This is a genomic window from Bradyrhizobium sp. MI1.7 (assembly GCF_055811795.1).
The window spans coordinates 117,837-174,625 of record NZ_JBVVPO010000008.1 but is presented as its reverse complement, the minus strand read 5'-3'; the positions used below and the strand labels follow the sequence as shown (position 1 = coordinate 174,625).

Here is a 56,789-nt window from a genome sequence, read left to right as displayed (position 1 = left end):
GATGGCGCCATCGAGATCGGAGGGCTTGTGCACCTGGATGCCGACGCCGCCATAGGCTTCCGCGAGCTTGACGAAATCCGGCAACGCCTCCGAATAGGAATGCGATAGCCGGTTGCCGTGCAGCAGCTGCTGCCATTGCCGCACCATGCCCATGTACTGGTTGTTCAGGATGAAGATCTTGATCGGCAATTCGTACTGCACCGCCGTCGACATCTCCTGCATCGTCATCTGCACCGAGGCGTCGCCCGCGATGTCGATGACGAGGCTGTCCGGATGGGCAACCTGCACCCCGACCGCGGCCGGCAGGCCGTAGCCCATGGTGCCGAGACCGCCCGACGTCATCCAGCGATGCGGCTCCTCGAAGCCGAAGAACTGCGCCGCCCACATCTGGTGCTGGCCGACTTCCGTCGTGATGTAAGTGTCCTTGCCGCGTGTCGCCTCGAACAGGCTCTGGATCGCGTGTTGCGGCAGGATCACGTCGTTGCTCTTCTTGTAATAGAGCGAGTTGCGGGCGCGCCACTGCGCGATCTGCTGCCACCAGGCCTTGATGTCGGGCTTCTTCGCTTCCGCCTTGAACACCTGGAGGATATCGCCGAGGATGTTGCCGCAGTCGCCGATGATCGGCACGTCGACACGGATGTTCTTGTTGATCGAGGACGGATCGATGTCGATGTGGATCTTCTTCGAGCCGGGCGAGAACGCGTCGACGCGGCCGGTGATGCGGTCGTCGAAGCGCGCGCCGACGCACAGCATGACGTCGCAATCATGCATGGTCATGTTGGCTTCATAGGTGCCGTGCATGCCGAGCATGCCGAGCCAGTTCTTGCCCGACGCCGGATAGGCACCCAGGCCCATCAGCGTGGAGGTGATCGGGAAGCCGGTGACCTCGACCAGTTCGCGCAGGAGCTTGGTCGCCTCGGGGCCGGAATTGATCACGCCGCCACCGCTGTAGATCACAGGGCGCTTGGCGTTGGCGAGCAGCGACACGGCCTTGCGGATCTGCGTCGCGTCGCCCTTCACGCGCGGCGCGTAGGAGCGGTGCACGTCCGACTTGCGCGGCGGATGATAGGTGCCGGTCGCGAACTGCACGTCCTTGGGCACGTCGACGAGCACCGGGCCGGGACGGCCGGAGGTCGCGACATAGAAGGCCTCGTGCAGCACCTTGGCGAGATCGTTGACGTCGCGCACCAGCCAATTGTGCTTGGTGCAGGGCCGCGTGATGCCGACCGTGTCGCACTCCTGGAACGCGTCGTTGCCGATCAGATGCGTCGGCACCTGGCCGGAGATGCAGACCAGCGGGATCGAGTCCATCAGCGCGTCGGTCAGCGGCGTCACCATGTTGGTGGCGCCGGGACCGGAGGTCACCAGCGCAACGCCCGGCTTGCCGGTCGAGCGCGCATAGCCCTCGGCGGCGTGGCCCGCACCCTGCTCGTGGCGGACCAGGATGTGCTGGACCTCGCTCTGCTGGAAGATCTCGTCATAGATCGGAAGCACGGCGCCACCGGGATAGCCGAAAATGTCGGTCACGCCATGATCGATGAGCGCGCGAACGATCATCGCGGCGCCGGTCATCTGGTTCGGATCGTGGCTCTTGTCGCTCATTGTCTTGCTCCGGATGCGCTGTTGTCAGCGGCTTCGTTCGTGTCGGGTTCGGGAAATAAAAAAGGCCCCGAAGAGGGCCCATGCACACCGCCTGTCTGTGGATGGCAGCTAGCCACCCCCGGCGGTGTGCCTGGGTACGACGGCGATAAGGAGTTTGGTAATAATGTTACGCATTGCAGGCGCTCAGCTTCCCAAAGGTTGCGCGAAACATAACGGTCAAAGCCCGGATGTCAAGGCAATGCGACCGTTCCCGCGCGATTTTGGCAATGTAGCGGTGTTCCCAGGGTTCGGCGAGAGGTAAATTCGGGAACCCGGGTACAAAAGCGCGTCAGCCGGGGTCTCGGGCCGCATTCACGATGGCGGCAAGCCACCCCCTCGCCTCCTCCGGCTTCACCCATTCGAACTCGGGCAGTTGGTGCCGGAACCAGGTGAATTGCCGCTTGGCGTAGTGGCGGGTGTCGGCACGACCGATCGTGGCGGCATCGTCCAGGCCGATCTCACCGCGCAGATGCCGGATCAGGGCCGGCACGCCATGGGCTTTCATCGCCGGCAGCAGCGGATCGAGATGTCTGGCGGCGAGCCACTCCACCTCCCTCAACGCGCCGGCACCGAGCATGGCGTCGAAACGGGCATCGATGCGGGCATAGAGCTCGTCGCGCTCGGGGGCGAGAAACACCGCGCGAAAACTGTCCTTGGGCAGCAGCGGCGGCTGGCCTTCATGGTGCCAGTCGAGCAGCGAACGGCCCGTCGCTTCGACCACTTCGAGCGCGCGCGCGATCCGGGTGCGGTCGCGCAGGTTCAATCGTTCGGCGGCGCGCGGATCACGGCGTGCAAGTTCCTCATGCAGCGCCTCGACGCCGTTCCGCTCCAGCCGCGCGCGCACGTCGTCGCGGACTTCGGCGGGGATCGGCGGCACCACCGAGAGGCCCGCCGTCAGCGCCTTGAAATAAAGGCCCGTGCCGCCGATGAAGATCGGCAGGCGGCCTGCGGCTTTCGCCTCTTCCAGCGCCTTCGTCGCGTCGACCACCCATGCGCCGGCCGAGAAATTCACGGCCGCATCGACGTGGCCGTAGAGACGGTGCGGCGCGCGTCCTTCCTCGCCATGTGTGGGGCGCGCGGTGATGATGCGGAGGTCACGATAGACCTGCATGGAATCGGCATTGATGACGATTCCGCCCGTACTCAGGGCAAGCTCGAGCGCCAGCGCCGACTTGCCGCTGGCGGTCGGGCCTGCGATAAGCACGGCCTTGCCAACATGTCTTCTGCTGACTTGTCCCTCGCTCACGAAAACCTCAAATGTCCCTCGTCGCCACGCTGATCTGCAATCCCGACAATCCCGCGCTCGACAGCACCATCGTCGACGGCGCCCGCGCCGTGCTGCCCCAGGCGCAACCTGCGCACTGGCTGTTCGACGGGGTTGCGGTCGACATTCCCTTCGGCGCGCAGGATAACCTCCAAGGCGACCGTCACGCCATCGAACAGCGGTTGCGCGAGCTTCGCGGCGACCTTCCCATCGACATCGTGGTGCAGCCAGTCGGCTTCCGGCGCAAGAAGCTTTTTCTCGCCGACATGGATTCCACCATGATCGGCCAGGAATGCATCGACGAGCTCGCCGATCTCGTCGGGATGAAGGCCCACGTGGCGGCCATCACGGAACGCGCGATGCGCGGCGAGATCGAGTTCGAGCCGGCGCTGCGCGAGCGCGTCGCGCTGCTGAAGGACCTTCCCGCCAGCGTGGTCGACGAGGTGCTGGCCAAGCGCATCACGTTGACGCCGGGCGGCCGCGAACTGGTCGCGACCATGCGCGCCCACGGCGCCTATGCCTGTCTCGTCTCCGGCGGCTTCACGCTGTTCACGCGCGCGGTCGCCGCAAAAATCGGCTTCCAGGAGAACCGCGCCAACGAGCTCGTCGTCCGCGACGGCAAGTTCACCGGCGAGGTCAAGGAGCCGATTTTGGGCCGCGCGGCAAAACTCGCGACGCTGGTGGACCTGATGGAGTCGTTCGATCTCGACGACATCGACTCGGTCGTGGTCGGCGATGGCGCCAACGATCTCGCGATGATCCAGGCGGCGGGACTGGGCGTGGCGTATCACGCCAAGCCAGCGGTCGCGGCTGCGGCTGCCGCGCGGATCGACCATGGCGATCTCACCGCGCTGCTCTATGCTCAGGGGTATCGGCGGGACGAGTTCGTGGAGGCTTAGCCTCTCCCGTCGTCAGCACTTGCGGCACGCCCAGCGGCCGTAGGGTGGGCAAAGGCGCACTTGCGCCGTGCCCACCACTCTTGTCGCAATGGTGGAAAGATGGTGGGCACGCTTCGCTTTGCCCACCCTACTGGATTGAACCGCGACTACTGCACGCTCAGCGCCACAAACCGCAATTCGCCGTCGGCGTTGGAGACGAGCAGCAGCACGGACTTCTTGCCGTCCTTCTTGAGCTGGTCGACCCGCTTCTGGATGTCGGCGCCGCTGGAGACGGCCTCCTGCGCAACCTCGACGATGACGTCGCCGGCGGAGAGGCGCTTCTCGGCAGCGTCCGAATTGGCGTCGACATTGGTGACGACCACGCCCTTGACGCTGTCCTTGATCTTGTAGCGCGTGCGCAAATCCTTGCTGAGCGCGGCAAGATCGAGACCGAGCGCCTTCTGCGTCACCGGCTTCTCGGGCGCCGGCTCGTCGGTCTTGACCGCGGCCTGCACCTTGTCGGGATCCTGGAGACGGCCGAGCGTGACCTTCTTGGTCTCCTCCTGGCCCTTGCGGATGACGACGACATCGACTTCCTTGCCGACCGCCGTGTCGGCGACGACGCGGGAGAGATCCTTGGGATCCTTGACGTCCTTGCCGTCGAACTTGACGACGACGTCGCCGGGCTCGATGCCGGCGGGCTTGGCCGGGCCCTTGTCATCGACGCCGGCGACCAGCGCGCCGCGCGCGGGCTTGATGTTGAGGCTCTCGGCGATCTCGTCGGTGACGCTCTGGATGCGCACGCCGAGCCAGCCGCGGCGCAGTTCGCCGAACTGGCGGAGCTGGTCGACCACGGCGACAACCGTCTTCGATGGCACCGCAAAGCCGATGCCGATCGAACCGCCGGAGGGCGAGATGATCAGCGTGTTGACGCCGATGACGTCGCCATCGAGGTTGAACAGCGGACCGCCGGAATTGCCGCGGTTGATGGAGGCGTCGGTCTGGATATAGCTGTCATACGGCCCCGAGGAGATGTCGCGGTTCTTGGCCGAGACGATACCGGCCGTCACCGTGCCGCCGAGGCTGAACGGATTGCCGATCGCAATCACCCAGTCGCCGAGGCGCAGCTTGTCGGAGTCGCCGAACTTTACTGCCACCAGCGGCTTCGGCGGCTTGATCTTCAGCACGGCGAGGTCGGTCTTCTTGTCGACGCCAACCAGGTCGGCCTTGATCTTGGTGCCGTCGTTGAGGATGACGTTGATCTCGTCGGCGTCCGCGATGACGTGGTTGTTGGTGACGACGACGCCAGCGGTGTCGATGATGAAGCCGGAGCCGAGCGAGTTGGTCTTGCGGGGCGGGTTGTCACCGCGCTCGCCGCCCTTGCTGCCGCCGCCGGGGCCGCGGCGGTTCTTGAAGAAGTCGTCGAAGAACTCCTCGAAGGGCGAGCCGGGCGGCAGTTGCGGCATGGTGTTGCTGCCGCCGCCGCCGCCCTTGGCTTCGACGGTCTGCGAGGTCGAGATGTTGACGACCGCGTCGATCACCTTCTCGGCGACGTCGGCGATCCCGTCCGGGCCACGCGCAAGGGCCGGCGTGCCGAACGCGCTGAATGCACTGACGGCGAGCGCGGCCAGCCCTAAGCGCAAGCGGGTCGGGGCAATGGTGGCAGCGGTCATTGGTATCTCCAGAGAAAAGGATCAGGCGCCAAGGATTCGCCTCCAAGACTGCGCTCGAACGGGGGGACGGCGCAAGCGCGGAGCTTAACGGGCCTCAAGACCCGGATAATACGGCGAAAACCAGTCTCTCGCCTTCACTTTGGCGTTGGCGTGACGCCTAAATCGGACGGCGCATAACCCAGATCAAGACCAGGCCGGCCACGGCCGAACCGATCCCAACCGCCCGCAGGATATTGTCCGGCGTGGCGATGGCGCTTTTCATGGCCTTGCGCATCCAGTTCGGACTTGCCGCGAACATCAAGCCTTCCAGCACGAACAGGATGCCTAAGCCGATGAGGAAGTCGGCGAACGCAATGGACCTCATCGGAATGGAACCTCCCGTAGTGCTGTTCTTGTCTGGACGAAGGGCGGCAGAACTGCCGCCCTCTGTCTGGCTCACGGCTTCGCCGGCGTCTCGGTCGCCGTCTTGCCGGACGGGTTACCAAAGAACCGGAAGAAATCCGAGTCCGGCCGCAGCAGGAAGCGGGTGTCGTTCGCGCGCAGCCCGTTCTCATAGGCTGTCATCGACCGGTAGAAGGCGAAGAAGTCGGCGTCCTTGCCGTAGGCTTCCGCGAACAGGCGGTTGCGCTCGGCGTCGCCGACGCCGCGGATCTGCTCGGCCTGCGATTTGGCTTCCGCCTCGATCACGGTCGCCTCGCGGTCGGCCTTGGAGCGGATCTCCTGTGCCTTCTGGCCGCCCTGCGCACGGAACTCGGCGGCTTCGCGCTCGCGCTCGGTCTTCATGCGCTGGTAGACCGCCTGGCTGTTCTGCTCCGGCAGGTCGGCGCGGCGGATCCGGACGTCGACGACCTGGATACCGTAGCCGTCGGCCTCGCGATCGAGCTGGTCGCGGATGCGCTGCATCAGCTTCTCGCGGTCGTCGCGCACCACGTTGATGAAGGTGACCTCGCCGAGCACGCGGCGCAGCGCCGCGTTCAGCAGCGTGGTGAGCTGGATGTTGGCAGCCTGGATCGAGCCGACGCTCTGGTAGAAGCGCAGCGCGTCCTTGATGCGGTAACGCGCGAAGGCGTCGACCACGAGCCGCTTCTGGTCGGACGCGATCGCTTCCTGCGACGGGTTCTCCAGATCGAGGATCCGCTTGTCGATGTTGATCACCGAATTCCACGGCGCCTTGAAGTGCAGGCCGGGCGCGGTGACGACGTCGACGGGACGGCCGAACTGCAGCACGATGGTCTGCTCGGTCTGTTGCACCGTGAACAGCGACATGTAGCCGACGATCACGACGAGCAGGAGGGCGAGCAGCGTGACGATACCTGTGACCGGAGACCTCATCGGTTGCCTCCGCTCGACTGCTGACCGGTGGTAGGCGGCCGCTTGGTTGTCAACTCACTGAGCGGCAGATAGGGCACGACGCCCTGGCCCGAGGGGCCGCCGTCATAGACGAGCTTGTCGGCGCCGCCGAGCACGCGCTCCATCGTCTCCAGATAGATCCGTTCACGCGTCACGTCGGGCGCCTTCTTGTATTCCTCGTAAACCTTCAGGAAGCGCGAGCTCTGGCCCTTGGCCTCGGCGACCGTCTGCTCCCTGTAGCCTTCGGCGGCCTGCGTGATCTGCGCCGCACGTCCGCGTGCCTGCGGCACGACCTGGTTGGCGTAGGTCTGCGCCTCGTTCTGCAACTGCTCGAGATTGGCGCGCGCCGCCTGGACGTCGCGGAACGCGTCGATCACCTGCGCCGGCGGGTCGACCTTCTGCATCTGCACCTGGCTGATGAGAATACCGGCGCCGTAGCTGTCCAAAGTCCTCTGGATCAACTCCTGCACGCCCTGTTCAGTGACGTTGCGCGCACCGGTCAGGATCGGCTGGATCTGCGAGCGGCCGATCACCTCGCGCATCGCGCTCTCGGAGACCGCCTTCACGGTGCCTTCGGGATTCTGGATGTTGAAGAGGAAGTCGCCGACGCCGTCCGGCTTGATGCGCCAGAGCACGGTGAAGTCGACGTCGACGATGTTCTCGTCGCCGGTCAGCATCAGGCTCTCTTCCGGCACGTCACGAATGGAGCGGCCGCGTCGCGCCGGATCGTCGATCAGCGTCATGCCGATGGAGATCGTGTTGACGCGCAACGCCTTCGGCAGCAGCACGGTTTCGATCGGATAGGGCAGATGATAGTTCAGACCCGGCTGCACGGTGCGGACATGTTTGCCGAAGCGCAGCACGACGCCGAGCTCTTCGGATTGCACCCGGAAGAAGCCCGACAGCAGCCAGAACGCGATGATGAGCAGGACGATCAGCGTGATGCCGATGCCGGAGAAATAGCCGCCCGGCATGATCTGCTGGAGGCGGTCCTGGCCGCGCCGCAGAAGGTCTTCCAGATCCGGCGGCCTTGGCCCGACCGGTTGCGGGCCGTTGCCCCATGGTCCCTTCGGACCCGAGCCCCATGGGCCACCGCCCTGATTCTTCCACGGCATTCGACGCTCTCCTCGGCAGGGTGAAAATCGCCCCCGCCCGCTTTGTCCGGTCCGGCTTTATAGGGGACAGGCAAGTCCCTTACAACGCGGCCCGGGCTGTCCCTCGAGCTATGCTCGGGCACGAAAAAGTCAATGTAAACATTGACGAATGCGGTTAATTGCCCGCCCGCCGACGATATGTCACATAGGAGTAGTCGGCGCTGTCGTCGGGTCCGGCAGGATGCCGGATGCGCTCAACCTCATCCCACTCTGCCTTGTCGATGTCGAAATGCGTGTCGCCTTCGGGGCGCGCATGCACTTCGGTGATTTCGAGGCGATCGGCGCGATCGAGCCATTGCCGGTAGATCTCGGCGCCACCGATCACCGCGATCTCGGCGACCGAACGCCGCAGGGCATCGCCAAGCGCAACCGCGCCCGCATCGGCAGCCGATGTCGTGACGATGGCGCCATTGGCGCGATAATCCGCATCGCGCGTGATGACGATGTTGGTACGGCCAGGAAGCGGCCGGCGCAGGGTTTCGAAGGTCCTGCGGCCCATGATCACGGGCTTGCCGATCGTGAGCGCCTTGAAGCGCGCCATGTCGGATTTCAATCGCCACGGGAACCCGTTGCCGGCGCCGATGACGCCGTTCTCCGCGATCGCTACGACGAAGATGATCTCCATCAGGACGCGCTCCCTGCAAGTCGTGTCAGCGCGGGGCCGGTGACGCGGCACAGCGTCCAGTCGTCCATCATGACGGCGCCGAGCGATTTGTAGAACGCGATCGACGGCGCGTTCCAGTCGAGCACCGCCCATTGCAGCCGCGACCAGCCGTTGTCGACGCACTCCCTGGCGAGATAGACCAGCAGCGCCTTGCCGAGGCCCTTGCCCCGATGCGACGGCCGCACATAGAGATCTTCGAGATAGATGCCGTGACGGCCGCTGAAAGTAGAGAAATTGACGAACCAGACCGCAAAGCCGACGGGCTCGCCGTTCCACTCGGCAATGGCGCAATAGAGCTGCGGACGCTCGCCGAACAGCGCTTCCGCAATCATCGCCTCGGTCGCCTCGACTTCGTGCGAAAGCTTTTCGTATTCGGCAAGCTCGCGGATGAGAGCAAGAACCAGCCCGGCTTCACCGGCGCGCACGCGGCGGATGGTCAACGACATCTGCGTTAGACCGCGACTTCCGCCTTGATGTGCGGATGCGGGTCGTAGCCGACGAGCTCGAAATCCTCGTAGCGGAAGGAGAAGATGTCCTTCACATCGGGATTGATCCGCATCACCGGCAGCGTCCGCGGCGCGCGCGTGAGCTGGAGCCGCGCCTGCTCCAGGTGATTGGAATAGAGATGGGTGTCGCCGAGCGAGTGGACGAAGTCGCCGGGCTTCAATCCCGTGACCTGCGCCACCATCATGGTGAGCAGCGCGTAGGAAGCGATGTTGAAGGGCACGCCGAGGAAGACGTCGGCCGAGCGCTGATAGAGCTGGCACGACAATTTGCCGTTGGCGACATAGAACTGGAACAGCAGGTGGCAGGGCGGCAGCGCCATCTTCTCGACGTCGGCGGGATTCCAGGCGGTGACGATCAGCCGGCGCGAGTCCGGGGTGCGCTTGATCATGTCGATGACATTGGCGATCTGGTCGATGCTGCGCCCGTCGGCCGTGGGCCAGGAACGCCATTGACGGCCGTAGACCGGCCCGAGATCGCCATTGGCATCGGCCCACTCGTCCCAGATGGTGACGCCGTTGTCGCGCAGATATTTGATGTTGGTGTCGCCCTTCAGGAACCACAACAGCTCATGCACGATCGCCTTCAGCGGCAGCCGCTTGGTGGTCAGCATCGGGAAGCCGGCAGACAGGTTGAAGCGCATCTGATGGCCGAACACCGACAGCGTGCCGGTGCCGGTCCGGTCGGTCTTCTCGGCGCCGTCTGAAAGAATCCGCTCGAGCAGGTCCTGATACTGGTGCATGTGCCATTGAGCCTTTGGGGAGGCGGCGAACTTAACGGCGCGCCCCGCGCTACGACAGCAGCGATTCGCTGTTTAAGCCCATTATACCCCGAAAAGTGACTGTTCCCGGTGCAAACAACAAGAGGCGGAACTTGCGTCCCGCCCCTCGCCTATCGGCTTGAAAGTGCTCGTTAAGTTGCCGGCTTGAGCACCGGGGTCCACTTCGCGATCTCGTTCTTGACGAGGGTCGCCAGCGCCTCCGGCGTCCGGTCCTTGGGCCCCGGAATGACGCTGCCGAGCTCGAGCAGGCGCTTCTTCACCGTCTCGTCGTCGAGCGCCTTGATGGCGGCGGCATTCAGGCTCGCGATGATCGCGGGCGAGGTTCCCTTCGGCGCGAACATCGCGTTCCAGGCCTGGGCCTGGAAGGCAGGCAGGCCAGCCTCCGCCGTCGTCGGCACGTTCGGCAGCGACGGATTGCGCTCGGCCGTCGCGATCGCATAGGCCTTGATGGTGCCGGCATTGATCTGCGGCACCGCATTGACGATCTGGTCGCACATGTAATCGACCTGTCCGGCCACCAGCGCATTCATCGCGGGGCCCGTGCCGTTGAAGGGCACGCCGACCGGCTTGACGTCGAGGATCGAGTGCAGGAGCTCGCAGGAGACGTGCGAGACCGAGCCGACGCCGGCATGCGCGGCGTTGACCTTCTCGGCGTTCGCTTTCAAGTAGGCGACGAACTCCTTGAGGTCTTTCGGCGGAAAGTCCTTGCGCGCCAGGATCAGGATCGGCGTGCCCGCGAGCAGCGCGACCGGCTCAAAATCCTTTTCCGGGTGGTAGGCGAGTTTCGGATAGAGCGGCACGGAGGCGGCATGCGTGCCCATATGCCCGGTAATGAGCGTATAGCCGTCATTGGCCGCGCGCGCAGCGCGCGTGGTCGCGGTGGTGCCGCCGGCGCCGACCACGTTCTCGATGATGATGCTCTGTCCGAGCGTCTGCGCCATGTGCCCGGTGACGATGCGCGAAATCACGTCGGTCGGTCCGCCGGCCGCGAACGGCACGATCATGGTGATGCTGCGCGTCGGATAGGTCTGCGCCTCCGCCGGTGCGACAAAGCCGCACAACGATGCGAACGCCGCAGCACATGCGCCCGCAAGCGCGCGAATGGAAGTCATCTCGATCCCCTCGGACGTAAAACAAAAATGCCGGCCACAGGGCCGGCATTTTCATTTCACGAAGCGGTCACACAAGTCGATTGGACTTCCGAATGCGGCGTGCGGACGCAGGGCGCCGCGACGACGCAGGCGCGGTCAGTTCTCGGATTCGGTGAACACCTCATCGCGCTTGGCGCGCAGCACGGGCAGGACCGTGAGGATCAGCAGAAACGCCGCGATCGCCAGCAGCACCGCCGACAACGGACGCGTCAGGAACACGCTCCAGTCGCCGCGCGAGATCAGCAGCGCACGACGCAGGTTCTCTTCCATCAGCGGTCCGAGCACCATGCCGAGCAGCAGCGGCGCCGGCTCGAAATCGTGCTTGATCAGCCAGTAGCCGACCAGACCGAAGACGCCCGCGAGGATGACGTCGACCGGTGCGTTGTTCACCGAGTAGATGCCGATCGCGCAGAAGATCACGATCGAGGGGAACATCAGCCGGTAAGGCACGCGCAGCAGCCGCACCCAGATTCCGACGAGCGGCAGGTTGATGATGATCAGCATCAGATTGCCGATCCACATCGAGGCGATCATGCCCCAGACCAGATCCGGCTGCTTCTGCATGACCTGCGGGCCCGGCACGATGCCATGGATGGTCATCGCGCCGACCATCAACGCCATCACCGCGTTCGGCGGGATGCCGAGCGTCAGCAGCGGAATGAACGATGTCTGCGCCGCAGCGTTGTTGGCGCTTTCCGGCCCCGCCACGCCCTCGATCGCGCCGCGGCCGAACCGCGACGGGTTCTTGGCGAGCTTCTTCTCGAGTGTATAGGCGGCAAACGACGCGATGACCGCGCCGCCGCCCGGCAGAATGCCGAGGATCGAGCCGAGCACCGTGCCGCGCAGGATCGCAGGCGCCGAGTCGGTCAGGTCTTTCCTTGTCGGCATCAGGCCGGTGATCTTCTGCTGCACGAGATCGCGATTCATCTCGGCGCCGGCGTCGAGATTGCGGATGATCTCGGCGAAGCCGAATACACCCATCGCCACCGTCGCGAAGCCGAGGCCGTCGGCGAGCTCCGGAATGTTGAAGGCCATGCGCGAGGCGCCGGTCTCGATGTCCGAGCCGACGATCGAGAGCAGCAGGCCGAACACGATCATCGCGATCGCCTTCAGCACCGAGCCTTTGGCCAGCACCACCGCGAAGATCAGGCCGAGCACCATCAGCGAGAAATACTCGGCCGGACCGAACGCCAGCGCGAGCTTCGTGAGCGGCGCGCCGAGGACGGCGATCAAGACGGTCGCAACGCAGCCGGCGAAGAACGAGCCGATCGCGGCGATCGCCAGCGCCGGGCCGGCGCGGCCCTGCTTGGCCATCTGGTGGCCGTCGATGGCGGTGACGACCGAGGTCGCCTCACCGGGTATGTTGACCAGGATCGACGTGGTCGAGCCGCCATACTGGGCGCCGTAATAGATGCCGGCGAGCATGATCAGCGCGCCGACCGGCGGCAGGCCGAAAGTGATCGGCAGCAGCATCGCGACCGTCGCGATGGTGCCGATGCCCGGCAACACGCCGACCAGCGTGCCCACGAGGGCGCCGATCAGGCACATCAGCAGGTTGATCGGAGAGAACGCGACGGCAAAACCGTGAGCGAGGTTGGCAAAGAGCTCCATTACACCCTCACTGAACCAGGAAACGCGGGAACATCGGCATCGGCAACCCGAGCACGTACGGGAACAGGATTGCGCAGCCGAGCGTCAGGCAGGCGCCGACGATGGCGGCCTCCAGCCAGCGCGTCTCATGCGAGCCCAGCGCTGCAATCATGAAGCTCACGAAGGCCGTGACCACGAGGCCGAGCGGCCGGATCGCCAGCGCGAAAAACAGGATCGCGACCATCACGAACAGCGGCCCGCGCCAGGAATAATGGGCCATCGCCGGCCCATCGGTCAGAAGGCCGGTCAAGGCGATGCCGGCCGACAAGGCCACCAGCAATCCACCGAACATCCGCGGTGCCGTGCCGGCGCCGAAGGAGAAGCCGCGCATGCCCTGCAGATCGCTCGACGCCCACAGCGCGAACAGGGCGAGCGCCATCAGGATGACGCCGCCGACATAATCCTGCGCCGACCGGATCGTCATGAACAGCGTGAGGATCGCCACTGCAAACAGTGGATAGGAATAGATCAGGGCCAGCAGCACATCGGATGATGCCTTCTTGGTGCCGGCACCGAACGATCCGAATATTGCACTGGGCGCGCCGGCGAGCAGCGCCGTCGCATGGCCGGTTACGACCTGCAGTGGGCCGCGCCCGGCACCCCAGCCGAAGATCGTCCCGATCGACCAGATGAATTCGAAAATCTGCGGCGCGATCGCCAGCAGGCAGAAGCCGATCGCCACCGAGGTGTTTCGGGTGGCAGTCGCCGAGTGGCCCATCGTGTCGGCCATGCTTGTCTCCTCCGCGACTCCTAAGTCACGAGCACTGTTGTTCTAATCGGCTGGAAAAGGATCCCCCGCCCGGATCACTGCCTAGCGATTTTCATTACACAATGCCAGCAAAACCAATCAGGCCTCCGGCGAGCAGAAGCCAGAGTGGATTGATGCGCGAGACGGACGCGAGCACTGCAACCGCCGCGGTCAGAAGCAGCGCAGCAAAGGTGCGATCGGTCGACTGGGCCAGGATCAGGGCGCTGGCTGCCATCAATCCAATCGATAGCGGAACCAGTGCAGTCTGAATCAAGGCGGGCCAGCGGGATTGGCTGGGCCGGCTCAGCAGACGGCTGACATAATAGGCAAGCAGCGCCGTTGGCAGGCACATCGCCAGCGTCGCCGCCAGCGCGCCGGGGATGCCGGCGACGGCATAGCCGATTAACGTGACGATAAGCACGTTCGGACCTGGCGAGAGCTGTGCGATCGCATAGGCGTCGGCGAACTGCTTCTCGGTCATCCAGTGATGCACGTCGACCGCGATGCGGTGCATCTCCGGTACCGCCGCCGCAGCGCCGCCGACTGCGAACAGCGACATTAGACCAAAGGTGGAGATCAGCGCCCAGATCGGGTTTTCGCTGTTCATGCTGCTACCTTCCGCCGCACCCAATATGTGACGCCGATACTGATTGGAATCGCGACCAGCAGCACCGCCTGGAGCGGCAGGCGAAGCACGCCGATCGCAACGAACACGCCGAGCATGAGAATGAGCACGACGACGTCCATCCGCTTGAGCAGGGGCATCATCATGCGAAAGACCACCGCGATCAGCAGCCCGACCGCCGCGCAGGAGATGCCCGCGAGGATCCGGCGCAGCACCTCCACATCGCCGAACCGGGCGTAGATGATCGCAAGCACGGTCATGATCACCGTCGGCGGCAGCAACAGCCCGGTAAAGGCGGCAACGCCGCCGGCGATGCCGCGCAGCCGCGACCCGAACACCATCGACAGGTTGACGATGTTGGGCCCGGGCAGGAAATGGCAGAGCGCAAAGGTCTCGTTGAACTCGTCCGCCGTCATCCAGCGGTGCTGATCGACGATGGCGTGGCGGGCAAACACCAGGACCCCGCCGAAGCCGGCCAGCGACATCCGGGCGAAGGCCAGGAACAGCGCGACGAGGCCGGGCGGAGGAGCGTGGGCGGCTGGATGGTCCGGCTCTTGGGCGGCCGGTGCTGAATCCGTGGACATGTCAGGAGCTTAGAACGCTGGCCGTCCCAGGGCCAAGATCATACCGAGGCCCGGCCGGAACCTATCCAAAGGGAACCGTGGGATCGCCGCTCGAAACACCTGTCATTTGAAACCTTTGCCCCCTATATTGGGGGTGCCGGTTCGCCGGCTATGGAAATAAACGGTCGTCGCAATAAACCATTCGGACCCGGGGGCGGTACCCGGCGCCTCCACCAAAGCCCACCAGCGGGCTCACCCAGAGCGGGTTTTGGCGGGGGCGAAATAGGATCGACGAGGGCGTAAAGGGCGTGCTTTTTCCCGGTATTGTTCCGCCGTTATCGGGCTACTGCAATAGTTGCCAACGACAACTTTGCTCCGGTTGCTCAGGCTGCGTAACGCAGTTTGAAAGACCATCTTAAAGTCCTAACGGGTTAAGCTCCGTTAGGCGGGGTTCGGAGGCACCTGGCAACAGAAGCCTCCACTTACCTCTTATTTTTATTTCCTTCCCGGCGGGGACTCCTGCTGACCCGTCAGGCGCGGTACTATTGCGGCTTGGCGAGTCGGGCCGGCAGGGCCCAACTCCTGGAATGCAACAGGACCACCATGGCGACCGATCATATCCGATACGATGTGCTGGCCCGCGACGCGCTGCGCGGCGTGCTGCGGAAGGTGCTGACCGATGCCGCGTCCCATGGACTGCCGGGCGAGCACCATTTCTTCATCACCTTCGTGTCGAAGGCCGAGGGCGTGAAGCTGTCGTCGCGGCTCCTGGCGCAATACCCGGAAGAGATGACGATCATCCTCCAGCACCAGTTCTGGGATCTGACCGTGCTCGAGGACCGTTTCGAGGTCGGCCTGTCCTTCGGCGGCATTCCGGAGCGGCTGATCGTGCCGTTCAGCGCGATCAAGAGCTTCCTCGATCCGTCCGTGAAGTTCGGCCTCCAGTTCGACACCTCCGATGTCGCCGAGGTCTCATCCGAGACATTGCCGGCCGCTCCCGCGCCGTCGGCCGTCGCAGTGCCCGCGCCTGCCAGTGAGCCGGCCGAAAGTGCCGAGGAGCCGACCGCCCCGAACCAGGGCGGCGCCGAGGTGGTGCGGCTCGATCGTTTCCGCAAGAAATGATCTAGGTTGGGCGCGAAACGGTCGCGCCCGGCCAAACTGCCGATATAGAAGAGCACATGAAGAGGCTGCACGGCATTCCGTGCCGCAGAATGGATGTGCTCATGGCCAAGACTGCTCGCTCGAAGACTGCTCGCTCGAAGACTGCCCGCCCCGCCAGCCGCACCGAGACCGACAGTTTCGGTCCCATCGAGGTCCCCGCCGATCGCTATTGGGGGGCGCAGACCGAACGCTCGCGCCAGAATTTCCGCATCGGCATCGACCGCATGCCGATCGAGCTCGTGCATGCGCTCGGCATCGTCAAGCTCGCCGCCGCACAATCCAACCTCGCGCTCGGCCTGCTCGACCAGCGCCGGGCCAACGCCATCATCCGCGCCGCGCGCGAGGTGATCGAGGGCAAGCTGGACGATCATTTCCCGCTTGTCGTGTGGCAGACCGGCTCGGGCACGCAGAGCAACATGAATCTCAACGAGGTCATCGCCAACCGCGCCAATGAGCTGCTCGGTGGCGAGCTCGGCGCCAAGAAGCCGGTGCATCCCAACGATCACGTCAACATGAGCCAGTCGTCGAACGACTCGTTCCCGACCGCGATGCACATCGCGGCCGCAAGCCGCATCAATGCCGATCTCGTCCCTGCCCTCGGCGAGCTGCTGCGCGCGCTCCGCAAGAAGGAGAAGGAGTTCGCAAAAATCGTCAAGATCGGGCGGACACACACCCAGGACGCCACGCCGCTGACGCTCGGCCAGGAATTTTCCGGCTACGCCGCGCAGGTCGAAAGCGGCATCGCCCGCCTCAAGGTCGCGGTGAAGGACCTCTATCCGCTGGCCCAGGGCGGCACCGCCGTCGGCACCGGCCTCAACTCCAAGCCGCGCTTCGCAAGACTGTTCGCAAAGCACGTTACTGGGATTACGAAGCTGCCCTTCACCAGCGCCGCCAACAAATTCGAGGCGCTGGCCTCGAACGACGCCTATGTGCTGGCGCACGGCGCCATCAATTCCGTCGCGACAGGCCTGTTCAAGATCGCCAACGACATCCGCCTGCTCGGATCGGGCCCGCGCTCGGGCCTCGGCGAGCTGATCCTGCCGGAGAACGAGCCGGGCTCCTCGATCATGCCCGGCAAGGTCAACCCGACGCAGTGCGAGGCGATGACGATGGTGTGCTGCCAGGTGTTCGGCAATCACACTGCGATCACAGTCGCCGGCAGCCAGGGCCATTTCGAGCTCAACGTCTACAAGCCCGTGCTCGCCTACAACATGCTGCACTCGATCCGGCTGATGGCGGACGCCGCGCGCTCCTTCACTGAACATTGCGTCAGCGGCATCCGCGCCGACGAAAAGCGCATCAGGGAGCTGATGCAGCGCTCGCTGATGCTGGTGACCGCGCTCGCCCCGAAGATCGGCTATGACAACGCCGCCAAGGTGGCGAAGACCGCGCATGCCAACGGCACCACGCTGAAGGAGGAGGCGCTGCGGCTCGGCTTCGTCTCGGCCGACGAGTTCGACCGGCTGGTGCAGCCGGAGAAAATGACGCGGCCTGGATGAATTCCGAATTCCGATAGTCATCCGTAATGATACGGTGCCCTGGGGCTCATAAATATAAGGCCTAAGGGCCGGGATTTGATTACCGTCAATGTTGTGGCGAGGCGGCGTGCTACGCAGGCCTCTCTGCCCTTTGACGGGGCTAATTCATCGTTTGATGGCCCGAGGGGCCAATTGACGAGGACGAGCGAATGGCGATCAAGTCTCATAGGGCGCAACACGGCACCCAGTTTCTGAATGTTTCATCCTGCCAGAAGAGGAGCGGATGATGGAGACGCGGCATGGGGAACGTCATCAACCTGAATCGTTTCAGGAAGCGCGCCGAGCGGGAAGCCACGGCGAAGCAGGCGGACGTCAACCGGGCGAAGTTCGGCCGCACGAAGGCGGAGCGGTCGGCGGAGGAGACACGCGCGGACCAGGCGAAGGCGCATCTGGACCAGCATCAGATCGATCGCGAGGATCAGTCATGAAGTCGCCCGTGGTGAAACGGTCGATCGTGGTCGCCGGCCACAAGACCAGCGTCAGCCTGGAAGAGGCGTTCTGGAACGGCATGAAGGAGATCTCGGGCCTGCGCAACATGACGCTGTCCGAGCTGGTCGGCGAGATCGACGGCAACCGCCAGCAGGGCAATCTGTCCTCGGCGATCCGCCTGTTCGTCCTCGACTACTTCAAGAGCCGCGCCATGGCCGCCATCCAGCCGGAAAAGGTCCCGGCCCAGTAGCCGTTGGGCGTCCCCCAACGGCGCCTCACGGTTCTGCACTTTAAAATCACTCTAAGGTGCAGTTTCAGCCGACCCGCGCGCTTGACCTCACTGCCCTGCGTTGAAAATACAGGGCATGACCGACACCAATGACACGCGTTCGCGGATACCGCTGGGCCTGGCCCAGCGCGGCTATATCGGCATCATCCAACACCTTTCCGCCGGGGATGCGGGCTCCGCGCTCTCGGACATCGAGCTCGAGAGCCGGCTGATCGAGCTCGGCTTCGTCGAGGGCGCCCGGGTCGAGGTCCTGCACGAGGGCCTGGTCGGGCGCGACCCGATCGCCGTCCGTGTCGACAACATCACGATTGCGGTCCGCCGTCGTGAAGCCATGGCCATCATTGTCGCCTAGATAGCGACCGGAAATCTGATCCCATGGAAGCTCCTCTGCTGCATCTCGCCCTGGTGGGCACGCCGAACAGCGGCAAGACGTCGCTGTTCAACGCGCTGACCGGCAGCCGACAGAAGGTCGCGAACTATCCCGGCGTCACCGTCGAGCGCAAGGAAGGCTTCTTCGTCACGCCCCTGGGACGCCAGGTCTCGGTGGTCGACCTGCCCGGCACCTACTCGCTGCGCGGCCGCAGCCCGGACGAGGAGATCACTCGTGACTTCGTGCTCGGCAAGGCGTCCGGCGAAACCGTGCCCGACCTCGTGCTGTGCGTGGCCGACTCGACCAATCTGCGCCTGACCATCCGCCTGCTGCTGGAGCTGAAGCGCACCGGCCGGCCGATGATCCTCGTGCTCAACATGTTCGACATCGCGAGCCGCCGCGGCATCACCGTCGACGTGGAGCGGCTCGCCAAGGAGCTCGGCGTGCCCGTGGTCACCTCGATCGCGGTGCGCAAGAGCGGCACGGCCGACCTGTTGGCGCTGACGGACGAGATCTCGGCGAAACTCGCCGCGGAGCCGCGGGAGAACAGCTGGAGCGCGCTCAGCGTCGCCGAGCTGCGCGCCACCCAGCGCGAGGCCGACCGCATCATCGCCGACTGCGTCAGCCTGCCTGCTAGACCCGACACCTGGACCGCGCGGATCGATGCGGTCGTGCTGCATCCGGTCGGCGGCCTGATCGTGCTCGCTCTCATCCTGTTCGTGATGTTCCAGGCGGTGTTCGCCTGGGCACAGCCGCTGATGGACCTGCTCAACAACGGCTTCGACGCGCTCGGCGAATTCGTGCACGCCACCCTGCCCGCCGGCCTGCTGCAGAGCTTCCTTCAGAACGGCGTGATATCTGGCGTCGGCAGCGTCATCGTGTTCCTGCCGCAGATCATCATCATCTTCCTGTTCATCCTGCTGCTGGAAGACTTCGGCTACATGGCGCGCGCCGCGTTCCTGATGGACCGCATCATGGGCGGCGCCGGCCTGCACGGCCGCGCCTTCATTCCGCTGCTGTCGAGCTTTGCCTGCGCCATTCCCGGCATCATGGCGACGCGCGTGATCGACAACAAGCGCGACCGGCTGACCACGATCCTGATCGCGCCGCTGATGACCTGCTCGGCGCGCATTCCCGTCTACACGCTGATCATCTCTGCCTTCATTCCGGCCAGGGACGTCTGGGGCTTCATCAACCTCCAGGGCCTCGTGATGTTCGGCCTCTACGCCGCCGGCATCACAAGCGCGCTGGTCGTCTCGTTCCTGATCAAGTTCTTCATGCTGCGCGACTATGCGCCGGCGCCGTTCATGCTGGAGCTGCCGGACTACAAGATGCCGCGGCTGAAATCGATCGCGATCGGCGTCTACACGCGGGCGAAAATGTTCCTGCATCGCGCCGGCACCACGATCTTCTCGATGATGGTGCTGATCTGGTTTCTGGCCTCGTTCCCGCAGCCGCCCGCGGGCGCCACCGAACCCGCGATCGACTTCAGCCTCGCCGCGATCATCGGCAAGGCGCTCGAGCCGCTGCTGGCCCCCGTCGGCTTCAACTGGCAGATCGCGGTCGCGCTGATCCCGGGCATGGCGGCGCGCGAGGTCGCGGTCGCAGCCCTCGGCACCGTCTATGCGATCGAAGGCGGCAAGGAAGCGGCCGAGCAGATCGGCCAGGTGCTGGCGACGAAATGGTCGCTCGCCACCGCGCTGTCGATGCTGGCCTGGTACATCTTCGCCCCGCAATGCGCATCCACGCTCGCGGTGATCCGGCGCGAGACCGGCAGCTGGACCTGGATGGCCGTGACCTTCTTCTACATGCTGGTGCTGGCTTATGCCGCGAGCCTTCTGACCTACAACGTCGCGGTCGCGCTCGGCGCGGGGTAGCGCCCTCTCCAAACTAAAATTGCGAAAACAACCCCATGCACAGTAGACGGGGATTGTCGGGCTCGTGATCGGTGACGTCAGTGAAGTCGTTGATGCATCCGAGGAAACAGACGTAACCCGGATGGAGCGCAGCGAAGTCCGGGAAAGCGCATCTGATGCGAGGATTCCCGGATTGCGCTACGCTCCATCCGGGCTACGGACTACGGCGTGCCGGTTGCGCCGTCGGGCAAAACAGGAGCAGATGGCATCCTCCCGGGATTCCCACCTCGACTGCGCCACCATACGACTGGACGCGTTCGGTCCGAACCAAAATCAACAAATCAAATGGAGGCGACGCAAGGCCTCCTCCGGTGCCTCATCATTACTGGCAAACATAACCGCAGGAATTGATGCCGGACATCCGCGCGTTTGCTTTCGCTCCCCATGAAAAAGGCCCCGGTCGATGCCGGGGCCTGAGTTCACTGGGAGGACTTTGGATCAATAGCGCGCCGCGCCGTAACCGCCGAAGCGATAGTTCACGCGAACCGTGACCATGTCGATATCCTGGGTGACACCGCTGCCGGTGAGGGTGAACCCACCGGGTGTGACCACGCCTGCGAAGGAGGTGTTGTCACGCCCCATCCAGAGGTGGTCGTATTCGACACCGACCGTCCAGTTCGGGCTGAAGCCATACTCCCAGCCAACACCCAGGGCACCGCCCCAGCGCGTGTGACCTGCCGAGGCGAGGCCGACGCCTGTGACGTTGTTGAAGATGTCAAAGCGATTGCGCGTCACGGCGGCGCCGCCCTTCACGTAGAGCAGTGAGGCGTTCCATGCCCAACCGAGCTGAGCCGTGAACAGCCCGATCGCATCGGTCTTGCCCGTGGTCGAGATAAACGGATCGATCACGCTGACGCGTGTGTTCTTGATCTCGGCCCAATCACCCTGAGCTTCCAGGCCGAGCACGAACTGATTGGTCTGCCAGCGATACCCGATCTGTCCACCGACGAGGCCTCCGGAGCGATCGGCGCAACCACTTGCGACGTTGCCTGCGGGCGTTATCAAATCGACGCAACCGTGGCTCTGCCCCCAGCCTCCGTTGGCGCCGATGTAAAATCCGGTCCAGTTGTAAACCGCCACCACCGGTGCCGGCGGCGGCGCCTTGACGGCCATATCGGCCGCCATGGCCGGAGCCGCCATGCTCAGCGCAGCGAAGCCGATCGCCGCGATCGAAAGCTTTTTCTTCATCGTTTCGTCCCCTTTGCTCAAATTTCTTTCGTCAGAAGCGAGCCCTAATGCAGGCTGGCGTGCATAAAGCTTGCGAACATCCTGAAGTTTACGCGCGAGGGGATTTTGGGCTCGTATCAAAATGGCAACACCCAAGCGCCATCGCTGTGCACAGAAGAGTGCTTAGTCAGTCTTTGAAGTGCCGTGCGCTCCAGCACCGTCCTGTTCGTCAGCAAGCCACGCGCCGATGCCGGAGGATGGGATCACCCGCTTCGGCAGGTGCGGGTTGATCGTGCCTGCAAAGACGGAAAGTCCCTCATCGCGCTTGGCGCGCGCAAACAGCTTGGCTTCATGTTCAGTCGCGAAGGTCTTCGTCTCGCGCGGACTTCGTTGTCTCGGCAGAACGCCTCGCCGTTGCACTTCGAAGGTGACGTACCAGGTCGGACTCATTGCGCACACCAACATGTCACCAGTCCCTAGAGTCGCCTTATGGTGCGGCTGTCATCCGCCTGTTTGATTCAGATCAAGCAGCGACTTGACTGCGAACGCTTGACGCGCCGGGTCGCGAACTGAGGGTCGGTTGACCCGTCGGGCAACACAGGAGCACGATGGCATCATCGGCTTCAGTGACATCCGGCTCCCGACCTTCTCCGTCCCGCGAATGGCGATGCGATACCGTCTTCGGGCTGGATCGGCGCCGTGATCAGGGCCGACCGCCACCCCATCAGCAGGGAACCCGTCGCCGATCTGAGAGTTCGTTCCAAGGCCGTTCGGCTTAACCGGGCGCGAGCCCTGGGACTCGCGCAGGGGCGGTGGCGCCCTTCTCTCGAAGCGTCAAAGGGGATCAATGAGCAGTCCATCCAGCACTGTTACGGACAGTGCGCCCCGAGAGCTGTCCAGAATATCGACCGGCAGCGCCGGGCTGGACGACATCCTGGGTGGCGGCTTCGACGCCAACCGGATGTATCTCTACGAGGGGCAGCCCGGCACGGGCAAGACCACCATCGCGCTTCAGTTCCTGCTGAGGGGGGTGCGGAACGGAGAGCGCGTGCTCTATATTTCGCTGTCCGAAACCAAGCGCGAGCTGGACGTCGTGGCGCAGCGGCACGGCTGGACGCTGGACGGCATCGACATCTTCGAACTGGTTCCGCCGGAGACGACGCTCGATCCGGAGCGCGAGCTCACGGTGTTTCATCCCGCCGAAATGGAGCTGAGCGAGACGACCGGCCTGATCTTCAGGGAAGTCGAGCGGGTCAATCCCAACCGCGTCGTGCTCGACAGCCTGTCCGAACTGCGCCTGCTTGCCCAGAACCCGCTTCGTTACAGGCGCCAGGTGCTGGCCCTGAAACATTTTTTCACCAACCGCAATTGCACAGTGGTCCTGCTCGACGATCTTTCGTCATCTCAGGACGATTTGCAGCTCCATTCCATTGCGCACGGCGTGGTGATGCTCGAACAGGTCGCGATCGATTACGGCGCCGAGCGGCGCCGGCTCCGCGTGATCAAGATGCGCGGCATCCGGTTTCGCGGCGGGTTTCACGATTTCACGATCGAGCGAGGCGGCCTGCAGATATTCCCCCGCCTGGTGGCGGCCGAACATCACAAGACCTTCGTCGGCGACTTCACCCCGAGCGGCAACGCCGAGCTCGACCAGCTCCTGGGAGGCGGCCTCGAGCGCGGCACCAACGCGCTGCTCATCGGCGCCGCCGGCGTGGGCAAATCATCGGTTGCGCTCACCTACGCGATCGCGGCGGCCGAACGTGGCGAGCACGCGGTGTTCTTCGCGTTCGATGAAGGCCGCGGCACGGTCGAAGCGCGCGCCCGGACACTTGGCCTGCACCTGCAAGAACACGTCGATTCGGGGCTTGTCCGGTTTCAGCAGATCGATCCCGCCGAGCTGTCGCCGGGTGAGTTCGCCGCAAACGTGCGAAAGAGCGTCGAGGCCGACAATGCCCGTCTCGTCATCATCGACAGTCTGAACGGTTATCTGGCCGCGATGCCCGACGAGCGATTTCTCATCCTGCAGATGCACGAACTCTTGAGCTACCTGGGGCAGCAGGGTGTGCTGACCATCCTGGTCCTCGCCCAGCATGGCCTCGTCGGTCCGATGGATACGCCTCTCGACATCAGCTATCTCAGCGATTCCGTGGTCATGCTGCGCTATTTCGAGGTCGGCGGAACGGTGCGGCGCGCTCTGTCTGTCGTCAAGAAGCGCAGCGGCCGACACGAGCATACCATCCGGGAATTTCGGCTTAGCAGCGCCGGCATCACGCTCGGCCCGCCCCTGAGGGAGTTCAGCGGCATCTTTTCCGGCAATCCGCATTATACCGGGGCACCTAAGCCCGAAGGGTCGGTTGAATGAGCGTTGAGCGAGATCACCATGTTCTCGTCTTTGCTCCGATCGGGCGCGACGGACTTGCCTCCGTTGAGTTGTTTCGGAGTTCGCACCTGGAAGCGACCAGCTGCCGCAATCTGCCCGAACTCGTCAGCGAGATGGCAGCCGGCGTCGGCGCCGTTTTCCTTGCCGAGGAAGCTCTGTTCGGGAAAGACACCTCGCCGCTGGCACAATGGATCGAGAGCCAGCCGCCCTGGTCCGACCTGCCCTTCGTCGTCCTGACCAGCCATCGCGAGCAGCCGGCCGTCCTCGCCTGGCGCCGCAGCATTGTCGCGCTTCTCCGTAACGTCTCGCTGCTCGAGCGGCCGGTTCAGCCAATGACGCTGACCAGCGCCGTTCAATCGGCACTGCGCGCGCGGCGGCGCCAATATGAAATCCGGGCCCTGTTTGCGGCGCGCGAACAGGCGGCTCAGGAGCTCGAGACGCTGGTGGTCGAGCGCACGCGGGCCCTTGCGGAAGCCGTCGAGCAACTGCGCGTCGAGATCGACGAGCGGGCCCGGGTCGAGGAGACGCTTCGGCAAGCCCAGAAGATCGAAGCCATCGGACAGCTGACCGGCGGGGTGGCGCACGACTTCAACAATCTGCTGATGGTGATCTCCGGCGGCCTCGACATGCTCGACCGCCAGACCGATCCGGACCGTCGTCGCCGGCTCATGGACGGGATGGTCCAGGCCGCCCAGCGCGGGGCCAGCCTGACCAGGCAGCTTCTCGCGTTCTCCCGCCGGCAGACGCTCCGGCCGGAGCCTGTCGACGTCGCCTCACAGATGGGCGGCATGCGCGAACTGCTCGATCGAAGCCTGAGAGGCGACGTCCACGTCGAGTTCGATTTTCCGGACACGCTCTGGCCGGTGGAGGTCGATCCCGGCGAGCTCGAACTCGTGATCCTCAACCTCGCCGTCAACGCCCGCGACGCCATGCCCAATGGCGGCACGATTCTCGTGCGCGGGGAAAATCTGCCCGATCTGAATGACGAGCAGATCGCCGGAGACTATGTGCGCCTGTCCGTCGTCGATACCGGTGTCGGCATGAGTCCGGAGATCCTGTCACGCGTTTTCGAACCATTCTTCACGACCAAGGAGGTCGGAAAGGGCTCGGGGCTCGGGCTCGCCCAGGTCCATGGATTCGCGACGCAGTCGCGGGGGACGGTCCGCATTCGATCGGAAGTCGGCCGAGGCTCCAGCATCGAACTCTATTTGCCGCGATCGCTCAGCACTCCTTCCAGGGAGCGACACCTGATCGATCTCAACATGGTGCGGCCGAAGAAGAGCAATCATGGCCGCATCCTTCTGGTCGAAGACGATGACGAGGTTGCCGCGCTGGTGAGCGAGATGCTGGGCCAGCTCGGTTACGAGGTCACGCACGCGGCGAGTGGCGCGGCCGCGCTCGGTGCCCTGGCCGACGGCCGCGCCGTCGACCTCGTCTTTTCCGATATCATGATGCCCGGCGGCATGAATGGGGTCGAGCTGGCGCGGGAGATCAAGAGAAGGCGAAGCGACATCCCCGTGCTTCTGACCAGCGGATACTCCGAAGCCGCGGTTCAAGACGCCGAATTGGCGGGTCTGCAGATTCTGCCGAAACCCTACCATATCGACGAGCTGGCCGCGGCGCTCAGCGCGGCCAAGTCAGAACCCGGGCGCGACATGGAGTCCAAGCGGTCCAGCCGCTGCTGATGGCGTGCGGTGTCGCATCGCGAAAGCAATCGACGACAGGCCTCCAAAGCGGCTATCAGTCTCCATGGACCGCTTCAGCACCGACAGATTGACCGCCGAGAGGCTTCGCGAAGACCACCTCGACGACCTCGTCACGCTGCATCTCGATGCCGAGGTGTCCCGCTATCTCGGCGGCGTGCGTGCACCCGAGGTCACCAAGACCTATCTCGCGATCAACATGGCGCATTGGGACCAGCACGGTTTTGGGCTGTGGGTGCTGCGAACGAAGGACGGCGCCTTCGCCGGGCGAGCGGGCATCCGGCACATCCTCGTGGACGACATCGACGAGATCGAGATTGCCTACGCATTCAAGCGCGAGTTCTGGGGCCGCGGATTTGCGAGTGAGGTCGCAATCGCGCTGACGGACATTGGGCTGTCGCACCACGAACTGCCGTCTCTCATCGGCCTTGTCTATGTCAGCAACGGCGCATCCCGCCGCGTGCTGGAGAATGCCAATTACATCCTCGAGAAGAGCACGACGCGTCATGGCAATGATGTCGTGATTTACCGCGCTCGGCGGTGAGATGCGTCTCGCAGGATGGGTAGAGCGAAGCGAAACCCATCCTTGCTTCCGGGCGCGTTGAAGCGTGATGGGTTTCGCTGTGCTCTCCCCGTCCTACGGGCTATCGCAAAGCCGCTTTAGGCTCCGCCGGTGCGGAGCCGGACAACCGATTGCGGCAACGAGGCGAGAAACAACACCGCGCAAACACACAGCAGGACGATGTCCTTGAACAGGAACTCGCCGGCCAGATTCCACGCCATCGGATCGGTTGACAGGCTCCATGTGACGACGCCCGGCGTCGTAAAGAAGAACGACCACGTGATCGCGAAGGTCATCATGCCCATGAACGAACCCAGCGCCGACAAGACCGGACTGAAGCTGCCTGCCACGAGCAGCGCCGCGATCACGAATTCGGCGACACCGAGAACATAGGCCTCTCCCCTCAGGCCGAATACCGACAGCCAGGAGATGAACGGGCTGTGGCTGATGAACTGGGCGATACCCTGTGCGGATTGCAGTGTGAATTTCTGCATTCCAAACGATACGAATATGACCACCATGACCCAGCGCAGAATGGCGAGCGGACGATAAGAGCCTCCACCATTCTCCGCGACGTTGAATCCCATCATGCGACGATTTCTCCCCGGATTGCGCATCCATCTATTGGCGAACGAAGCGTCCGCTACGGGCTATTCGGAGGGGAGCGTCTGTCGTTACATCCGCAGCGGGGTTCCACGATCACAGCTGCGTGCAACGCGCGTGTCCGCGCCACGGTCGAGACTCGCGCATTTCGGATCGACAGGCTCTAGCCGTCGCCGCAATTGCGATGACAGTGCATTCAATTGATGCGCACGGGGTCCCCTGCTTCGAGTTAAGTGCACTGTCACCGGCTACCCGGGTGCCGGGCCGACAAGGCCTGACCGGCAGGTAAGGCCCGCAGATGACGAAAGCAGACAAGGCGGTTTATGCGGCCGTTGAATTTTCTAGTCCTCGCGGCGAGCGAGAAATCTGTCAGCAGATCCGCACATTCACGGACAAATCAGTACGGGAGTTTTCGCCTGCGCCAGCACCTTGTTTGTCACGCTACCGATGAGAAGCATGGAGAGTCCGCTGCGGCCATGGGATGACATCACGATGAGATCGCAACCTTTATTCTCGGCTGCTGCGATGATGGCTTGATGGGGTTGCCCGTTCTCCACTTGAATCGGTTCGCAGGAAACGCCGGCCTCCTTGGCCGCATTTGCCGCGCGATCCAACGCGCTCGTGGCCTGTTCCTTGCGCAGCTCGGCATATGTTGCGACTGCTTCACGGAACCGCCCTGTCATTTCTGAAAACGGCTCCACAACGAAGATTAGAGATACCTTGGCTCCAAGGGATTTCGCCAGCGCCAACCCATGCGCCACGCCGTGCTCCGCTAGCTCCGACCCATCTGTCGGAATGAGAATATGCCGGTACATGCTTCACCTCCCGCCTGTCTGGACGTATCGCTGCCTTCCGAATCTAAGCTGGGCCCGCGTTTCGGATACGATCTTGAGATAGATCAATCTCTCGGCCCAGCTCGCAGGATGGGTAGAGCGGAGCGAAACCCATCAGCACGCCTGGATGGAACGATGGGTCTCGCTGCGCTCTACCCATCCCACAGGCCGCGAGCTACCGCTCGCCCGGCCACATCGCCATGGCCGCCTTCGCTACGCCTCTCAACTCCTCAGGCGTCGCGTCGTCCTTGGCCTGGATCGCCATGCCTTCGAAGACGCTGAGGTAGAACCGGCTCAGCGCATCGATGTCGGTTGCGGCAGGCAGTTCGCCGCTCGCGACCGCAGCCTCCAGCCGCCCGCGCAAATTGCCGAGCATGTCGAGCCGGGCCTTCTTGATCTCGCGGGCAATCGTTGCCGGCCATTCGTCGCTGACGGCGCCCAGCACGGCCATGCAGCCGGCCGGCGCTCTCCGGGATTTCGGCAGGGTCTCGGCCGCCCCGATCAGCAGATTCTCGATGCCGGCGCGCGCGGTCGCACCTTCCGCAAGCCGGTCCCAGACCGGCTGGCCCTGGGTCTCGACGTAATGCTCGATCGCGGCAAGGTAGAGTGCCTCCTTGCTTTCGAAGGCCGCATAGAGGCTGGGCGAGCTGACGCCCATGGCGTCGCAGAGGTCGTGCATCGAGGCTGCCGCAAAGCCCTTGCGCCAAAACAGCAGCATGGCGGCCTCCAACGCCGCGTCGCGATCAAATTCCCGTGGCCGACCTGCCATCGCCCGTCTTTCTGTAATGATCAACACATAATTCACTTGACCGCGGCAATCAAGACTCCACATATTCTGTGTTGATCATTACAGAATTGGAGAGATCACATGACACTGGCAGGAAAACGGGCCCTGGTGACGGGCGCAAGCAGGGGTATCGGTGCGGCCATCGCGAAGGCGCTCGCCGCGGAAGGCGCCGATGTCGCGATTACTTACGAGAAGTCGGCGGAGATCGCCGCCAAGGTCGTGGACGCGATCAAAGCGACGGGCCGGAAAGCCGTAGCGATCCAGGCCGACAGCGCCGATGTCGCTGCCGTTCAGGCTTCGGTCGACAAGACCGTCAAGGAGCTGGGCGGGCTCGACATCCTGGTCAACAATGCCGGCATTCTGCGATTGGGCGGCCTCAACGACATCTCGCTCGCCGACATCGACGCGATGCTGAACGTCAACGTGCGTTCGCCGATCGCCGCGAGCAAGGCGGCGCTGCCGCACCTTGGCAAGGGCGGCCGCATCATCACCATCGGCAGCTATTTCGCCGACCGCGTGCCCTCGCCGGCGCTCGGCGTGTACGCGGCGTCGAAGTCGGCGCTAACCGCATTCACCAAGGCGCTGGCGCGGGAGCTTGGCCCGAGGGACGTCACGGTCAACCTCGTGGCACCGGGCTCGATCGACACCGACATGAATCCGGCGCACGGACCGACCGCGGAGACGCTGAAACAGTTCATGGCACTGGGCCGGTATGGTGCGACGGAAGACATCGCGAATGCCGTGGCATTCCTGGCGAGCGCGAAGGCAAAATACATCACCGGCTCGACCTTGACCGTCGACGGCGGCGCGAACGCCTAGACATTCTGGCGCTTCGCGTTCGTCCAACAGGAGGTTGAGAAGCTGGCCATAACTGCGATCGAGCTTCAGCCGACGCGGAAAGGCGCGAGCTTCAAACGCGATGACGCCAAGGCGAGGATCAAGTCGGCCGGGACGGCGATGGCAAAATAAGATGATGTTCGCGATCATCATGGCGGGCGGCCGATGCCTCGGCCGCCCCCGAGCGTTAGATGGAGCGTGTCGCGTGCTTCGTCTCTCGTCCAGCTTCGAGCATGACAGCACGACTGTCACTTTGGCTTGAACGTCAAAATGCCGTTTGCACTCATCGTTCGCACCCGTCATTGTTTCGCAACGCCGCCCGGATGTTGAGCGGGTTCCGGTGATCAAACGGGAGGCCTTGCCATGCAAGACGTCGAGAAGCGTGTCATTGGCAAGGTTATGTGGCGGCTTATACCGTTCCTGATCGTCTGCTATTTCGTGGCCTATCTTGACCGCGTCAATGTCGGCTTTGCCAAGCTGCACATGAACCAGGCGCTGGGTTTAAGTGAAGCAGCGTTCGGACTGGGCGCGGGCTTGTTCTTCGTCGGGTATTTCCTGTTTGAAGTCCCCTCCAACATCTTCCTGGAAAGAGTTGGCGCGCGCGTCTGGATCGCCCGCATCATGATTACGTGGGGGATCGTCTCGGCGGCCTTCGCATTCATCCCATCGATATCGGCAGCAACGGGACTACCGACGACGGGCGTCTTCTACTCTCTCCGGTTGCTGCTCGGCGCCTGCGAAGCGGGATTCTTTCCGGGCATCATCTTCTATCTGACCCTTTGGTTCCCGGCGGTTTACCGGGCTCGGGTCATCAGCCTGTTCATGCTGGCGATCCCGATTTCGTCCATCATCGGGTCGCCCATCTCCGGGCTTCTGCTCGGCGTGACCGGTTGGGGATTGGAAGGCTGGCAGTGGCTGTTCATTCTCGAGGCGCTGCCGTCGGTCGTGGTAGGCATCTGCGTCCTGCTCTATCTGACCGATTTTCCGCGCCAGGCCCGCTGGCTGCAACAAGACGAGATTGCCTGGCTGGAAGACGTGCAGGCCACCGAGAAGCGAAACAAAGAGAAGGTCGAACACCTGTCATTGGGTCAGGCGCTCACCGATTACCGCATTTTGTTGTGCGCTCTGGTGTACTTCTGCCTGAATGCTGCAAGTTATGGCGTGGCGTTCTTCCTGCCGACCATCATCAAGGGTTTTGGCGTCAGCGATACCCAGACCGGCTTGCTCGCAGCGCTGCCCTTTATTTTCGGGGCCGCGGGCATGGTGCTGCTTGGTCGTCATTCCGATCGGACCATGGAACGAAAGGGTCACGTCGCCGCGGCACTGTTGATGGCAGCGGTGGGAATCGGAGTGGCAGGTCTCGTTTCCAACTCCGTCCTTGTCATGGCATTGCTTTGCTTCGCGCAGATCGGCGTCTCCGCGGTCCCCCCGATGTTTTGGCCGCTGCCGGCGAGCTTTCTAACGGGAGCATCGGCTGCCGCCGGCATCGCCGCGATCAACTCGCTTGGAAATCTTTCCGGTTTCGCCGGTCCTTACGCAATGGGCTACCTGAAGGATTTAACCGGCAGTTTTACCGCAGGTCTTCTGTTGCTGGCGGGTTGCGCGCTGGTGGGCGCAGTCGTTGTCGTGCTGCTACGCATCGATGCAAGGCGCGAGCAAGTGTCCGGCGAAATCGCGATGGCACACTAGACGCTGGTGATCGTCGCTACCTGAAATACCCGAGCACGAGATCGATATCCGCGCTGCCGGCAACCGTGCCGTTGAGCTCGGCGTCGATGACGCGGCGGCAGGCCGCGATCGCGGCGTGATCGCCGAGATCGTTGGCGGCTTCGAGCACGAGCCAGGCGGCGTCGACGGAAGCCTTCTCGGGAGCCGAACCGCCGGCATCGACGGGCAGGCTCTTGTTCTTGCGAATTGCGGTGCCGAATTGAGGCAACATTGCAAATACTCCCCTCTGGCTCAGTGCACCTGGAGCTCGGGCTGACGGCCCGTATCGGCACCCGCGCCGGTCTTGCGCGACTGGTAGAACTTCAGAATGCTGCGCGACGTCTCGATCTTGAGCTTGCCGAACTCGCGCTCGCTGTCATGGAGCTCGCGCGCCGTGATCAGATGATCCTTGGCGCCGAGGAACAGCAGCGACATGGTCGTGTCCCACGAGAAATCGAGCGCCTTGCACAGCACCAGAAGTATCTCGCGATTGCGGTCCATCATCGCGCGCTCGATCACGTCGACCGGAAGCGACGACAATAGTGACAGGCCGATCTGCACCTCGTCGAAACGGTGCTGGCGCGCATAGTTCGAGATCGAGTCCTGGTTGAGGTTACCCTGGCGGTACTGCGTCGTCACCACGCGCTTGGCGACGAAATAGCTGCGCGAGGACGGCCCGAACTTGGACTGCAGATCGCCGGTGACGTCGGTCACCGAGCTCTGGATCTGCGCCATCATCTCGGGCCGCTCGTGCTCGAGGCGGCGGCGGACGTCTTCCGACGCCTTGGAAATGAGCTGCTGGAAGATGTGGCGCGGCACGTCCTTGCGCAGGCCGAGCTGCTCGGCGAGGATCGAGTCGCCCTCCGCGCGCCGGACCATGTGCAGCAGGCCCGAGCCCGAGAAGCGCGCGCCCTCGTTCCTTGCGACAGAGGTCACGACCGCCTGGTCGCCGCGCTTGACCAACACGTCGGTGACGGCTTCGCCGATCGACTTGCGCTGGGCGATCGCAAGCAGATGCGCCTGGCCCTTGGTCATGGCGCTCTGGACCAGCATCTTCTCGTCGATACGAGCGGAGTCGCGCAGCACGGGACCGGCCACGTCGATCTCGTCGTCGAGGGCGAGCTTTTCGATGACATTGAGCGGAGCGTGGTCGCAGGCCGACATCAGCTCGGAGAGCTGCGCCCGCGCGGCGACCTCGATCTCGTCGGCGAGCCGCCCGATGACCTCGCCGAACATGCTGATCTCGTCGTCGCTGTAGCGGCCGGTGATCAGGATGTCGGTCGCATGCCACAACGCCTTCGCCCGGCTCTCGTCGGTGCCGCGCGCGATCGCGTCGTCCAGATCCTGCAGAAGCGATTTCGCCCCGTTCATCTCGTTACCCCAGTTCTTGGTTAGCCATCCTGCTTGTGCTGGCAGGACGCCGAATTCCTCTGGGAACCGACACTAGAGATCAAACGCGAGAATCCAGTAAAGTCGGCAGATCAGTTTTGCCGAGCAAAATTCGTTAAAATGCGCGGGAATGGGTTTACCGGCGGGCAAGGGCCAGCGCTTGCCGAACAGGCTGCCGCGTTCACGGATTCGACGGCGTCAGCACCAGCGGTGGCTTCGGCTTGGGTTTTGCGGGCGGCGGGCCTGGCGCCGGCCTCACCTCGATCGGCGGCGGCAGCGGGGCGATCTGCTGGCTCGCGAGCGGCGGGCTTGTGAGTGGCGGGCTCGGCACCGCGGGGGCGGCCTGCGGCGCCTTCGGCGTCGGCGCGGCCTTTGGCTTCGGCGGCGCGCGGCGCGGATCGCGGCCGGGCAACGGCACGTCGGTCAGCGACGGCTCGGGCACCGGATCGGGCGAGACCAGCGTCGGCAGCGCCGCAGTCGCCGGCGGCGGCTCGCCACGCTCGATCGCGTCCAGCCGGCGCGTCTCGCGATCGATCGTGCGCACCGCGAGCCAGGACGACAGCGGCGCGAGATCGACGGTGCGGTTGAGCCTGTCGGGGGGACCCGCCGCGAACAACTGGATCTCCGGCGGCGCGCCCGAAAGTCCGGTCATGATCGGCGTCAGGCTGGCGCGGATGTCGGCCTGGTCGGCGGGAATATCGTAGCCGCCGGAGACGATGGCCCGCGCGTTCTTGGCTTCCAGCGGTGTCGCGCCGACGCGCAGGCGCCCGTCGCGGATCGTGAACGGGATCTGCGCCGAGGCGACCGCGATCGGACCGGCCGACAGCGCAGGCTCGACGAGCTGCCGCAGCCTGTTGTCGTCGGCAACCTGGCCGCCGTCGCTGGCGCGGATGGCGATCTCGAAGGCGCGCGGATTGAGGCCGCTGATTTCCGCGGCCTCGAGCGTCACCGTGCCATTGCCGGCGAGCGCACCGGTCAACGCCGCAACGCTGCGGCCCTGGCTGGTCAGCGCCATCTGCACCGAGGCGCGTCCCTTGGGCAATGCGAGATCGCGGTAGCGCAGCGCCGCCGCATCGACATTGCGCAGCTCGATACGTGCGTTCAGCGCAACGCCATTGGCGCCATTGCGCGCGTCGAAGCTCGCCGACATCTCACCACCGCCGACACCGCCCTTGAGCGCGTCGAGCGCGAGCGACTGGCCGTCGCTCCGGATCGTGCCGCCGACGGGGCGCAGCTCGATGCCGTCAGGCAAGGTGCCGCGCAGGGCCTGGAAGGCGATGCGGCCGCGCCAGCCGCCGAGCAGCCCCGCACTCAGGGGATCGCCGGCATCATGTCCGGCGGCGCCGATGGCCATCGCGAACGCGGGCGCAAGATCGAGCGCGTCGAGGCCGATTTCGCCATCGACGCTCTTCTCCTGATCGAGCGTCACCGCGAGATGCCCGCGCAGATGCGAGCCGGCCGCGCTGCTGTCGAGATCGTCGAAGGTCAGGCGGTTGCCGGAGAGGCCGACGCGCGAGGACAGGTTGACGCTCTGCACTGACTTGTCCGCCGGGCTGGTCCCGAACAGCGGCGCCAGATTGGCATTGCGCACGCGCAAATTCACGCTGGCCTTCGGCTGGAACGAACTGGGGTCCGACAATTCGATGCTGCCTTGCGCATCCGCATCCAGTCCGCCGCCACTGAGCTTTGCGTTCAATTGCAACGGCCGGCGCCACGCGCCACTCAACCGGCCTTCGAACTGCGAAGGGCCCTCGCCCGCGGCAGCGACGCGATCGAGGCCGAGCAGCGCCAGCAATGCGCCCGCCTTCGGCGTCGAGATTTTCGAGTCCAGCGTGAAGTCGCTGTTGCGCAAGCGGTCGATGTCGATGTCGATGCCGTTGACCGCCGCTACCGGCGTCTGCCCGGCCAGCGTCGCTGTGGCCTTGAGCTGCGGCGCATCGAGATCGAGCACGGCGCGCGCGTCGCTGCGATCGGCATGGTCGGCGTTCTTGTCGAGGCTGAGGTCGAGCTTCAGCCGCGTCGCACCGGGCAATGACGGGATGGCGTCGAACCGTGCGCGCACCGAAGGCGCGATCGGCTCGAGCAGCGCGGTGAGCTCACGCAGCGAATTGGCCGAGGATTTCAGCGCGAGCTTGCCGGTGGCATGAACGCGGTCGAAGCTGCCGCTTGCTTCCGTGGTCACCCCGCTCGCCTGGCCGAAGCGCAACTGCTCCAGCGACAGCGCCGCAGGGCCGTAGCCGAGCTTCGCCGTGAACGGCCGCAGCTCCTGTCCGGCCGACATCGCGCGGCCGACATCGAGCGCAAGCTTGGCTTCCTCCGGCCATTCGCCCTGTGGCCCCGCGAGCGCGCGCACGAAGCTTGCGGCGGCATCGAGGTCGAGACGGTCGGCCTTGAGCTCGGCGTCGATCCGCGAGCCCTTGCTCGCGCCGGTCTGGACGAAGGCGATGCGGCCCTCCACCGCGCCGCCCTCGATCTCGGCCTTCAGCCTGTCGACGGCGAGATGGTTGGCGGCGATGGTCACGTCGCCGGCAAGGCGCAACGGCCGCGTGCTGCGGCGGTTGATCTCGCTGCGGCCCTGGAGCCAGGCCACCAGCGTATCGGGGTCGGACGACTCGACGCTGAGACGGCCGCTAAAGCTGTCGGCGCCGGGCGTTGCGCCGTTGAGCGAGAGCTGCGTCATGCCGGGCGCGCGCAGCTCGAGCCGCTGGAAAGTCCAGGACCTTCCGTCGGTCTGAAGCTCCGCCGTGATGTTCTGGAGCGGACGCCCGCCCAGCATGATCTGGTCGGAGTTGAACTCGATCTGCGCCGGCATCGGCGCCTGCGGGATCGCCGCAAGGCCCGCGCGCAGCGCCGGCAGGACGCGCTGCGGCTCGGCATCATCCTTGCCCGCCAGCTTGTCGGCATCGACCTGGCGCGCCGACAGCACCGCGCGCAGTAGCGGCGAGGCGCCGAACCTGACATCGCCGACACCGCCAAACTTGAGCGCATTGTCCTCGGCGCCGAAGCTCGCGTCGATCTGATCGAATTTGGCGCCGGCCGGATCGGCCTTGAGCTTTGCCGTGAGCTTCCAGGGTGTCGGCCCCGCCGTGCCCGCCTTCTTGACCGGGGGCACAGCGAGCGTCAGCGCGCCGTCGAATTTCGGCAGGCGGTTGTCGAAGGCGAGCACGCCTTCGAGATCGGCCAAGATCGCGCGCTCGCCGGGATCGATGTTGAGGTGGAGACGGGTGGCGCTGCCGTCGGCGCTCGGGCCGGAGGAGACGCGGAACGGATAGCGCACCCCGGTGGCGGTGAAACTGCCGTCGCCGCGGACCGAGCCGGCCAGCGAGCGCACGTCGCCGGAAAAGGTGATATCGTTCAATTCCAGCGTCGAGCGGCTGGCGGCATCGTGCAGGGCGATGCGGCCGGTGAGGTTCAGCCGCTCGATCGCAAGCGAGGCCAGGTTGAAGGTGCCGCTCGCGGTGGACGGCAAATCGACCCGGCCCTTGGCATCCAGGCCGAGATCCACGGCCATGCCGTTGACGGTCAGCTCGGTGGCGCGCCATTCGCCGCGCATCAGTGAGCTCAGGCTGAACTCGACGTCGAGCTTGTCGGCGCGCAGGCGGCCGAGATCGTTGTTGCCGCCGAAGGTGACCGAGCGCAGCCGCAGCGTCGGCGCCGGCAGCAGCCGCGCATCCAGCTCGCCCGCCACCCGCACCGGCACGCCCATGATCGTGCCCGCCTCCGCCTCGAACTGGGGCCTGAACTGGTTCCAGTCGATGAAGTAAGGCCCGATCAGCGCGGTCAGCAGCGCAATGATGAAGGCAATCGCCAATCCGAGCAGCGTCGTCTGCACGGGTCTCCCCTCGGCCAAATCGGCCCGGGCCGAACCTGAGGGCCTCAGGCGCGCCGGAACAGCCCCTTATATAAGGGGAAGTGTGGCGAAGTCACAGCGACTGTTGCGCGCGGAGGTTAACGCTGGCGGGAGACCCTCATGGTGAGGAGGCGCGCTAAGCGCCGTCTCGAACCATAGAGGCCCCCGCGCCCGCGGCTATCCTTCGAGACGGCTGCTTTGCAGCCTCCTCAGGATGAGGACCGGCGCTCGCAGATGCAGCGCCGCCGGCCATCACCAGCTTGCCGGCAGGCGTTTCAGGCCGCGCAGCACGAAGGTCGGGCGCCATTCCGGGTTCTCGACGTCGTCGATGCGCAAATCCGGCAGCCGCCGCAACAGCGTCGCGATGGCGATTTCGGCCTCGATGCGCGCCAATTGGGCGCCCAGGCAGAAATGGATGCCGCCGCCGAACGACAGCGGCTTGACGTTGGGCCGGGTGACGTCGAGCCGGTCGGGGCGATCAGGGTAGACCGCCGGATCGCGGTTGGCCGAGCCGAGCAGGCAGAGCACGGTCTCGCCCTTGGGGATGCTCTTGCCGCCGAGATCCGCGATGTCCTCCAGCGCCACGCGCCCGGTCATCTGCACCGAGGAATCGTAGCGCAAGAATTCCTCGATCGCGTTGACCATCAACTCGGGCCGCGCCTTCAGGAGCGCGAGCTGATCCGGATTGCGATGGAGCGCGAGCAGGCCGTTTCCGATCAGATTGACGGTGGTCTCGTGGCCGGCGCCGAACAGCAGGATGATGTTGGCGGTCAATTCTTCGTTGGTGAGCTTGTGGCCGTCTTCCTCGGCCTGCACCAGCTGGGTGGTGAGATCGTCGCCGGGATTGCGGCGGCGCAGCTCGAACAGCTGCTGGAAATACATCTGCGCCATCATGTTGCCGGCGTTGCCCTTCGCGATCTCTTCCGGCGTGAGGGGCACGGGGTCAAGCAGCCGCCCGCCATCGCGCGAGCTGTTGTAGAAGGTCTCGCGATGATCCTCGGGGATTCCGAGCATGTCGCAGATGATGGTGACCGGCAGGCGGAAGGCGAAATCCTCGATCAGGTCCATGTGGCCGCGCTCGATCACCGCATCGATGGTCTGGTCGACGATCGCCTGGATCCGCGGCCGCATGTCCTCGACGCGACGGGCGGTGAAGGCCTTCACGACGAGGCCGCGCAGGCGGGTGTGGTCGGGCGGATCGGATTGCAGCATCCAGTGGCTCATGCTGCGAAACACCGGCTCGTCCATGATGGCAGGGCTATAGCGGCGCTTGGAGCGCTCGACAAAGTCCTTGCCGAAGCGCTTGTCGCGCATCACGAAGCTGACGTCGGCATGGCGGCTGGCGACGAACTGGCCGAACGGCGTCACATGGATCGGCTCGATCGTGCGCAGCCGGTCGTAGTGCGGATAGGGATCGCGGATGAAGTCCGGCGACAGCGGATTGAACAGCGGTCCGCCTGCGGGTTGCACTTGCTCGTTCATGGTGACCTCAATCGGTTGCCGCATGACACGAATACGCCGGCAGCCCCCTTGCGCGCGCGGCGTAACCATCCCCAAGATTATAAACTCGATACATTGTTGTATCGAGTTGCATTCTGCCCTAACCTGCGCCGATGTCAAGGGTGAGAACCAGGCCGACCAGGGACGACACGCGCGACAAACTGTTCGAGGCGGCCGCGCGCGTGTTCGAGGCGGACGGCATCGGCGGCGCCAGCATCGAGGCGATCGCGGCCGCCGCGGGCTTCACCCGTGGGGCGTTCTATTCCAACTTCAAGAGCAAGGACGAATTGATCATCGCCATGCTCGAGGATCATGTCGAGCAGTCGATCCGGCGCAACCTCGACATCCTCGCGCAGCACGACAATCTCGACGATTTCATCGCGGCGCTGAAGACGATGGATCGCAGCCGGCAAGACCCGCTCGGCCGCTCGCCCCTTCTGCACATGGAGATGATCCTGTTCGTCGCGCGCGCCGAGAAGCGCCGCCCGGAGCTTGCCAAGCGGCTGCGCGCGCGGCGCAAGCTGGTGGCCGACATCGTCGAGGCCACGTTGAAGAGCAACGGCAGGAACGACACGCTGAATCCGCCGTGGATGGCCTCCGTCGTGCTGGCGCTGGAAGATGGCTTTCGCCTGCACCGCCTGATCGATCCGGAGACGACGCCGGCCGACAGTTTTCTGCGCGCGATCACGGATCTCAGGCGTAGGACCGGATTGTCGCCGAACTAGCCCGGGTCGCCGATATCAGGCTCGCGACCGGACCGTCATCCGACCGGCGTTGGATTCTCCGACAACTCGCCGTCCGCCCCCAATCGTGCGTTTGTGAAAACGTGGGCCTGCTTGCGGCAGGATCGGACAAGGCATGGCCGCTTCGGGAAATACGCCGGGCCTCGGCGCCGCTAACCGGCTAGGCGCCGGGCGATTGGCGCAGGCGCGTCCGTTAGCAGCAATCTCTCGACAGGGACGGCAATCGCTCTGGCGCAGTCGACGATCCGGTTGGCTAAACATCGCAACGTCACATCATGGGGACGGAGACAAACGATGGACAGGAAACGGTTTGCAATCGCGCCACGACGGAAGGCGGTCTCGACGGCGCTCATGTACGGGCTTTCACTGACCGTGCGTTTCACCTCGCCGACGGCCGATGAGGCGCCGCCACAGATCGCACAAGACGCCAAGGTCTCGACGTCGATCCTGATCGATCGGGGCTGGACCAACAAACCTGCGCTGCCGGTCGCCCTGCGCGGCTGGCCATCGGGCCCGCGAATTTGCCGCGCAGGATGTGAAGGCCCTGCGCTGCTGTCCTCGCTGCCCAACTGCGCCGCGCCGTAAGGACCAGGCGGTCTCCGTCTCACCTCTTCGCGTCATCATCGCTCGCAACAGGCACTGCTCGCATCGAGCGGCGGCGATGGCGCGCGTTTCGAACCAACAAACCCAGAACCAAATCCAGGAGTGAACCAAATGCGACTGCTCATCATTGGCGCCGGCTTCGCCGGCATGTACGCCGCCCTCTCCGCCGCTCGCCTGCGCGACATTCAGGGCGTCTCGCCGGAAGAGCTCGAGATCGCGCTCATCGCACCCGAGCCGACGCTGGTGGTCCGCCCTCGGCTCTATGAGCCGAAGCCGGAAACCCTGACGGCGCCGTTGCTCGATGTCCTCAAGGCGATCGACGTCGATTACATCCAGGGGAGCGCCGAGACTGTCAACACCGAGGCGCTGACGGTGCAGATCTCGACTCCCAAAGGCACCCGCAAGACCCTGTCCTACGACCGCCTGGTGATCGCTACCGGCAGCCGCCTCTTCCGACCCAACATCCCCGGCCTTGCCGAACACGGCTTCAGCGTCGACTCGCTCGACGATGCGGTTGCCCTCGACAAGCATCTGCATGGCCTCGCCGACCGGCCGGCCGTCAATGGACGTGACACGGTCGTGGTCGCCGGCGGCGGCTTCACCGGCATCGAGGCGGCGACCGAGCTGCCCGCGCGCCTGCGCGCCATCTTCGGACAAAACGCCAGGACGCGCGTGATCATCGTCGAGCGTAAAGGCGCGATCGCTCCCGACATGGGCGAAGGCTCCCGCCCGGTCATCGAGCAAGCGCTGCGCAAGCTCGGCGTGGAGACAAGGCTCGGCACCGGCGTTGCCTCGCTCGACAAATCCGGCGTGACGCTGTCGACCGGCGAACACATCGAAACCGAGACGGTGGTCTGGGCAGCCGGTATTCGCGCCGCGCCGTTGACGGCGCAGATTCCCGCCGAGCGCGACAATTTCGGCCGGCTGCTGGTGGACCGCGATCTGCGCGTGCCCGGCATCGCCGGTGTCTTCGCCACCGGCGATGCCGCGCGAGCCGCGTGCGACGACGAGGGCAATTACGCGCTGATGTCTTGCCAGCACGCCACGCGGATGGGCGCCTTTGCCGGCAACAATGCGGCAGCCGAACTCCTGCGCGTCCCGACCAGGCCGTATCACCAGAAGGCCTACGTCACCTGCCTCGATCTCGGCGAAGCCGGCGCGCTGTTCACGCGCGGCTGGGAGCGCAAGGTCGAGATGGTCGGCGACGTCGCCAAGAAGACCAAGCAGGAGATCAACACGGTCTGGATCTACCCGCCCCGCGCCGAGCGTGCCGCAGCGCTCGCCTCGGCCGATCCGGAGCGTGTGACGAGCCTCTAGAAGCACGAAACGATCACGGCCGCACCTCCCTGGCTGCGCGGCCTGCTCAACCAAGACCAGCCGGGAGCCCTACCTTGAAACAGGAGACCAACATGAACCTGCACAACACCTCATACCCCGCGACATCGAAGCCGGAAGAGCTCGTTCCATCGCGCTACGCGCTGAAGGTCGGCGAGATCGACGTGCTGGTGGTCAGCGACGGCGTGCTGCCGCTGCCAACCACGATGCTGGCGCACAATGCCGACCCGGCCGTCCGGGCGACCTGGCTGCACGACATGTTCCTGCCGCAGGACGCTTTCGACTGGGCGTTGAATGCGGTCGTGGTCCGCAGCGGCGACAAGACCATCCTCATCGACGCTGGACTGGGGTCCGACCCGGATCTGCACTTGCCGCGCGCCGGCCAGTTGATCAAGCGACTGGAGGCCGCCGGCATCGATCTTTCGTCCGTGACCGATCTGGTGCTGACCCACTTGCACATGGATCACATTGGCGGACTGCTCGTCGACGGGGTGAAGGAGCGGCTGCGTAAAGACCTGCGGATCCACGTGGCGGCCGCCGAGGTCAAATTCTGGGAGGCGCCCGATTTTTCCCACACCGCCATGCCGCCGGGCTTCCCGGACGCGCTTCGGGCGACCGCCAAGCGGTTCGTCAAGGAGTACGGAAGTCAGCTGCGGAAGTTCGATGAGCAGCACGAGGTTGCGCCGGGCGTCGTCGTTCGTCGCACCGGCGGTCACACCCCCGGACACAGCGTGGTTCGCGTGGCATCCGGCGGCGACGGGCTGACGTTCGCCGGCGACGCCGTGTTTGCCGTCGGATTCGATCAACCCGACTGGCACAACGGTTTCGAACACGACCCCGAGGAGGCGGCGCGCGTTCGGGTCGGTCTGTTGCGAGAGATTGCCGCGAGCGGCGAGATGCTGGTGGCGACCCACATGCCGTTCCCGTCCGTCGGCCATGTGGCGGTCGCCGGCGACGCCTTTCGCTGGGTGCCGGTGTTCTGGGACTACTGATCGCTCGCTGAGCCAACGTGAGACCAGGGCGCGCGCATTCATGGCGGGCCCTGGTTTCGATGCGGCGAACCGAGTCAGCGCGGCGCGCCGCCGATATCAGATCCGATCGTTGATCAGGACGCCGGACAACGACGGATCGTTCGCATTGGTCGTATCGCCTGCTTTCGTCGCGCTATATGTCGAGTCCGCAAGCGAGCTTTTCAGCTGCTGGAGAAACTGCTGCAGCAGCTCTGCCGTCGAATTGCCACTTGACGAGTCGTCCGTGCCGTTCACCGAGGGAGGCTCGCCGGATGGCGGTGGCCCGTCCGGCGGCGGTCCACCCGCTCCGTGCGGTCCATGCGAGAGCGCCGCCTTGAAAATTCCTTGCAGCTCGGTGGCCTGCTCGTCCGTCAACTTGCCGGCCGACACTTGCTGCTGGATGAGGCCATTAATCTTCGACGCGAAGGCGTCGGGCGAAGATGTCCCGCCGCCGGATTGATCGCTTGCACCGGTTGACTGCAACGCGGAGCCGATGCTGCTGAGCGCGGCCGACAGCGCCGACTGATCCGACGCATCGATCGTGCCGGAACTGACTTCCGCTTGCAGCTCGTCTTGTAATTGTTGCAACGGTGATGAGCGGTGGTGATTGGAGGAGAGCGCAGAAATCGAGGTCATGGTGGCTTTCCGTGCTTTTGGCGGACCCGAGGTGACGTTGCCCCGAGTCCCATCCAGTCCTGAGTTCGCCCTGGCAGTTGGATTTGCCTGGTTGCGCGGTGGTAGGAACGGGAGCTGGCGCGGAGCATTTGGCAGGGCGCCGCGCCGGTTGCTCGATATTGCCAATCGGCAATTAGTAATATCCAGAAACAAAAATCCGACCAGCCGATCATCAGCCGGGGCTGGAGCTACCCGTTGAAAGGGATGACTGCCGGATTGTGCGCGAACGCCCTGGAGCCGACTATGCCGACCGCTTCACCACGTCGCGACCGGCCGGCGTAACATCGATCCGCCCCAGCATCGCCCTCGTCTGCTCGGCGCAGTGCTCGATCAGCCAGCGTTCGAATACGACCGGCGGCAGCGCGGGCGCGTAGAGGAAGCCCTGGACGACGTCGCAGCCGAGCTCGGCCAGCGTCTTGCGCTGGCCTTCGGTCTCGACGCCTTCGGCGACGACGGTCATGCCGAGGCCCTGTCCGACGCGCACCACGGCGGTGGCGACCGCGAGCGCGCCCGCGTCTCTCTCGATGTCGCGCATGAAACTGCGGTCGATCTTCAGCTCGCGGATCGGCAGATGCGCAAGCCGGCTGAGGCTGGAATAGCCGGTGCCGAAATCGTCCACGGAAAGCCCGACGCCGAGCTCGCGGATCGCGTTCATCGTCTCCAGCGCGGCAACGCTGTCCCGCATGAACGTGCCCTCGGTGATCTCGAGCATCAGTGCGTCCGGCGGCAGATCGTATTCGGCGAGGATGTCCTTGAGCCGCGCCGCCAGCGTAACGTTGCGGAAATTGATCGGCGACAGGTTCACCGACACGCTGGGAATGTCGAGCCCGGCGCGGCGCCAGTCCGCCATCTGCCGGCAGGCCTCACGCACCGACCACAGGCCGATCTGCTCGATCAGGCCGCACTCCTCAGCGAGCGGGATGAATTTCGCCGGCGAGACGTCGCCGAGCACGGCATCATGCCAGCGCGCCAATGCCTCGACGCCGTGGACGGCACCGTCGCAACTGCGGATCTGCGGCTGGTAGCTGAGGGTCAGCGCGCCCTCGGCGATGGCGCGGCGCAGCGCTGCGATCAGCGCCAGGCGCTGCTCGGTGAGCCCGTTCATTTCGGCGCTGAAGATGCGATGGGTGGAGCGGCCGGCCTGCTTGGCCATGTACATGGCCGCATCCGCCTGCTGCATCAAGGTGTCGATGTCGGTCGCATGGTCGGGATAGAGGCTGATGCCGATGCTCGCCGACATCTGCAGCTGCCTGGAGCCAAGCCGCAGCGGCGCGGCGAGCGCCTCCGCGACCCCGGCCGCGACGCGCTCGGCGCTCTCGGCATTGCGCTGCGGCAGCAGGATGACGAACTCGTCGCCGCCGAGCCGTCCCAGCATGTCCTCGGGGCCGATCTGCTCGCGCAGGCGCTGCGCGAGCTGGATCAACAGCTCATCGCCCGCGGCGTGGCCGAACGTGTCGTTGACGTCCTTGAAATGATCGACGTCGAGGAAGGCCAGCGCAACGTGGCTGCCGGTCGGGCAGGCATCGATGGCCGTGGTGATCAGGTGCCGCAGTTGCGCGCGATTTGGCAGCCCGGTGAGAATGTCGTGATAGGCGAGCCGCGCGATCTCGGCCCGCGCTTCCTTGCGCTCGATCGCGAAGGCGCCGAGGTCGACGCAGGCGTTGACGATACGGCGGTGCCAGTTGCTCGGCGCGCGCGGTTCACGGAAATAGAAGGCGAAGGTGGCGATGACCCGGCCGTCCTTGGCCTTGATCGGTGTCGACCAACAGGCGCGCAGGCCCACTTCGAGCGGACGCGTCTTGTAGGGCTGCCAGCGCGGATCGGTGTCGAGATCTTCGGCCAGCACCGGTTCACCGTAGAAGGCCGCGGTGCCGCAGGATCCGACATTCGGACCGATCGCGATGCCGTCCAGCGCACGCGAATAGTCCTCGGGCAGGCTGGGGCCGCCGAGCGGATGGACGAGGCCTGCGGCATCGACGTGGAGCAGCGAGCAAACCACGTCAGGCGCGATCTCCTCGACCCTTCGGCACAGCCTGTCGGCGATATCGGTGATCGGAACCTCGTCGGCCAGCGCACTCATGATGAGCTGCTGGAGCGAGCGCAGCTGCCTGGTCTCGGTGATGTCCTCGAGTAGCGCGAAGATGTGCCTGGCACGGCCCTTCTTGTCGCGGAAGACGTCGATACGGGCGCAGACCCAGATCTCCTCGCCGCCCTTGTTGTAGACCAGCGTCTCGATTTCGCCGCGGCGGCCGCCGGTCATCAGGCGCTTGACGAGCTTCGCGACGGCCTTCCGATCGGTGTGGCGGCCGGCGATCAGCGCGCCGGCGCGGCGGCCCTCGGCCTCCTCGCTGGTGTAGCCAAACAGCGTCGCGAAGGTGGAATTGACGTAGACGATGTTCTGGTCCGTGTCGGTGATGAGCACCGCGCGGTTGGTCTGGTCGGAGACGGCGTGGAGAAGCCCGATTCTGACGCGGCGCTCGGCCTCCGCGGTGACGTCACGCGCGAACACGACGTGATGGGTGACGCCGCCACGCGTGACGGATGACAGCGAGATGGCCGCCCGGATCCGGGTGCCGTCGCGCCGCACGAGGCTGATCTCGTCGCGGAACTCCGCGACCGGATCGGCCCGAAGGCATTTGAGCGTGAGAAGTTCGGCGTCGCGGCCGAGCACCTCGGCGCGCGCGAGTTTCCAGATCCGCTCCGCGCCGGCATTGAAATGCGTGATGCGACGCGCGCTATCGACGATGACGATGTCGCCGTCGGCGCATTCGAGCGCAGCCAGCAGCACGTCCGGAATTTCTGTCATGGGACAATCGGCGGCGGACATCGTTGGACCCGGATGCATCGGGAAGATGGCAAGGGGGGCCGAGGCTAGCGCCGCGATGGTGTCCAAGACGTTTTTGCAGCCAGGTCGCGTCCGGCCAAGACGCGACATGTTTAACGGCTCGCGAAAGCTGCGAAGGCAATCCGATGCATTCGGAACCTATTCGGCCGCGCTTGTGGGCTTGAGCTTGTGCAGCCGGCCGGCCACCGCCCGCACCTTGCGTGGAGCGGCCTGCCAGACCGCGAGCGCCGACAGTCCGCTCACGACCATGGCGATGGCGAAGGCGAGCGTGTAGTCGCCGGTGCGATCATAGAGGAAACCCGTGAGCCAGGGACCCGCCGCGCCGCCGGCCAGGGCCGCCAGCATGATCGTTCCAAAAATGCTGCCCTGGTGCCTGCCCTGGAAGATCTCGAACACCACCGCGCCCATGATCGAGGTGAGGCCGTAGCCGAGCGCGCCTTGCGCGAACACCATGACATAGACCAGCCACAGCGACGGCTGGAATTTCAGCGCCATCAGCGCCGCGAAGCAGATCGCAAAGCCGGCACAGCTGATCGCCCACACCCATTCCCGCCCGATCCGGTCGGAGACGTGGCCGAGCAGGATCTGGCCGGGAATGCCGAGCAGGCTGACGATGCCGAGCGCCCACACCGCGACACCCGGGCTGAAGCCGATGTCGAGCAGGAATTTGGTCTGGTGCACCTGCACCGCGTACCAGATGTACAGGCCGCTGAAATAGCCGAGCGCGATCCACCAGAAGCGTGCGGTCGCAACCGCCCGCTTGAGCGTCCAGTCGGTGCCGACCCAGACGGGATCGACGATGTTGGACACCGGTGTCGCCGCGCCCGCCGCCGGCGTGGCATCGCCGTCCGGCTGAAGGCCGATGTCTTCGGGCCGCTTGTGCAGGAACAGATTGATCGGCGCCAGCACGACGAGGATGAGCAGTCCCATCGCGGTACAGGCGGTGCGCCAGCCGGTCTCTTCGATCATGTGCTGCACCCAGGGCAGCAGCGTCACCGAGCCGATGCCGACGCCGGCAAAGGCGATCCCGATGGCGAAGCCACGCTTGCGGATGAACCAGTTCGGCAGGAACAGCGACTGGCCGGAATAGCCGAGACACACCGAGCCGGCGCCGACCATGACGCCGATGGTCACGTAGAGATGCCAGGGCGTGCTGGTGAGTGGCGCGAGCAGCAGCCCGCCGCCCATCAGCACAACACCGAGCTCCATCACCGCGCGCGGGCCGGCGCGATCCATCAGGCGGCCGATCAGCGGGCTGACGATGCCCGACACGACGAAGCCGAAGGAGAATGCGCCGGCAGTGACGCCGCGTTCCCAGCCGAATTCCGAGATGATGGGAGGAAAGAACAGCGAAAACGCGGTGCGCGCGTTGACGCCGATCGCCATGGTCACGAAGGTCACCGCGACCACGACCCAGCCGTAGAAGAACGGAAGCCGCATGTTGTGCTTATTTCATCCCTAGATGGTGCTACCGACCATCCAGGGCCGTCTGGGTCAAGCGATTTTCACGAATGTGTTTCTTGGCGGGTCGCAGAAGTTGCCACATCGTCATGGCCGGGCTTGTCCCGGCCATCCACGTCTTCGCTACGCGGAACAAAGAACGTGGATGCCCGGGACAAGCCCGGGCATGACGACCTCTCGTATATGTTCAAATGTTGCCAGGCCCGCGCTCAGGCCGCGTCGCGCTGCGAAGCCCGGACGGGCGCGTCGAACTCGATCTGGTCGACCGGCTGCGGGCGTCCGAACAGATAGCCTTGTGCAAAATTGACGCCGAGCGCGGTCAGCCGCTCGAACTCTTCGCGTGTCTCGACGCCTTCGGCGGTAACCGACATATCGAGGCCGCGTGCGAGCGTCACGATCGAGGCGATGATCGCGGAGCTGCGCGGCTGATGCGTGAGGTTGCGGATGAAGGACTTGTCGATCTTGATCTTGTCGAACGGGAACGTGGTCAGATAGCTGAGCGACGAATAGCCGGTGCCGAAATCGTCGAGCGCCAGCTCGATGCCGATGTGCTTCAGCCGCTCCATGAAGGCAAGGTTCTCGACGCCGCGTTCCAGCAGCACGGATTCGGTGATCTCGATCTCCAGCCGCTGCGGCGCAAGGCTGGAATCTGCCAACGCTGCGCAGATCGTCTCGAACAGCTCGGCTTCCTTGAACTGGATCGGTGACAGGTTCACCGCAACCATGAGATCGCATGGCCAGGCGGCGGCGTCCGCACAGGCGCGCCGCAGCACGAATTCGCCGAGCGGCACGATCAGCCCGGTTTCCTCGGCAAGCCCGATGAACTGGTCCGGCGGGATCAGGCCGCGGCTCGGATGCCGCCAGCGCACCAGCGCCTCGAAGCCGCGACGGCCACCGCTGGCGACGTCCATAAAGGGCTGATAGTGCACTTCGAGCTGGCACTGCGCGATGGCATCGCGCAAATCGCCTTCCAGCGTGTTGCGAGCCTCGAGCTCGGCCGACATCGCCTCGTCGTAGATGGTGAAGCAGTTGCGGCCGGCCGATTTCGAGCGGTAGAGCGCGAGGTCCGCCTTCTTCAGCAACTGCTCCTGGTCGCTGCCGTGGTCCGGTGCGATCGCGATGCCGATGCTGGTGCCGATCTCGACGCGATGGCCGGGCAGCAGGAACGGTTCGGCGACCAGCTTCGCGATCCGCGCGGCGAGTTCGGTCGCGCAAGTCCGCTGATCGTCGCAAGCCTCCTGGATGATGGCGAACTCGTCGCCGCCGAGCCGCGCCAGCACGTCGGTGGCGCGCAGCGCAGATCTCAGCCGCAGCGCCACCTGGCGCAGCAGCGCATCGCCCGCACCATGGCCGAGCGAGTCGTTGACGTTCTTGAAGCGGTCGAGATCGAGCATCAGGATCGCGAACGGCAGGCCCCGCACGCTCAACTGGCTGTTCATCATGTCGAGCCGGGTCAGGAAGAAGGCGCGGTTCGGCAGCCCGGTCAGGATATCGGTCTGGGCGAGCTCCAGCACCCGCCGGTTCGCCAGCGAGAGCCGCCGCGAGCTGCGGCTTGCGAGCATGAGATAGGTCGCGAGCGACAGCGTCAGCAGCATGCCGACGACGATGACGGCAACGGCGCGGTCGTAGGCCGTCTCCAGCGAACCTCCGGCCGTCGGCATGGCGCGCACCTGCCAGTCGGTATCGCCGATCTTGAGGCTGCCCGACCAGTGCAGCGCCCGGGCGACGTCCCGCATCGACTGCGGCGACGTGGCGGCCGACGCATAGTCCGGCAGGGTTTGTTCCAGGCTGACGATCTGCCCCGTGAAGGGTGGATAGACGTTCACGCTGACCGCGGGGCTTGCTCCCGTGGTCACGCGAATGGACTGGATCAGCAGCGGCAGGTCGAAGACGCCGACGACGAAGCCCGCCAGATTGCGGCGCCGGTCCGCCACCGCCTCGCGCGAGGTTCCCTTGGCGTAGACGGGAATGGCAACGAGCACGTCGGGCTGCCGGCCGCCCTCCTTCGGCTCGTAGAGGCGCGTGCGAATGGCGGCGACGCGATCGTTGTCGCGCGCGCGCTCGAGGGCTGCGCGGCGCTCCGGAACGGTCGCGTAATCCATGCCGTAGACCGACGACGTCTTCGGCTGGGTCGAGTAGAACACCGGGAAATATTCATCGGCTTGCGGCGCGGTCGCGAAGGTCTCGCCCTGGAGCGATTTGATGCGATAGCCGGACACGCCGTCCGTGGCCGCGGCGGCCTCGTATTCGGCGCGCTCTTTGCGGTTGACGCGCGGCAGCCAGGAGATGCGCAGCATGCCGGGATGACGTTCGAACAGCCGGGAGCTGAACGTCTCGAATTCGCTGCGGGTGATTTCCTCGTTGGTCGATTCGAACAGCGTACGCAGCGCGACGAGCCTGGAGATGTACTCGCTCATGCCGTTCTGCATGACGATGGCTTCGGTTTCGGCGGCGTTCTCGAACTCGATCTTGTTGACGCGGTTTTCCCATCGCGCCACGGCGGCGGCGCCCACGAGCGAGAACAGGAGACCGACGCCGACTGCGACGAGCGCAGGGCGATAGAGTCCGAGCAGCGGCGCGGCGCGCCACCATCCGGTCCTACGTTCCCGATCCTGATCGTTCTGACCCCGACCGCCCATCTTGATCCCGCAAGTCCCCCTCGGCGCGGCAACCCACTTCTGGTTGAGCTGCCGGAACTGCTATCGGACAAGGATCGGGGTTAAGAACCGCACAATTTCAGAACCGGGTCGTCGCAGATTGCGCGGCTTAGTTAACGATTGGCCTGCAAGCAGGGGCCATTGTGCGAGCATTTTGCCGCTTTTCCCCGGACTCTTACGGAGCACCGTTACATCGGGGGTTAGCGAGCTGTTCAGGGCGACGGGACTATCGTTTCCGACAGGTATTCCCTTATCCGGCAAACATCCTCATGACACGATCGCGATCAGCGGCCTGCGTCGCTCTGGCCGTCGCGCTACTCGCCGCGGCCAATCCTGCAGCGAAAGGCGACGAGGTCGGCGTCAGCGACGATGCGATTCTGTTCGGCCAGGCGGCCGCGCTCGAAGGCCCCTCCTCCGCGCTCGGACAGCGGATGCGGCAAGGCATCGTCGCGGCATTCACCGAGATCAACGAAAAGGGCGGCGTCCACGGCCGCAGGCTCCAGCTCATCAGCCGCGACGACGGCTACGATCCCGACCGCTCGGTGGCGCAGACGCTGCGGCTGATCGAGGACGACAAGGTGTTCGCGCTGATCGGCGCGGTGGGCACGCCGACCGCGATGGCGACGATACCGATCACCAGTACCAGGAACATTCCCTTCATCGGTCCGTTCAGCGGTGCCGAATTCCTGCGCGACCTCGAGCTTGCGAACGTCGTCAACATTCGCGCAAGCTATGGCGCTGAAGCGGAGGCCTGGGTCAAGCACCTCACCGAGGATCGCCACTTCACCCGCATCGGCATCTTCTACCAGGACGATTCCTTCGGCCGCGACGGTCTCGCCGGCGTAAAGCGCGCACTCGCCAGGCGCGGCCTCGAGCTCGCCGCCGAAGGCACCTTCGAGCGCAACACCCGCGCGGTCGGCGCGGCCTGGCGCATGATCAAGCGCGCCGAGCCCGAAGCCGTCGTCATGGTCGGGACCTACGGCCCTTGCGCGGAGTTCATTAAGCTCGCGCATCGCAGCGGCTTCCATCCGACCTTCGTCAACATCTCCTTCGTCGGCGCCAATGCGCTCGCCAGAGAGCTCGGCCCCGACGGCGAAGGCGTCATCGTCTCGCAGGTCGTGCCGTTTCCCTGGGATCGCTCGCAAAAGCTCGTCGCCGACTACCAGGCGGCGCAGAGGGCGTTCGACCCGACGCTGACACCGGACTTCGTGTCGCTCGAAGGCTATCTCTCCGGCCGCCTCGCGGCCGCGGCGCTGGAGAAGGCCGGGCCGCAGCCGACCCGCGCGAGCCTATTGCGCGCCATCAACGACGTCGGCCGCTTCGACATCAGCGGCAGCATCGTCACCGTCGGCGCGCGCATGACCGACGCGCCGCCGAAGGTGTTCTTGACCGTGATCCAGAAGGACGGGACGTTCAGGGCGGTGGATCGGCTTTAGGCTAACCCCGACTAGCGCCACGAAAAAGGTGCGCTCCCTCCCCCCTTGCGGGGGAGGGTTGGGGAGAGGGGTCGCCCAGGAAAAGGTGCTTGTTGCCGACGATGCACCGCTCGGTGCGCGACGGAAGGAATCCCCGTGCGGCACCCCTCTCCCTGCCCCTCCCCCGCAAGGGGGGAGGGAACGGAGAGAGCTGTGCTGTCGGCTAGAAAGTCATCAAGGCCGGCGCGTCCAGCACTCCGCGTTGACGGCGCCTTGCGGGACCTCGCCTTTGACGATCGCCTCGACCTGCCGCACCGTTTCAAGCGACTGGTATTCGATCGCCTGCGGCGTCAGCCCGCCGACATGTGGCGTGGCGATAGCGTTGGGAAGCCTCGCCAGCTCCGGGCTCGGCATCTGGTCGGGCGCGCGGCCGACATCCATCGCCGCGCCGGCGATGCGGTTTTCGCGCAGCGCGCGTGCCAGCGCAGCCTCGTCGACGAGATTGCCGCGCGAGAGATTGATGAACACAGCATCCTTTTGCATGCGCGCCAGCGCCGCCTCGCCGATCAAATTCTCGGTCTGCTCGTTGGCGATGGCGAGGCAGACGACATAGTCGGAAGCCCCAAGAAGCTCGTCGAGACTGACCTGCCGGATCGAACCGTCGCTGACATCAGCGAAGGGATCGGAGACCAGCACCTCCATGCGCATCACCTTGGCGATTTCGGCGAGATAGCGCCCGATGCTGCCATAGCCGATGATGCCGATCCGGCTGCCGGCGAGCTGGCGGCCCATCCGCGCCTCGACCCTGCGGCCGGCCTGGTAATCCGCCGTCGCCCGGGACACGCCGCGGGAGAGATCGACCATGTAGCCGATCGCAAGCTCGGCCACCGCCTGCACGAAGCCCGGACCGGCGCGGGTCACGAGCACGCCGGCGTTCGAGGCTGCATCGACGTCGACATTACGGATGTCGACGGCACAGCGGACGAAGGCACGCAGGCGCGGCAGTTGCGCAAAGATCTCGCCGCGCCCTTCCGTCATGCGATCGGCGACGATGATGTCGGCATCACCAGCCGCGCGCACGAGGGTAACCGCGTCCAGCGTGTCGTCGCTCTCGTGCAGGATCACCTCGGCGGCCGCGCGCAGGCCATTCAGGCTGCGGTCGCCGTAGTAATTGCGGCGCATCTCCGGCGTGTGAGCCAGCAAGACTTTCACGACAAGACTCCTTCAGTAGCCGAATGCCCGCGGCAGTGCGGTCGAGAGCCATGGCACGAAAGCGATGACGAGCAGGCAGAGGAACAACAGGCCGAGATAGCCCATGATCGGCTTCACCGTCTGCTCGATCGGCACGTTGCCGATCAGGCATGCGCCGTAGAGTCCGAGCCCGAGCGGCGGCGCGAACAGGCCGATGCCCATCGCGATGACCAGCACGACGCCGAAATGCAGGGGATCGACGCCGAGCTGCACGGCCACCGGCAGCAGCAGCGGCCCGAAGATGATGAGCGCGGCAGCGCCTTCCAGCACCGAGCCCATCACGATCAGCACGCCGATCGCGAGCAGGATGAACAGCCACGTCCCTGATGTCTTGGACAATCCCAACATGAAGTCGCCGACCGCGTGCGGCACCTGCTGCAGGGTCAGCGTGAACGCCAGCGACTGCGCGGCGGCGACGATGAACAGCACGAGCCCCGCACGCGTCGCGCCCTGCACGAAGCTGTGTGCGGCCGACTTAAAGGTGAGCTCGCGGAACACGACGCTGCCGACGACGAGCGCATAGGCCACGGCAAACGCGGAGATCTCCGTCGCCGTCGCAAAGCCGCTCTTGAAGCCGAAGAAGATCATGAAGATCAGGCCGAACGAGGCGATCGCGCCGCTCCAAAGGCCAGACACCGGCATCTGCGGCGCAACGTCCTCGGTATCCGCCGGCCGCTTGCCGAAGATGATGGACACCGCGATCAGGACCAGCGCCATCAGCGCCGCCGGCAGGAGGCCAGCGACGAACAGGCCGCCGATCGACAGGTTCGCGACGAAACCCAGGATGATCAAATTGATGCAGGGCGGAATGGTTTCCGCCATCACCGCGGATGCGGCAAGCAACGCCACCGCGCCGCCCGGATTCTGCTTCGAGCGGCGTGCGGCCGGGATCAGCACCGAGCCGACCGCGGCGACGTCGGCCATCTTCGAACCGGATATGCCTGAGAACAGCACCATCGACGCCACCATCACGACGTTGAGTCCGCCGCGCATACGGCCGACACCGCGTTGCAACAGCTCGATCAGGCGCACCGACATGCCGTTGGCTTCCATGAGGTAGCCGACGAGGATGAAGAAGGGGATCGCGAGCAGCACGAAATTGTCGATGCCGCGCGCCATCTGCTGGGCGAAGATCACGCCGGGCAGCGCGCCCTCGACCCAGATGAAGATCAGCGCGGCCAGCGCCAGCGCGAACCCGATCGGCAATCCGCCGAACAGGGTTGCGAAGAAGCCGATAAACATCAGCGTACCCGCTGACGGCACCGTGGACGGCGACAGATAATCCCAGGCGAGATAGAGGCCGCTGACGATGACGACCGCAACGAGGCCCCTGACGATGTCAGGCAGCGGCCGCGCGCAGAGCTGGTCGATCGCGAACACCGTCATGAACAGCGCGCCGATGCCCATCGGGTAGAAGGTCAGCTCCAGCGGCAGGCCGGACCCGGTGGTTTGGCCTGAAGTCAATGATCCCAGCTTGATCGCGTTGTAGGCGACATAGCCGGAGATCAGCACGACCAGAAGCGCGCTCGCGGCATCCACCAGCGTGCGCAGCCGCACCGGCAGCAGATCGCGGAAGAAGGACACGCCGACATTCTCGCCGCGCGCCAGCGCGCTCGCCGCGCCGAAGAAGGCCGAGCCGACCATCAGGCCGCGCGCGACGTCGTCGGACCATTCGACCGGCGCATTGAAGCAGAAGCGCAGCAGCACCGACGCGCAGACGACCACGAGATCGGCGGCCAGGAGGATGGCCGCAATCGCGTCGCTGAGGCGAAGCAGCAGCGTAATGCTCCCGTGGCGGCCGCCCGAGAGGGGCACGGCGGCTGTCAACGCCATCTCAGACTTGGTCATCTCAAGCTTGCGTCGCGCGGATGATGTCGATGACCGGCTTGGACTCCGGCCGCGCCTTGATGAAGTTCTCGTGCTGCGGCGCGACGCGCTTCTTGAAGGCTTCGCGGTCGCATTCGGCCACCGTCACGCCCTTCTCGGTCAAAGCCGTCAGCGCCTCCTTCTCGACCGCAAGCCCATGGGCGCGCGTATCGGCCGCGGCCTTCTTGGCGGCATCGAGGAAACCCTCGCGCAGCTTCGGATCCATGCGGTTGTAGGTCACGTCGCTGAAGTAGATCGCGAGCGGCGAGAAATTGTGCTGCGTCAGTGAGTAGAATTTTGCCGTTTCGAAGAACTTGCTGGCCAGAATCGTCGGCGGATCGTGCTCCAGCCCGTCGAGCACGCCGGCCTGGAGCGCCGTGTAGATCTCGCCGAAGGCCAGGGGCGTCGCGGCGGCGCCCATCAGGCGCAGGCATTCCGTGATCACCGGATTCGGCAGCGTCCTGATCTTGAGGCCGGCGAGATCCTCCGGCGTCTTCACCGGCTTCCTCGCGAGCACGCTGCGTGAGCCGAAATTATAGGCCCAGGCGATGATGCGGATGTTGCCACTCTTGAGCAGCGCGTCCTCGATCGGCTTGGCGGCGCCGGAATCGAACGCCTTGGTCTGCTGCGGGAAGCTCGAGAACAGAAAGCCGAGGTCGAAGGTGCCGACCAGCGGCACCAGGTTGGCCGAGATCGACGAGCCCGACACCATGAGGTCGATGACGCCGAGCTTCACCGAATTGATGACGTCGATCTCCTGCCCGAGCTGGTTGTCCGGGAAGAAGGCGACCTCGACCTGCTCGCCGAGCCCGTTGCCCTTCAGGTTCTTGACGAGGTTGTCATAGTAGACGCGGCCGTTGGCGTATTTCGGATCGTTCGGCAGCGAGGAGGAGCATTTCAGCTTCAGCGTCGCCGCTTCGGCGCGACCGATGATGGCAGGAGAGAGAACGAGGCCGGCGGTGACCGCCGTCGACGACTTGATGAACGTGCGACGGCTCACAGGCACGATGGTCATGGCGCGGTCTCTCCCCGAATATTCTTGCTTACGGCCGAGATCGCTGCCACGGCCTGTTGCGCGGACTGTATGGCCAAAGCGACGGGGCAGGCAAGGGTTGCAGCCGGCCGTCGCAAAGCGGCGGGTTGCGAACATCGACGGCATCGGCGCCGTCAAAACAACCATGTTTGTCCGGGATTCTCGATCGGATCGGCCTCGGGGCCGATGTGCGACAGGACGCTTCGCGCAGCAGCACGGATCAATCCAATTGGTGCATGGATCAATGCGCAATTCACATGGATGCCGCCCGAGCGATGCCCCGGCGGCTCCGGCAGACGCCCTGCCCCATTTTGCCGCAGCTTGCAGCGTGATCCAGTGCACAGACAGACGCGTGGCGGCGACCTAGGAATGATGACATCATCGCGCGCATTGCCGATGGAGGTGACACCATGCGCCGTCCGGTCCTTCGCAATTTGTTTCTTGCCTCCAGCCTTGTCGCGCTCACGCAGTTGATAACGCCGACTGACGCCGACGCCGAGGCGCGGCTCGCACTCGTGATCGGCCAATCGGCCTACCGGACCGTGCCGGAGCTGCCCAACGCAGCCAACGACGCCAGGGGCATGACGGAGCTGCTCGGCAATGCCGGCTTCACCGTCACCACGGCGGCCAATTTGGCGCAGAACGAGATGCGCGCTGCAATCTCCGATTTCGCCGGCAAGGTCAGCGCCAGCGGCGCAGACACCGTCGCACTGGTGTTCTATGCCGGCCACGGCCTCCAGATCGACGGCGAGAACTATCTGGTGCCGGTCGATCTCGATCCCAAGCGCGAGGCCGACATTCCACTCCAGGGCGTGCGGCTGAACGATCTGCTCAACACGCTCGGCGCGCTGCCGACGCGGGCACGCATCTTCATGTTAGATGCATGCCGCAACAATCCGTTCCCTGCGCTCAGCGGCGCTGGCCACGGGCTTGCGATCGTCGACACCAAAGCCGGCGCGCCCGGCTCCTTCATCTCCTATTCGACCTCGCCCGGCGCCGAAGCCGAGGACGGCTCCGGCGTCGACAGCCCCTACACCACGGCGGCGCTGACCGTTGCCAAGCAGCCCAATTTGCCGATCGAGGAAGTGTTCAAGCGCATCCGCATCGCCGTGGCGCAATCGACCGACGGGCGGCAGATCCCGTGGGAAAGCTCGTCGCTGACGACCGACTTCAAGTTCTTCGGCGGCGAAAGCAGCGGCGGACAGCCTGCTCTCCCGGGCGCATCCGCCATGGCACTCGCCAGCGGCACGCGCAGCGTCGCGGACTGGCGCAAGGATTTGCAGGGCAAGGAGCCGAAGGCTGCCTATGAGCTGGTGATCGCCGACGACACCGTCGAGGCGTATCAGGCCTATGTCGAGCTCTACGCACAGGCCTCCTACACGCCGCGTCTGCGCACGATCCTGGAGCGCCGGCGTCAGATGCTGGCCTGGGAGCGCGCCACCGCCATCAACACGCGCGCTTCGTTCGAGGCCTATCTGGCGAATTGGGACAACAGCGATCTCGCCGCAACTGCGCGCCGGCTGCTGCTCCGCGTGCAGAACCGCAACTATGCCTTGCCGGTCGCGGCCGCAGCGGCCCCTGCTCCGGTCGCGGTCGCAATGGCCCCGACCTGCCCGTGCTCGGCGCCGTCGACACCGGCAACGCCGGTCAATCCGGCGGTGGCGCCCGTCATCAAGAAACGCGTCGACGATACCCCGCCGAAGCGAAAGGTGGTCGAGACGCCGCCGAAGCCGCGCCGGCCGCCGCCCGACGAAGTGATCTACGAGCGCGCGCCACCCCCTGGCCCGCCACCTGAAGCCGTGGGCGTCGGAATTGGCGTCGGGATTGGTCTCGGCATGGGCATGGGCGGCCGTGGCGGAGGCGGCTACGGACGCGGCGACTACAACCGCGGCAGGTACTGAGCCCCAGTTCACCAAGCGAATGGATGTCCGCAGGCCCTGCCTGCGGACATTTCTGTTGATGGTGAGCGGCCAGCAACTCGCGTGCCCCGGGCGCAGCGCAGCGCTCCCGGCGATGCGACGCATCGTCCGGTGCGGTGCGCTGCAGAGCCGGGGCCCACGCGGCAGCAATCGGCGTAGCACGATGGGTCCCGGCTCTGCGGGGGGGGGCGGGCGGGGGGGGGGCGGGGGGGGCCCCCCCCGGGGGGGGGGGGGGGGTGGTGGGTGGGGGGGGGGGGGGCCCCCCGGTTGGGGGGGTGGAAAAGGGTGGCGCCCCCCCCCCCCCCCCCA

48 protein-coding genes and 1 other RNA gene (1 of these 49 only partly in view) are annotated in these 56,789 nt (G+C 65.1%); 19 read left to right on the top strand and 30 right to left on the bottom strand.

Translation table 11 applies throughout. The features are described 5' to 3' along the window. Both AC0L3X_RS11300 and miaA read right to left on the bottom strand, forming a co-directional pair. Positions 1–1,602, bottom strand: the 5' portion of a protein-coding gene (locus AC0L3X_RS11300) for an acetolactate synthase 3 large subunit (RefSeq protein WP_063981624.1). Its footprint begins 174 nt before the window's first position; 1,602 of the gene's 1,776 nt are visible here — the first part of the coding sequence; the start codon lies at positions 1,600–1,602; its stop codon lies off the left edge, out of view. Between the two features lie 328 nt (positions 1,603–1,930). Beyond that, positions 1,931–2,887: a tRNA (adenosine(37)-N6)-dimethylallyltransferase MiaA gene (gene miaA / locus AC0L3X_RS11295; RefSeq protein WP_283017494.1), complete on the bottom strand. Its 957-nt coding sequence runs from the start codon at positions 2,885–2,887 to the stop codon at positions 1,931–1,933. Between the two features lie 11 nt (positions 2,888–2,898). Between miaA and serB the strand changes: the two genes are divergently transcribed. After that, positions 2,899–3,804: a phosphoserine phosphatase SerB gene (serB, locus tag AC0L3X_RS11290; protein ID WP_063981622.1), complete on the top strand. Its 906-nt coding sequence runs from the start codon at positions 2,899–2,901 to the stop codon at positions 3,802–3,804. Between the two features lie 146 nt (positions 3,805–3,950). On the opposite strand, the gene AC0L3X_RS11285 is transcribed toward serB, so the two are convergent. The 12 genes from AC0L3X_RS11285 to AC0L3X_RS11230 all read right to left on the bottom strand — a co-directional run bounded on the left by AC0L3X_RS11285 (position 3,951) and on the right by AC0L3X_RS11230 (position 14,667). Next, complete coding sequence (locus tag AC0L3X_RS11285) at positions 3,951–5,456, bottom strand: Do family serine endopeptidase (protein ID WP_283017495.1); 1,506 nt, start codon at positions 5,454–5,456, stop codon at positions 3,951–3,953. 157 nt (positions 5,457–5,613) lie between these two features. Continuing rightward, positions 5,614–5,820 (bottom strand): DUF2065 domain-containing protein, encoded by a 207-nt coding sequence (locus AC0L3X_RS11280; RefSeq protein ID WP_025038031.1) that lies wholly within the window; start codon positions 5,818–5,820, stop codon positions 5,614–5,616. Positions 5,821–5,891: 71 nt separating this feature from the next. Beyond that, positions 5,892–6,788 carry a protease modulator HflC gene (gene hflC / locus AC0L3X_RS11275; RefSeq protein ID WP_063981620.1) on the bottom strand — a complete coding sequence of 299 codons (897 nt, stop codon included), beginning with the start codon at positions 6,786–6,788 and terminating at the stop codon, positions 5,892–5,894. Continuing rightward, entirely contained in the window at positions 6,785–7,921 is a 1,137-nt protein-coding gene (hflK, locus tag AC0L3X_RS11270) for an FtsH protease activity modulator HflK (protein ID WP_063981619.1), read from the bottom strand. The genes hflC and hflK overlap by 4 nt, the downstream gene beginning before the upstream one ends. A gap of 154 nt (positions 7,922–8,075) precedes the next feature. Next, entirely contained in the window at positions 8,076–8,585 is a 510-nt protein-coding gene (locus AC0L3X_RS11265) for a dihydrofolate reductase (RefSeq protein ID WP_084794997.1), read from the bottom strand. Next, the gene (locus AC0L3X_RS11260) at positions 8,585–9,070 is read right to left on the bottom strand and encodes a GNAT family N-acetyltransferase (RefSeq protein ID WP_063981618.1); all 486 of its coding nucleotides are present in this window, start codon (positions 9,068–9,070) and stop codon (positions 8,585–8,587) included. The genes AC0L3X_RS11265 and AC0L3X_RS11260 overlap by 1 nt, the downstream gene beginning before the upstream one ends. Positions 9,071–9,075: 5 nt before the next feature. Beyond that, complete coding sequence (locus tag AC0L3X_RS11255; RefSeq protein ID WP_063981617.1) at positions 9,076–9,870, bottom strand: thymidylate synthase; 795 nt, start codon at positions 9,868–9,870, stop codon at positions 9,076–9,078. A gap of 170 nt (positions 9,871–10,040) precedes the next feature. Further along, positions 10,041–11,021 carry a tripartite tricarboxylate transporter substrate binding protein BugD gene (locus AC0L3X_RS11250; protein WP_063981616.1) on the bottom strand — a complete coding sequence of 327 codons (981 nt, stop codon included), beginning with the start codon at positions 11,019–11,021 and terminating at the stop codon, positions 10,041–10,043. Between the two features lie 135 nt (positions 11,022–11,156). Beyond that, entirely contained in the window at positions 11,157–12,671 is a 1,515-nt protein-coding gene (locus AC0L3X_RS11245) for a tripartite tricarboxylate transporter permease (protein ID WP_028147708.1), read from the bottom strand. A 7-nt stretch (positions 12,672–12,678) separates the two neighbouring features. After that, entirely contained in the window at positions 12,679–13,440 is a 762-nt protein-coding gene (locus tag AC0L3X_RS11240; RefSeq protein ID WP_063981615.1) for a tripartite tricarboxylate transporter TctB family protein, read from the bottom strand. A 94-nt stretch (positions 13,441–13,534) separates the two neighbouring features. Further along, positions 13,535–14,065, bottom strand: a complete 531-nt coding sequence (locus AC0L3X_RS11235) for a chromate transporter (protein ID WP_063981614.1) — start codon at positions 14,063–14,065, stop codon at positions 13,535–13,537. Beyond that, the gene (locus AC0L3X_RS11230) at positions 14,062–14,667 is read right to left on the bottom strand and encodes a chromate transporter (protein WP_063981613.1); all 606 of its coding nucleotides are present in this window, start codon (positions 14,665–14,667) and stop codon (positions 14,062–14,064) included. Before AC0L3X_RS11230 ends, AC0L3X_RS11235 begins: the two co-directional genes overlap by 4 nt. 96 nt (positions 14,668–14,763) lie before the next feature. Between AC0L3X_RS11230 and ssrA the strand changes: the two genes are divergently transcribed. The 7 genes from ssrA (at position 14,764) to feoB (ending at position 20,310) form a co-directional block, all read left to right on the top strand. Then, positions 14,764–15,129, top strand: a transfer-messenger RNA (tmRNA) gene (gene ssrA / locus AC0L3X_RS11225). 120 nt (positions 15,130–15,249) lie between these two features. Then, the gene (locus AC0L3X_RS11220; protein WP_063981612.1) at positions 15,250–15,768 is read left to right on the top strand and encodes an SspB family protein; all 519 of its coding nucleotides are present in this window, start codon (positions 15,250–15,252) and stop codon (positions 15,766–15,768) included. 89 nt (positions 15,769–15,857) lie between these two features. Beyond that, a complete protein-coding gene (gene fumC / locus AC0L3X_RS11215; protein ID WP_028156440.1) occupies positions 15,858–17,306 on the top strand; it encodes a class II fumarate hydratase in 1,449 nt (482 codons plus the stop codon). 278 nt (positions 17,307–17,584) lie between these two features. Then, on the top strand, positions 17,585–17,773 hold the full coding sequence (locus tag AC0L3X_RS11210; protein WP_063981611.1) for a DUF4169 family protein: 189 nt from the start codon (positions 17,585–17,587) through the stop codon (positions 17,771–17,773). Further along, positions 17,770–18,024, top strand: a complete 255-nt coding sequence (locus AC0L3X_RS11205; RefSeq protein WP_014493044.1) for a ribbon-helix-helix domain-containing protein — start codon at positions 17,770–17,772, stop codon at positions 18,022–18,024. Before AC0L3X_RS11210 ends, AC0L3X_RS11205 begins: the two co-directional genes overlap by 4 nt. A gap of 115 nt (positions 18,025–18,139) precedes the next feature. Further along, positions 18,140–18,415, top strand: coding sequence for a FeoA family protein (locus AC0L3X_RS11200; protein WP_473316398.1), 276 nt, complete (start codon positions 18,140–18,142; stop codon positions 18,413–18,415). A 23-nt stretch (positions 18,416–18,438) separates the two neighbouring features. Next, positions 18,439–20,310, top strand: a complete 1,872-nt coding sequence (gene feoB, locus AC0L3X_RS11195) for a ferrous iron transporter B (protein ID WP_063981609.1) — start codon at positions 18,439–18,441, stop codon at positions 20,308–20,310. Between the two features lie 477 nt (positions 20,311–20,787). Here the strand turns inward: feoB and AC0L3X_RS11190 are convergent, their stop codons facing one another. After that, complete coding sequence (locus AC0L3X_RS11190) at positions 20,788–21,537, bottom strand: outer membrane protein (protein ID WP_063981608.1); 750 nt, start codon at positions 21,535–21,537, stop codon at positions 20,788–20,790. 162 nt (positions 21,538–21,699) lie between these two features. Continuing rightward, positions 21,700–21,966: a hypothetical protein gene (locus AC0L3X_RS11185; RefSeq protein ID WP_063981607.1), complete on the bottom strand. Its 267-nt coding sequence runs from the start codon at positions 21,964–21,966 to the stop codon at positions 21,700–21,702. Positions 21,967–22,363: 397 nt separating this feature from the next. Between AC0L3X_RS11185 and AC0L3X_RS11180 the strand changes: the two genes are divergently transcribed. The 3 genes from AC0L3X_RS11180 to AC0L3X_RS11170 all read left to right on the top strand — a co-directional run bounded on the left by AC0L3X_RS11180 (position 22,364) and on the right by AC0L3X_RS11170 (position 26,143). Next, complete coding sequence (locus AC0L3X_RS11180) at positions 22,364–23,878, top strand: ATPase domain-containing protein (protein ID WP_473316396.1); 1,515 nt, start codon at positions 22,364–22,366, stop codon at positions 23,876–23,878. Further along, positions 23,875–25,581: a response regulator gene (locus tag AC0L3X_RS11175; protein WP_473316395.1), complete on the top strand. Its 1,707-nt coding sequence runs from the start codon at positions 23,875–23,877 to the stop codon at positions 25,579–25,581. Before AC0L3X_RS11180 ends, AC0L3X_RS11175 begins: the two co-directional genes overlap by 4 nt. A 64-nt stretch (positions 25,582–25,645) precedes the next feature. Beyond that, complete coding sequence (locus AC0L3X_RS11170; protein ID WP_473316393.1) at positions 25,646–26,143, top strand: GNAT family N-acetyltransferase; 498 nt, start codon at positions 25,646–25,648, stop codon at positions 26,141–26,143. A 116-nt stretch (positions 26,144–26,259) separates the two neighbouring features. Here the strand turns inward: AC0L3X_RS11170 and AC0L3X_RS11165 are convergent, their stop codons facing one another. The 3 genes from AC0L3X_RS11165 to AC0L3X_RS11155 all read right to left on the bottom strand — a co-directional run bounded on the left by AC0L3X_RS11165 (position 26,260) and on the right by AC0L3X_RS11155 (position 28,315). After that, entirely contained in the window at positions 26,260–26,751 is a 492-nt protein-coding gene (locus tag AC0L3X_RS11165) for a YkgB family protein (RefSeq protein ID WP_208088139.1), read from the bottom strand. 399 nt (positions 26,752–27,150) lie between these two features. Beyond that, entirely contained in the window at positions 27,151–27,579 is a 429-nt protein-coding gene (locus AC0L3X_RS11160) for a universal stress protein (protein WP_063981602.1), read from the bottom strand. Positions 27,580–27,772: 193 nt separating this feature from the next. Then, positions 27,773–28,315, bottom strand: coding sequence for a TetR/AcrR family transcriptional regulator (locus AC0L3X_RS11155; protein WP_248577196.1), 543 nt, complete (start codon positions 28,313–28,315; stop codon positions 27,773–27,775). Positions 28,316–28,465: 150 nt separating this feature from the next. Here AC0L3X_RS11155 and AC0L3X_RS11150 point away from each other — a divergent pair, with 150 nt between their 5' ends. Together AC0L3X_RS11150 and AC0L3X_RS11145 are read left to right on the top strand one after the other, a co-directional pair. Further along, a complete protein-coding gene (locus tag AC0L3X_RS11150; RefSeq protein ID WP_473316392.1) occupies positions 28,466–29,203 on the top strand; it encodes a 3-oxoacyl-ACP reductase family protein in 738 nt (245 codons plus the stop codon). Positions 29,204–29,584: 381 nt separating this feature from the next. Continuing rightward, positions 29,585–30,910 (top strand): MFS transporter, encoded by a 1,326-nt coding sequence (locus AC0L3X_RS11145; RefSeq protein ID WP_085399742.1) that lies wholly within the window; start codon positions 29,585–29,587, stop codon positions 30,908–30,910. A 16-nt stretch (positions 30,911–30,926) separates the two neighbouring features. Here the strand turns inward: AC0L3X_RS11145 and AC0L3X_RS11140 are convergent, their stop codons facing one another. The 4 genes from AC0L3X_RS11140 to AC0L3X_RS11125 form a co-directional block, all read right to left on the bottom strand. Next, a complete protein-coding gene (locus AC0L3X_RS11140; RefSeq protein ID WP_063981598.1) occupies positions 30,927–31,160 on the bottom strand; it encodes a hypothetical protein in 234 nt (77 codons plus the stop codon). 20 nt (positions 31,161–31,180) lie between these two features. Beyond that, entirely contained in the window at positions 31,181–32,299 is a 1,119-nt protein-coding gene (locus tag AC0L3X_RS11135; RefSeq protein ID WP_166343635.1) for a DUF2336 domain-containing protein, read from the bottom strand. 199 nt (positions 32,300–32,498) lie between these two features. Beyond that, positions 32,499–36,149 (bottom strand): AsmA family protein, encoded by a 3,651-nt coding sequence (locus tag AC0L3X_RS11130; RefSeq protein WP_063981596.1) that lies wholly within the window; start codon positions 36,147–36,149, stop codon positions 32,499–32,501. A gap of 270 nt (positions 36,150–36,419) precedes the next feature. Beyond that, a complete protein-coding gene (locus tag AC0L3X_RS11125) occupies positions 36,420–37,649 on the bottom strand; it encodes a cytochrome P450 (RefSeq protein WP_063986151.1) in 1,230 nt (409 codons plus the stop codon). A gap of 131 nt (positions 37,650–37,780) precedes the next feature. Here AC0L3X_RS11125 and AC0L3X_RS11120 point away from each other — a divergent pair, with 131 nt between their 5' ends. The 4 genes from AC0L3X_RS11120 (at position 37,781) to AC0L3X_RS11105 (ending at position 41,340) form a co-directional block, all read left to right on the top strand. Further along, the gene (locus AC0L3X_RS11120; protein ID WP_063981595.1) at positions 37,781–38,392 is read left to right on the top strand and encodes a TetR/AcrR family transcriptional regulator; all 612 of its coding nucleotides are present in this window, start codon (positions 37,781–37,783) and stop codon (positions 38,390–38,392) included. A gap of 312 nt (positions 38,393–38,704) precedes the next feature. Further along, on the top strand, positions 38,705–38,995 hold the full coding sequence (locus AC0L3X_RS11115) for a hypothetical protein (protein ID WP_063981594.1): 291 nt from the start codon (positions 38,705–38,707) through the stop codon (positions 38,993–38,995). Positions 38,996–39,124: 129 nt separating this feature from the next. Further along, the gene (locus tag AC0L3X_RS11110; RefSeq protein WP_473316391.1) at positions 39,125–40,330 is read left to right on the top strand and encodes an NAD(P)/FAD-dependent oxidoreductase; all 1,206 of its coding nucleotides are present in this window, start codon (positions 39,125–39,127) and stop codon (positions 40,328–40,330) included. Between the two features lie 92 nt (positions 40,331–40,422). Then, complete coding sequence (locus tag AC0L3X_RS11105; RefSeq protein WP_166101732.1) at positions 40,423–41,340, top strand: MBL fold metallo-hydrolase; 918 nt, start codon at positions 40,423–40,425, stop codon at positions 41,338–41,340. A 96-nt stretch (positions 41,341–41,436) separates the two neighbouring features. Here the strand turns inward: AC0L3X_RS11105 and AC0L3X_RS11100 are convergent, their stop codons facing one another. The 4 genes from AC0L3X_RS11100 to AC0L3X_RS11085 form a co-directional block, all read right to left on the bottom strand. After that, positions 41,437–41,994 (bottom strand): hypothetical protein, encoded by a 558-nt coding sequence (locus tag AC0L3X_RS11100; protein WP_063981591.1) that lies wholly within the window; start codon positions 41,992–41,994, stop codon positions 41,437–41,439. A gap of 280 nt (positions 41,995–42,274) precedes the next feature. Further along, entirely contained in the window at positions 42,275–44,860 is a 2,586-nt protein-coding gene (locus tag AC0L3X_RS11095) for an EAL domain-containing protein (protein ID WP_473316390.1), read from the bottom strand. Between the two features lie 156 nt (positions 44,861–45,016). Beyond that, entirely contained in the window at positions 45,017–46,318 is a 1,302-nt protein-coding gene (locus tag AC0L3X_RS11090; RefSeq protein WP_063981589.1) for an MFS transporter, read from the bottom strand. A gap of 230 nt (positions 46,319–46,548) precedes the next feature. Next, entirely contained in the window at positions 46,549–48,978 is a 2,430-nt protein-coding gene (locus tag AC0L3X_RS11085) for a bifunctional diguanylate cyclase/phosphodiesterase (RefSeq protein WP_063981588.1), read from the bottom strand. Positions 48,979–49,265: 287 nt separating this feature from the next. Here AC0L3X_RS11085 and AC0L3X_RS11080 point away from each other — a divergent pair, with 287 nt between their 5' ends. Continuing rightward, positions 49,266–50,432 carry an ABC transporter substrate-binding protein gene (locus AC0L3X_RS11080; RefSeq protein ID WP_063981587.1) on the top strand — a complete coding sequence of 389 codons (1,167 nt, stop codon included), beginning with the start codon at positions 49,266–49,268 and terminating at the stop codon, positions 50,430–50,432. Positions 50,433–50,645: 213 nt separating this feature from the next. Here the strand turns inward: AC0L3X_RS11080 and AC0L3X_RS11075 are convergent, their stop codons facing one another. The 3 genes from AC0L3X_RS11075 to AC0L3X_RS11065 are packed head-to-tail and all read right to left on the bottom strand — an operon-like array spanning position 50,646 to position 54,543. Then, entirely contained in the window at positions 50,646–51,623 is a 978-nt protein-coding gene (locus tag AC0L3X_RS11075) for an NAD(P)-dependent oxidoreductase (RefSeq protein WP_063981586.1), read from the bottom strand. A gap of 12 nt (positions 51,624–51,635) precedes the next feature. Next, complete coding sequence (locus AC0L3X_RS11070; protein WP_245328563.1) at positions 51,636–53,510, bottom strand: TRAP transporter large permease; 1,875 nt, start codon at positions 53,508–53,510, stop codon at positions 51,636–51,638. A 1-nt stretch (position 53,511) separates the two neighbouring features. Then, a complete protein-coding gene (locus tag AC0L3X_RS11065; RefSeq protein ID WP_028147675.1) occupies positions 53,512–54,543 on the bottom strand; it encodes a TRAP transporter substrate-binding protein in 1,032 nt (343 codons plus the stop codon). Positions 54,544–54,971: 428 nt separating this feature from the next. Between AC0L3X_RS11065 and AC0L3X_RS11060 the strand changes: the two genes are divergently transcribed. Next, positions 54,972–56,462, top strand: coding sequence for a caspase family protein (locus tag AC0L3X_RS11060; RefSeq protein ID WP_063981585.1), 1,491 nt, complete (start codon positions 54,972–54,974; stop codon positions 56,460–56,462). The last annotated feature ends 327 nt before the right edge of the window (positions 56,463–56,789 follow it).

Bases quoted from the DNA above. Each gene is read 5' to 3' on its own strand.
- AC0L3X_RS11210 (WP_063981611.1), top strand. From the start codon at position 17,585: ATGGGGAACGTCATCAACCTGAATCGTTTCAGGAAGCGCGCCGAGCGG.
- AC0L3X_RS11100 (WP_063981591.1), bottom strand. From the start codon at position 41,994: ATGACCTCGATTTCTGCGCTCTCCTCCAATCACCACCGCTCATCACCG.
- AC0L3X_RS11175 (WP_473316395.1), top strand. From the start codon at position 23,875: ATGAGCGTTGAGCGAGATCACCATGTTCTCGTCTTTGCTCCGATCGGG.
- AC0L3X_RS11185 (WP_063981607.1), bottom strand. From the start codon at position 21,966: ATGAGTCCGACCTGGTACGTCACCTTCGAAGTGCAACGGCGAGGCGTT.
- AC0L3X_RS11090 (WP_063981589.1), bottom strand. From the start codon at position 46,318: ATGCGGCTTCCGTTCTTCTACGGCTGGGTCGTGGTCGCGGTGACCTTC.
- hflC (WP_063981620.1), bottom strand. From the start codon at position 6,788: ATGAGGTCTCCGGTCACAGGTATCGTCACGCTGCTCGCCCTCCTGCTC.
- AC0L3X_RS11135 (WP_166343635.1), bottom strand. From the start codon at position 32,299: ATGAACGGGGCGAAATCGCTTCTGCAGGATCTGGACGACGCGATCGCG.
- AC0L3X_RS11180 (WP_473316396.1), top strand. From the start codon at position 22,364: ATGAGCAGTCCATCCAGCACTGTTACGGACAGTGCGCCCCGAGAGCTG.
- AC0L3X_RS11080 (WP_063981587.1), top strand. From the start codon at position 49,266: ATGACACGATCGCGATCAGCGGCCTGCGTCGCTCTGGCCGTCGCGCTA.
- AC0L3X_RS11205 (WP_014493044.1), top strand. From the start codon at position 17,770: ATGAAGTCGCCCGTGGTGAAACGGTCGATCGTGGTCGCCGGCCACAAG.
- AC0L3X_RS11220 (WP_063981612.1), top strand. From the start codon at position 15,250: ATGGCGACCGATCATATCCGATACGATGTGCTGGCCCGCGACGCGCTG.
- AC0L3X_RS11065 (WP_028147675.1), bottom strand. From the start codon at position 54,543: ATGACCATCGTGCCTGTGAGCCGTCGCACGTTCATCAAGTCGTCGACG.
- AC0L3X_RS11260 (WP_063981618.1), bottom strand. From the start codon at position 9,070: ATGTCGTTGACCATCCGCCGCGTGCGCGCCGGTGAAGCCGGGCTGGTT.
- AC0L3X_RS11145 (WP_085399742.1), top strand. From the start codon at position 29,585: ATGCAAGACGTCGAGAAGCGTGTCATTGGCAAGGTTATGTGGCGGCTT.
- AC0L3X_RS11140 (WP_063981598.1), bottom strand. From the start codon at position 31,160: ATGTTGCCTCAATTCGGCACCGCAATTCGCAAGAACAAGAGCCTGCCC.
- AC0L3X_RS11190 (WP_063981608.1), bottom strand. From the start codon at position 21,537: ATGAAGAAAAAGCTTTCGATCGCGGCGATCGGCTTCGCTGCGCTGAGC.
- AC0L3X_RS11125 (WP_063986151.1), bottom strand. From the start codon at position 37,649: ATGAACGAGCAAGTGCAACCCGCAGGCGGACCGCTGTTCAATCCGCTG.
- AC0L3X_RS11200 (WP_473316398.1), top strand. From the start codon at position 18,140: ATGACCGACACCAATGACACGCGTTCGCGGATACCGCTGGGCCTGGCC.
- serB (WP_063981622.1), top strand. From the start codon at position 2,899: ATGTCCCTCGTCGCCACGCTGATCTGCAATCCCGACAATCCCGCGCTC.
- AC0L3X_RS11245 (WP_028147708.1), bottom strand. From the start codon at position 12,671: ATGGAGCTCTTTGCCAACCTCGCTCACGGTTTTGCCGTCGCGTTCTCT.
- AC0L3X_RS11105 (WP_166101732.1), top strand. From the start codon at position 40,423: ATGAACCTGCACAACACCTCATACCCCGCGACATCGAAGCCGGAAGAG.
- AC0L3X_RS11110 (WP_473316391.1), top strand. From the start codon at position 39,125: ATGCGACTGCTCATCATTGGCGCCGGCTTCGCCGGCATGTACGCCGCC.
- AC0L3X_RS11230 (WP_063981613.1), bottom strand. From the start codon at position 14,667: ATGTCCACGGATTCAGCACCGGCCGCCCAAGAGCCGGACCATCCAGCC.
- AC0L3X_RS11285 (WP_283017495.1), bottom strand. From the start codon at position 5,456: ATGACCGCTGCCACCATTGCCCCGACCCGCTTGCGCTTAGGGCTGGCC.
- AC0L3X_RS11060 (WP_063981585.1), top strand. From the start codon at position 54,972: ATGCGCCGTCCGGTCCTTCGCAATTTGTTTCTTGCCTCCAGCCTTGTC.
- AC0L3X_RS11265 (WP_084794997.1), bottom strand. From the start codon at position 8,585: ATGGAGATCATCTTCGTCGTAGCGATCGCGGAGAACGGCGTCATCGGC.
- AC0L3X_RS11165 (WP_208088139.1), bottom strand. From the start codon at position 26,751: ATGATGGGATTCAACGTCGCGGAGAATGGTGGAGGCTCTTATCGTCCG.
- AC0L3X_RS11280 (WP_025038031.1), bottom strand. From the start codon at position 5,820: ATGAGGTCCATTGCGTTCGCCGACTTCCTCATCGGCTTAGGCATCCTG.
- fumC (WP_028156440.1), top strand. From the start codon at position 15,858: ATGGATGTGCTCATGGCCAAGACTGCTCGCTCGAAGACTGCTCGCTCG.
- AC0L3X_RS11150 (WP_473316392.1), top strand. From the start codon at position 28,466: ATGACACTGGCAGGAAAACGGGCCCTGGTGACGGGCGCAAGCAGGGGT.
- AC0L3X_RS11155 (WP_248577196.1), bottom strand. From the start codon at position 28,315: ATGCTGCTGTTTTGGCGCAAGGGCTTTGCGGCAGCCTCGATGCACGAC.
- AC0L3X_RS11120 (WP_063981595.1), top strand. From the start codon at position 37,781: ATGTCAAGGGTGAGAACCAGGCCGACCAGGGACGACACGCGCGACAAA.
- AC0L3X_RS11095 (WP_473316390.1), bottom strand. From the start codon at position 44,860: ATGTCCGCCGCCGATTGTCCCATGACAGAAATTCCGGACGTGCTGCTG.
- AC0L3X_RS11240 (WP_063981615.1), bottom strand. From the start codon at position 13,440: ATGGCCGACACGATGGGCCACTCGGCGACTGCCACCCGAAACACCTCG.
- AC0L3X_RS11115 (WP_063981594.1), top strand. From the start codon at position 38,705: ATGGACAGGAAACGGTTTGCAATCGCGCCACGACGGAAGGCGGTCTCG.
- AC0L3X_RS11160 (WP_063981602.1), bottom strand. From the start codon at position 27,579: ATGTACCGGCATATTCTCATTCCGACAGATGGGTCGGAGCTAGCGGAG.
- AC0L3X_RS11235 (WP_063981614.1), bottom strand. From the start codon at position 14,065: ATGAACAGCGAAAACCCGATCTGGGCGCTGATCTCCACCTTTGGTCTA.
- AC0L3X_RS11085 (WP_063981588.1), bottom strand. From the start codon at position 48,978: ATGGGCGGTCGGGGTCAGAACGATCAGGATCGGGAACGTAGGACCGGA.
- AC0L3X_RS11250 (WP_063981616.1), bottom strand. From the start codon at position 11,021: ATGACTTCCATTCGCGCGCTTGCGGGCGCATGTGCTGCGGCGTTCGCA.
- feoB (WP_063981609.1), top strand. From the start codon at position 18,439: ATGGAAGCTCCTCTGCTGCATCTCGCCCTGGTGGGCACGCCGAACAGC.
- AC0L3X_RS11170 (WP_473316393.1), top strand. From the start codon at position 25,646: ATGGACCGCTTCAGCACCGACAGATTGACCGCCGAGAGGCTTCGCGAA.
- AC0L3X_RS11070 (WP_245328563.1), bottom strand. From the start codon at position 53,510: ATGACCAAGTCTGAGATGGCGTTGACAGCCGCCGTGCCCCTCTCGGGC.
- hflK (WP_063981619.1), bottom strand. From the start codon at position 7,921: ATGCCGTGGAAGAATCAGGGCGGTGGCCCATGGGGCTCGGGTCCGAAG.
- AC0L3X_RS11255 (WP_063981617.1), bottom strand. From the start codon at position 9,870: ATGCACCAGTATCAGGACCTGCTCGAGCGGATTCTTTCAGACGGCGCC.